At 73.1% G+C, this 55,861-nt stretch carries 56 protein-coding genes and 2 pseudogenes (1 of these 58 cut by a window edge); 35 read left to right on the forward strand and 23 right to left on the reverse strand.

Annotation, left to right across the window (positions count from 1 at the left end; translation table 11 throughout):
• Both ACIBD9_RS28025 and ACIBD9_RS28030 read right to left on the reverse strand, forming a co-directional pair.
• A pseudogene (locus ACIBD9_RS28025) lies at window positions 1–293 on the reverse strand (hypothetical protein); the annotation flags it as partial.
• 663 nt (window positions 294–956) lie between these two features.
• On the reverse strand, window positions 957–1,280 hold the full coding sequence (locus tag ACIBD9_RS28030; protein WP_396722114.1) for a MazG-like family protein: 324 nt from the start codon (window positions 1,278–1,280) through the stop codon (window positions 957–959).
• Between the two features lie 188 nt (window positions 1,281–1,468).
• On the opposite strand from ACIBD9_RS28030, the gene ACIBD9_RS28035 reads away from it, so the two are divergent.
• Window positions 1,469–2,839, forward strand: a complete 1,371-nt coding sequence (locus ACIBD9_RS28035; protein WP_396722116.1) for an alpha/beta hydrolase family protein — start codon at window positions 1,469–1,471, stop codon at window positions 2,837–2,839.
• Window positions 2,840–2,905: 66 nt separating this feature from the next.
• Here ACIBD9_RS28035 and ACIBD9_RS28040 read toward each other — a convergent pair whose 3' ends face one another.
• Together ACIBD9_RS28040 and ACIBD9_RS28045 are read right to left on the reverse strand one after the other, a co-directional pair.
• Window positions 2,906–3,619 (reverse strand): hypothetical protein, encoded by a 714-nt coding sequence (locus ACIBD9_RS28040; protein WP_396722117.1) that lies wholly within the window; start codon window positions 3,617–3,619, stop codon window positions 2,906–2,908.
• 309 nt (window positions 3,620–3,928) lie between these two features.
• On the reverse strand, window positions 3,929–4,435 hold the full coding sequence (locus ACIBD9_RS28045; RefSeq protein ID WP_396722119.1) for a VOC family protein: 507 nt from the start codon (window positions 4,433–4,435) through the stop codon (window positions 3,929–3,931).
• Window positions 4,436–4,493: 58 nt separating this feature from the next.
• On the opposite strand from ACIBD9_RS28045, the gene tsaA reads away from it, so the two are divergent.
• Window positions 4,494–4,922: a tRNA (N6-threonylcarbamoyladenosine(37)-N6)-methyltransferase TrmO gene (gene tsaA / locus ACIBD9_RS28050; protein ID WP_396722120.1), complete on the forward strand. Its 429-nt coding sequence runs from the start codon at window positions 4,494–4,496 to the stop codon at window positions 4,920–4,922.
• Window positions 4,923–4,989: 67 nt separating this feature from the next.
• On the opposite strand, the gene ACIBD9_RS28055 is transcribed toward tsaA, so the two are convergent.
• Both ACIBD9_RS28055 and ACIBD9_RS28060 read right to left on the reverse strand, forming a co-directional pair.
• The gene (locus tag ACIBD9_RS28055; protein ID WP_396722121.1) at window positions 4,990–5,619 is read right to left on the reverse strand and encodes an MBL fold metallo-hydrolase; all 630 of its coding nucleotides are present in this window, start codon (window positions 5,617–5,619) and stop codon (window positions 4,990–4,992) included.
• Complete coding sequence (locus tag ACIBD9_RS28060; RefSeq protein ID WP_387170121.1) at window positions 5,616–6,704, reverse strand: S-(hydroxymethyl)mycothiol dehydrogenase; 1,089 nt, start codon at window positions 6,702–6,704, stop codon at window positions 5,616–5,618. The genes ACIBD9_RS28055 and ACIBD9_RS28060 overlap by 4 nt, the downstream gene beginning before the upstream one ends.
• A 185-nt stretch (window positions 6,705–6,889) precedes the next feature.
• On the opposite strand from ACIBD9_RS28060, the gene ACIBD9_RS28065 reads away from it, so the two are divergent.
• The 3 genes from ACIBD9_RS28065 (at window position 6,890) to ACIBD9_RS28075 (ending at window position 10,054) form a co-directional block, all read left to right on the forward strand.
• Complete coding sequence (locus ACIBD9_RS28065) at window positions 6,890–7,309, forward strand: hypothetical protein (protein ID WP_387170123.1); 420 nt, start codon at window positions 6,890–6,892, stop codon at window positions 7,307–7,309.
• A gap of 37 nt (window positions 7,310–7,346) precedes the next feature.
• Complete coding sequence (locus ACIBD9_RS28070; RefSeq protein WP_396722122.1) at window positions 7,347–8,510, forward strand: low temperature requirement protein A; 1,164 nt, start codon at window positions 7,347–7,349, stop codon at window positions 8,508–8,510.
• Between the two features lie 86 nt (window positions 8,511–8,596).
• Window positions 8,597–10,054: a cryptochrome/photolyase family protein gene (locus tag ACIBD9_RS28075; protein WP_396722124.1), complete on the forward strand. Its 1,458-nt coding sequence runs from the start codon at window positions 8,597–8,599 to the stop codon at window positions 10,052–10,054.
• A 12-nt stretch (window positions 10,055–10,066) separates the two neighbouring features.
• On the opposite strand, the gene ACIBD9_RS28080 is transcribed toward ACIBD9_RS28075, so the two are convergent.
• The 4 genes from ACIBD9_RS28080 to ACIBD9_RS28095 all read right to left on the reverse strand — a co-directional run bounded on the left by ACIBD9_RS28080 (window position 10,067) and on the right by ACIBD9_RS28095 (window position 13,517).
• Window positions 10,067–10,978, reverse strand: coding sequence for an SDR family NAD(P)-dependent oxidoreductase (locus ACIBD9_RS28080; RefSeq protein ID WP_396722126.1), 912 nt, complete (start codon window positions 10,976–10,978; stop codon window positions 10,067–10,069).
• A gap of 22 nt (window positions 10,979–11,000) precedes the next feature.
• On the reverse strand, window positions 11,001–12,509 hold the full coding sequence (locus ACIBD9_RS28085; protein ID WP_396722127.1) for a flavin-containing monooxygenase: 1,509 nt from the start codon (window positions 12,507–12,509) through the stop codon (window positions 11,001–11,003).
• A 73-nt stretch (window positions 12,510–12,582) separates the two neighbouring features.
• Window positions 12,583–13,038, reverse strand: coding sequence for a hypothetical protein (locus ACIBD9_RS28090; RefSeq protein WP_396722128.1), 456 nt, complete (start codon window positions 13,036–13,038; stop codon window positions 12,583–12,585).
• Window positions 13,038–13,517: a hypothetical protein gene (locus tag ACIBD9_RS28095; RefSeq protein ID WP_396722130.1), complete on the reverse strand. Its 480-nt coding sequence runs from the start codon at window positions 13,515–13,517 to the stop codon at window positions 13,038–13,040. Before ACIBD9_RS28095 ends, ACIBD9_RS28090 begins: the two co-directional genes overlap by 1 nt.
• A 44-nt stretch (window positions 13,518–13,561) precedes the next feature.
• On the opposite strand from ACIBD9_RS28095, the gene ACIBD9_RS28100 reads away from it, so the two are divergent.
• The 8 genes from ACIBD9_RS28100 (at window position 13,562) to ACIBD9_RS28135 (ending at window position 23,485) form a co-directional block, all read left to right on the forward strand.
• Complete coding sequence (locus tag ACIBD9_RS28100) at window positions 13,562–14,539, forward strand: helix-turn-helix transcriptional regulator (protein ID WP_396722132.1); 978 nt, start codon at window positions 13,562–13,564, stop codon at window positions 14,537–14,539.
• Window positions 14,540–14,632: 93 nt separating this feature from the next.
• Window positions 14,633–15,265 (forward strand): ATP-binding cassette domain-containing protein, encoded by a 633-nt coding sequence (locus ACIBD9_RS28105; RefSeq protein ID WP_396722134.1) that lies wholly within the window; start codon window positions 14,633–14,635, stop codon window positions 15,263–15,265.
• Window positions 15,262–16,539, forward strand: a complete 1,278-nt coding sequence (locus tag ACIBD9_RS28110) for an extracellular solute-binding protein (protein WP_396722136.1) — start codon at window positions 15,262–15,264, stop codon at window positions 16,537–16,539. The genes ACIBD9_RS28105 and ACIBD9_RS28110 overlap by 4 nt, the downstream gene beginning before the upstream one ends.
• Entirely contained in the window at window positions 16,536–18,302 is a 1,767-nt protein-coding gene (locus ACIBD9_RS28115) for a hypothetical protein (protein WP_396722138.1), read from the forward strand. The genes ACIBD9_RS28110 and ACIBD9_RS28115 overlap by 4 nt, the downstream gene beginning before the upstream one ends.
• Entirely contained in the window at window positions 18,299–20,683 is a 2,385-nt protein-coding gene (locus tag ACIBD9_RS28120; RefSeq protein ID WP_396722140.1) for a hypothetical protein, read from the forward strand. Before ACIBD9_RS28115 ends, ACIBD9_RS28120 begins: the two co-directional genes overlap by 4 nt.
• 40 nt (window positions 20,684–20,723) lie before the next feature.
• Window positions 20,724–21,347, forward strand: a complete 624-nt coding sequence (locus ACIBD9_RS28125; RefSeq protein WP_396722142.1) for an ATP-binding cassette domain-containing protein — start codon at window positions 20,724–20,726, stop codon at window positions 21,345–21,347.
• Window positions 21,344–22,765: a DUF6297 family protein gene (locus ACIBD9_RS28130; protein WP_396722143.1), complete on the forward strand. Its 1,422-nt coding sequence runs from the start codon at window positions 21,344–21,346 to the stop codon at window positions 22,763–22,765. The genes ACIBD9_RS28125 and ACIBD9_RS28130 overlap by 4 nt, the downstream gene beginning before the upstream one ends.
• Window positions 22,766–22,906: 141 nt before the next feature.
• On the forward strand, window positions 22,907–23,485 hold the full coding sequence (locus ACIBD9_RS28135) for a dihydrofolate reductase family protein (protein ID WP_396722145.1): 579 nt from the start codon (window positions 22,907–22,909) through the stop codon (window positions 23,483–23,485).
• Here the strand turns inward: ACIBD9_RS28135 and ACIBD9_RS28140 are convergent.
• Both ACIBD9_RS28140 and ACIBD9_RS28145 read right to left on the reverse strand, forming a co-directional pair.
• The gene (locus ACIBD9_RS28140; protein ID WP_396722146.1) at window positions 23,467–24,177 is read right to left on the reverse strand and encodes a helix-turn-helix domain-containing protein; all 711 of its coding nucleotides are present in this window, start codon (window positions 24,175–24,177) and stop codon (window positions 23,467–23,469) included. The genes ACIBD9_RS28135 and ACIBD9_RS28140 overlap by 19 nt on opposite strands.
• Window positions 24,178–24,218: 41 nt before the next feature.
• Entirely contained in the window at window positions 24,219–25,691 is a 1,473-nt protein-coding gene (locus tag ACIBD9_RS28145) for a PLP-dependent aminotransferase family protein (protein WP_396722148.1), read from the reverse strand.
• A 61-nt stretch (window positions 25,692–25,752) separates the two neighbouring features.
• Between ACIBD9_RS28145 and ACIBD9_RS28150 the strand changes: the two genes are divergently transcribed.
• Entirely contained in the window at window positions 25,753–26,364 is a 612-nt protein-coding gene (locus ACIBD9_RS28150) for a LysE family translocator (RefSeq protein ID WP_396722150.1), read from the forward strand.
• A 7-nt stretch (window positions 26,365–26,371) separates the two neighbouring features.
• Window positions 26,372–27,115, forward strand: coding sequence for a B3/4 domain-containing protein (locus ACIBD9_RS28155; RefSeq protein WP_396722151.1), 744 nt, complete (start codon window positions 26,372–26,374; stop codon window positions 27,113–27,115).
• Here the strand turns inward: ACIBD9_RS28155 and ACIBD9_RS28160 are convergent.
• Window positions 27,088–27,690, reverse strand: coding sequence for an MBL fold metallo-hydrolase (locus ACIBD9_RS28160; protein ID WP_396722153.1), 603 nt, complete (start codon window positions 27,688–27,690; stop codon window positions 27,088–27,090). The two genes, ACIBD9_RS28155 and ACIBD9_RS28160, sit on opposite strands and share 28 nt — an antisense overlap.
• 25 nt (window positions 27,691–27,715) lie before the next feature.
• Window positions 27,716–29,245, reverse strand: a complete 1,530-nt coding sequence (locus ACIBD9_RS28165; RefSeq protein WP_396722155.1) for a multicopper oxidase family protein — start codon at window positions 29,243–29,245, stop codon at window positions 27,716–27,718.
• 172 nt (window positions 29,246–29,417) lie between these two features.
• Here ACIBD9_RS28165 and ACIBD9_RS28170 point away from each other — a divergent pair, with 172 nt between their 5' ends.
• A complete protein-coding gene (locus ACIBD9_RS28170) occupies window positions 29,418–30,224 on the forward strand; it encodes an SDR family oxidoreductase (RefSeq protein WP_396722156.1) in 807 nt (268 codons plus the stop codon).
• 18 nt (window positions 30,225–30,242) lie between these two features.
• Here ACIBD9_RS28170 and ACIBD9_RS28175 read toward each other — a convergent pair whose 3' ends face one another.
• Complete coding sequence (locus ACIBD9_RS28175) at window positions 30,243–30,851, reverse strand: hypothetical protein (RefSeq protein WP_396722158.1); 609 nt, start codon at window positions 30,849–30,851, stop codon at window positions 30,243–30,245.
• A gap of 181 nt (window positions 30,852–31,032) precedes the next feature.
• Between ACIBD9_RS28175 and ACIBD9_RS28180 the strand changes: the two genes are divergently transcribed.
• The 4 genes from ACIBD9_RS28180 to ACIBD9_RS28195 all read left to right on the forward strand — a co-directional run bounded on the left by ACIBD9_RS28180 (window position 31,033) and on the right by ACIBD9_RS28195 (window position 34,603).
• Window positions 31,033–32,130 (forward strand): DUF5919 domain-containing protein, encoded by a 1,098-nt coding sequence (locus ACIBD9_RS28180; protein ID WP_396722160.1) that lies wholly within the window; start codon window positions 31,033–31,035, stop codon window positions 32,128–32,130.
• Between the two features lie 73 nt (window positions 32,131–32,203).
• Window positions 32,204–33,091: a pentapeptide repeat-containing protein gene (locus tag ACIBD9_RS28185; protein ID WP_396722161.1), complete on the forward strand. Its 888-nt coding sequence runs from the start codon at window positions 32,204–32,206 to the stop codon at window positions 33,089–33,091.
• Window positions 33,092–33,106: 15 nt separating this feature from the next.
• Complete coding sequence (locus ACIBD9_RS28190) at window positions 33,107–34,327, forward strand: MFS transporter (protein ID WP_396722163.1); 1,221 nt, start codon at window positions 33,107–33,109, stop codon at window positions 34,325–34,327.
• A gap of 39 nt (window positions 34,328–34,366) precedes the next feature.
• Window positions 34,367–34,603, forward strand: a complete 237-nt coding sequence (locus ACIBD9_RS28195; RefSeq protein WP_396722164.1) for a preprotein translocase YidC — start codon at window positions 34,367–34,369, stop codon at window positions 34,601–34,603.
• 7 nt (window positions 34,604–34,610) lie between these two features.
• Here the strand turns inward: ACIBD9_RS28195 and rnhA are convergent, their stop codons facing one another.
• From rnhA to ACIBD9_RS28210, 3 genes are read right to left on the reverse strand one after another with little or no spacing between them, the layout of a single operon-like run.
• Window positions 34,611–35,084, reverse strand: coding sequence for a ribonuclease HI (gene rnhA / locus ACIBD9_RS28200; RefSeq protein ID WP_357351370.1), 474 nt, complete (start codon window positions 35,082–35,084; stop codon window positions 34,611–34,613).
• Window positions 35,085–35,094: 10 nt separating this feature from the next.
• Window positions 35,095–36,375, reverse strand: coding sequence for a lycopene cyclase family protein (locus ACIBD9_RS28205; RefSeq protein WP_396722166.1), 1,281 nt, complete (start codon window positions 36,373–36,375; stop codon window positions 35,095–35,097).
• Window positions 36,376–36,430: 55 nt separating this feature from the next.
• Window positions 36,431–37,699, reverse strand: coding sequence for an MFS transporter (locus tag ACIBD9_RS28210; RefSeq protein ID WP_396722168.1), 1,269 nt, complete (start codon window positions 37,697–37,699; stop codon window positions 36,431–36,433).
• A gap of 484 nt (window positions 37,700–38,183) precedes the next feature.
• On the opposite strand from ACIBD9_RS28210, the gene ACIBD9_RS28215 reads away from it, so the two are divergent.
• The 3 genes from ACIBD9_RS28215 to ACIBD9_RS28225 all read left to right on the forward strand — a co-directional run bounded on the left by ACIBD9_RS28215 (window position 38,184) and on the right by ACIBD9_RS28225 (window position 40,644).
• On the forward strand, window positions 38,184–38,669 hold the full coding sequence (locus ACIBD9_RS28215) for a hypothetical protein (protein ID WP_124775133.1): 486 nt from the start codon (window positions 38,184–38,186) through the stop codon (window positions 38,667–38,669).
• A 112-nt stretch (window positions 38,670–38,781) separates the two neighbouring features.
• Window positions 38,782–39,366: a class F sortase gene (locus ACIBD9_RS28220; RefSeq protein ID WP_396722170.1), complete on the forward strand. Its 585-nt coding sequence runs from the start codon at window positions 38,782–38,784 to the stop codon at window positions 39,364–39,366.
• Between the two features lie 177 nt (window positions 39,367–39,543).
• Window positions 39,544–40,644 carry a magnesium and cobalt transport protein CorA gene (locus ACIBD9_RS28225; RefSeq protein ID WP_396722172.1) on the forward strand — a complete coding sequence of 367 codons (1,101 nt, stop codon included), beginning with the start codon at window positions 39,544–39,546 and terminating at the stop codon, window positions 40,642–40,644.
• 18 nt (window positions 40,645–40,662) lie between these two features.
• Here ACIBD9_RS28225 and ACIBD9_RS28230 read toward each other — a convergent pair whose 3' ends face one another.
• A complete protein-coding gene (locus tag ACIBD9_RS28230; protein WP_396722174.1) occupies window positions 40,663–41,373 on the reverse strand; it encodes an MBL fold metallo-hydrolase in 711 nt (236 codons plus the stop codon).
• 88 nt (window positions 41,374–41,461) lie between these two features.
• Between ACIBD9_RS28230 and ACIBD9_RS28235 the strand changes: the two are divergent.
• The 4 genes and pseudogenes from ACIBD9_RS28235 to ACIBD9_RS28250 all read left to right on the forward strand — a co-directional run bounded on the left by ACIBD9_RS28235 (window position 41,462) and on the right by ACIBD9_RS28250 (window position 43,354).
• A pseudogene (locus ACIBD9_RS28235) lies at window positions 41,462–42,229 on the forward strand (SGNH/GDSL hydrolase family protein).
• Window positions 42,230–42,252: 23 nt separating this feature from the next.
• Window positions 42,253–42,669 (forward strand): YchJ family metal-binding protein, encoded by a 417-nt coding sequence (locus ACIBD9_RS28240; protein ID WP_396722176.1) that lies wholly within the window; start codon window positions 42,253–42,255, stop codon window positions 42,667–42,669.
• Between the two features lie 152 nt (window positions 42,670–42,821).
• A complete protein-coding gene (locus ACIBD9_RS28245) occupies window positions 42,822–42,971 on the forward strand; it encodes a hypothetical protein (protein WP_396722177.1) in 150 nt (49 codons plus the stop codon).
• The gene (locus ACIBD9_RS28250; protein ID WP_396722179.1) at window positions 42,968–43,354 is read left to right on the forward strand and encodes a VOC family protein; all 387 of its coding nucleotides are present in this window, start codon (window positions 42,968–42,970) and stop codon (window positions 43,352–43,354) included. Before ACIBD9_RS28245 ends, ACIBD9_RS28250 begins: the two co-directional genes overlap by 4 nt.
• A gap of 44 nt (window positions 43,355–43,398) precedes the next feature.
• Here the strand turns inward: ACIBD9_RS28250 and ACIBD9_RS28255 are convergent, their stop codons facing one another.
• Complete coding sequence (locus ACIBD9_RS28255) at window positions 43,399–44,739, reverse strand: MFS transporter (protein ID WP_396722180.1); 1,341 nt, start codon at window positions 44,737–44,739, stop codon at window positions 43,399–43,401.
• A 246-nt stretch (window positions 44,740–44,985) separates the two neighbouring features.
• Window positions 44,986–46,170 carry a hypothetical protein gene (locus ACIBD9_RS28260; protein ID WP_396722182.1) on the reverse strand — a complete coding sequence of 395 codons (1,185 nt, stop codon included), beginning with the start codon at window positions 46,168–46,170 and terminating at the stop codon, window positions 44,986–44,988.
• A gap of 317 nt (window positions 46,171–46,487) precedes the next feature.
• On the opposite strand from ACIBD9_RS28260, the gene ACIBD9_RS28265 reads away from it, so the two are divergent.
• From ACIBD9_RS28265 to ACIBD9_RS28280, 4 genes are all read left to right on the forward strand, one after another.
• Window positions 46,488–47,597: a peptidoglycan-binding protein gene (locus tag ACIBD9_RS28265; protein WP_396722184.1), complete on the forward strand. Its 1,110-nt coding sequence runs from the start codon at window positions 46,488–46,490 to the stop codon at window positions 47,595–47,597.
• Window positions 47,598–47,742: 145 nt separating this feature from the next.
• Entirely contained in the window at window positions 47,743–49,317 is a 1,575-nt protein-coding gene (locus ACIBD9_RS28270; RefSeq protein WP_396722185.1) for an FMN-binding glutamate synthase family protein, read from the forward strand.
• Window positions 49,318–49,399: 82 nt separating this feature from the next.
• A complete protein-coding gene (locus ACIBD9_RS28275) occupies window positions 49,400–49,924 on the forward strand; it encodes a GNAT family N-acetyltransferase (RefSeq protein WP_396722187.1) in 525 nt (174 codons plus the stop codon).
• Window positions 49,921–50,517, forward strand: coding sequence for a GNAT family N-acetyltransferase (locus ACIBD9_RS28280; RefSeq protein WP_396722188.1), 597 nt, complete (start codon window positions 49,921–49,923; stop codon window positions 50,515–50,517). Before ACIBD9_RS28275 ends, ACIBD9_RS28280 begins: the two co-directional genes overlap by 4 nt.
• Here the strand turns inward: ACIBD9_RS28280 and ACIBD9_RS28285 are convergent.
• Window positions 50,409–51,386, reverse strand: a complete 978-nt coding sequence (locus ACIBD9_RS28285) for a helix-turn-helix transcriptional regulator (protein WP_387170183.1) — start codon at window positions 51,384–51,386, stop codon at window positions 50,409–50,411. The two genes, ACIBD9_RS28280 and ACIBD9_RS28285, sit on opposite strands and share 109 nt — an antisense overlap.
• Before the next feature lie 61 nt (window positions 51,387–51,447).
• On the opposite strand from ACIBD9_RS28285, the gene ACIBD9_RS28290 reads away from it, so the two are divergent.
• The 3 genes from ACIBD9_RS28290 (at window position 51,448) to ACIBD9_RS28300 (ending at window position 53,652) form a co-directional block, all read left to right on the forward strand.
• Window positions 51,448–51,918, forward strand: coding sequence for a VOC family protein (locus tag ACIBD9_RS28290; protein WP_396722190.1), 471 nt, complete (start codon window positions 51,448–51,450; stop codon window positions 51,916–51,918).
• Window positions 51,919–51,975: 57 nt separating this feature from the next.
• Window positions 51,976–53,163 (forward strand): DNA polymerase IV, encoded by a 1,188-nt coding sequence (dinB, locus tag ACIBD9_RS28295; protein WP_396722192.1) that lies wholly within the window; start codon window positions 51,976–51,978, stop codon window positions 53,161–53,163.
• 123 nt (window positions 53,164–53,286) lie between these two features.
• Window positions 53,287–53,652: a hypothetical protein gene (locus ACIBD9_RS28300; protein ID WP_396722194.1), complete on the forward strand. Its 366-nt coding sequence runs from the start codon at window positions 53,287–53,289 to the stop codon at window positions 53,650–53,652.
• 67 nt (window positions 53,653–53,719) lie between these two features.
• Here the strand turns inward: ACIBD9_RS28300 and ACIBD9_RS28305 are convergent, their stop codons facing one another.
• Window positions 53,720–55,180 (reverse strand): nitrilase-related carbon-nitrogen hydrolase, encoded by a 1,461-nt coding sequence (locus tag ACIBD9_RS28305; protein ID WP_396722196.1) that lies wholly within the window; start codon window positions 55,178–55,180, stop codon window positions 53,720–53,722.
• A gap of 109 nt (window positions 55,181–55,289) precedes the next feature.
• On the opposite strand from ACIBD9_RS28305, the gene ACIBD9_RS28310 reads away from it, so the two are divergent.
• Window positions 55,290–55,861, forward strand: partial view of a sensor histidine kinase gene (locus tag ACIBD9_RS28310; protein WP_396722198.1) — the 5' portion only. It continues 547 nt past the right edge of the window; 572 of the gene's 1,119 nt are visible here — the first part of the coding sequence; it begins with the start codon at window positions 55,290–55,292; the stop codon falls past the right edge of the window.

Here is a 55,861-nt window from a genome sequence, read left to right on the forward strand (position 1 = left end):
CTGGTCGCGATCGAGATGACCGCGGCCCGCTCCGGGAGGCCGGCCTTCTTCGTGGCGGCGATGATCGCCTTGGCGTTGGCGGTCTGCTCGTCGTTCAGGGTGATACGGGACTGGTCACCCTGGGTGCCGTGCGGGATCAGCTTGCTGGCGTCGGGCTTGTCAGCCTGCACCGCAACGGCGACCGGCTTGGCGTCTACCGGGTTGGCCACGTGGGCGACCGGGCCGGCGAACACACCACCGGCGAACGCGAGACCAGCAACGGACAGCATGCTCTTACGGAAGATCGTGTTCATGAGGGGTAGCTCCTTCGGGGGTAGGACACCCCGACCGCCAAAGGGGGGAACGGCGGTGGGGTGTGAGCACCTCGTCCGGCGCTGCACGTACAAGGGGGAAAGTCTTTGGGGTTGACGCTTACCGAGCGTCGGGGTCGGCGGCCTAGCGAGCGGGGGCTCGTGGCGCCGGGTCCAGGTGTAACGACCGGGGGGCCCGGGTCATTCCGGGGTTGGCCCGTCCATCGGCACCCTCATCGTGGCGGTGCCTGCGGTCGTTCGTGGGGACTGTAACGACCGGGCGGAGGCTGGCATTCCAACCTGCGCGACCAGCCCCAGCGATCGGGCGGCGGGTCGGTGGTGCTGCGATCGTCAGGGTATGTAACGACCCCGGCCCGGCCATGATTCCGGCCCACGGGTGCACCCGGTCACCACCCCAAACACCCAGGATCGGACAAACGGCCCACACATCACCCACTCCACGGCGTCGAACCGACCCTCACTCGGGGGTGATCCGCTCGGGTTCACGGAAGTCGGGGCATCCCGGACGCCCGGACACCCCGACATCAAGAAAACCGAGTCGATCACGAATGAAGCGATCCGCGCAGAACACCCATCGCCGGCGCAGAGTTCACGGACCGGTCGACATGACGGCTGGCGGGAAGGGTGGACGGCCGTGACTGGACGCTAGGGACGTTCCTGGTCCGTCAGGCGGGAGCGCACCTTTGCGGCGCAGGTGTCCAGGGCCGTTCGCGCGTCCAGCCCCAGGCTTTCGATGGCCACCAGCGCGGTGAAGGCGACGTCGGCCAACTCCGCCGCGACGTCCTCGCTGGTGTGGGTGACGCCCTTGCGAGGATTCTGCCCGAGCAGACCGATCCAGGCGGCCGACGCCTCCCCCGCCTCCTCGGTCAGCTTGAGGATGCGGCAGGTCAGCTCGGTCTGCCCACTGCCGTTCGCCGCGTCCAGCCAGCTGCGCGACGCCCGGGCCGCCTCCCAGATCGACTCGTCCACGGCGACCAGTCAACCCGATCGGCCCATTGGCGGAACGACCGGGTGCAACTGGACAGCCGTGCTGACCAGCCGATCAGCGTACCCATTGACACTGGTCGACGGCGGTTCTAGGTTCAGGATGCTACCGGCCGGTAGGCAACCGTCCCGCTGGTCGCCCCCGGGCGACATCCGTCCGATGGGGAGCATCGATGCTGTCCACACCCGTTCGTACCGTCCGCCGGCTGCTCGCGGCAACCGCGACGCTGACCCTCGCGGTCGGCCTGGCCGGTGCCGCGCCGGCCGGCGCCACCGGTCGTGACGCGCAGGGCGGCGAACCGCTGCCCGGCTACACCATCGAGAACCCGCCGTTGGCGCCGTTGGTCGTGGGCGACAAGCCGACGACGGTACGTCAGGGCGTGCACCGCCACGCCGGGTACATCATCGAGGTGCCCGCCCGGTGGAACGGCGACCTGGTGTTGTGGGCGCACGGCTACCGCGGCCAGGGCACGGTGCTCTCACCGGAACCGCCGGCCTTCGGGCTGCGCCAGCGCCTCCTGGAGCAGGGGTACGCCTGGGCGTCGTCCTCGTACGACCGCAACGGCTTCGACATCCGCTCCGGGGTGCTGGGCACGAAGGACCTCGCCGACCACTTCGGGCGGACGGTCCGCCAACCGCAGCACACCTACGTCGCCGGGGTGTCGATGGGTGGGTACGTCATCGGTCGTTCGCTGGAGCAGTACCCCGGCTTCTACGACGGCGCGCTGCCGATGTGCGGGGTGCTCGGCGACCAGACGCTGCTCGACTTCTACCTGGACTACAACCTCGTCGCGCAGGCGCTCGCCGGGGTGCCGGCCTATCCCACGCCGGCTGATTACCTGACCAACGCGGTGCCCCGCATCCAGGTGGCCCTGGGCCTGGCCGGGTTGACCCCCACCGGGCCGGACACCACCACGGACCGGGGCAAGCAGCTGCGAGCCATCACCGTGAACCGTTCCGGCGGGCCGCGCCCGGGAGCCGACGCCGCGTTCGCGGTCTGGAAGGACTTCCTCTTTTCGATCAGCGTGCCCACCGGGAGCGGCAACTCCCCCGCCCAACGACCCGGTCAGCTCTCCACCAACCTGCTCACCCGCTACACCCCGAACAGCCCGGTGAACGTCAACGCCACGGTGCAGCGGGTCGCCCCGGAGAACGTGTGGCAGCGGCTCCTGCCGACGCTGACCGAGGTGCCGCGGATCGCCGGCCGCCCGACCGCGCCGGTGCTCAGCCTGCACGGACTCGGGGACATGTTCGTACCGTTCAGCATGGAGCAGGCGTACGCCACCGACGTGGCGCGTCACGGTCGCAGCAAGCTGGTGGTCCAGCGGGCGATCCGGGCCACGCAGCACTGCGAGTTCACCCCGGCGGAGGCCGGCGCCGCCTGGGACGACCTGGTGTCCTGGGTACGCACGGACAAGCGCCCGGCCGGCGACACAGTGACCGACCCGGCGGTGGTGGCCCGAGCGGACTACGGCTGCCGGTTCAGCGACCGGGCCGCGTACGCGGCCGGTGTCGGCACCCGCCGCCTCTACCCGGCCTGCTGAGGTACGCGAACACGAAGAACCGGCCGGCTCCCGTCGAAGGGAGCCGGCCGGCCTCGTGTGCGGGTGTCACCAGAGCTGCTGGACGATGTCCGCCGCCTGCTCCTCCCACTGCGCGTACGCGTACGGGAAGGCGGAGACCTGCACGGTCTGCGCGGCGGTGGTGAGCGGCAGGTCCTGCCAGCCGCCGACGTTCTTGAGTGCGCTGAAGAACGCCGTGGCGGCGTACTCCGGGTCGGTGATCTGGTCGGGCGTGCCCCAACCGGACGACGGACGCTGCTGGAACAGCCCCTGCGAGTCGTGGTCGTTGTACGCGCCGAGGTGGCCGAGGTTGTACAGCTTCGACTCCTGCAGCGAGGTGGCGACGCCGATCACCGCGCCCCGGTCACCGACGCCGGTCTTCTTGGCGGCGTCGACGATGGCCCGGGCGTTGGCCAGCTGCGCGTCGTCGAGCGGTACGCGCGACTGTGCGCCCTCGATGCCGTGCGGGATCAGCTGGGCACGGCTCGGCTTGCCGGCCGGCGGCTTGCCGGTGGCGGAGCCGGTGGTCAGGCCCGACTCGACGGGCTGGTCATCCTGGTGTGCCGAGGTGGCGGCCTTGCCGGTGGCGAGGTCGATGGCGGCGACGGCGCCCTGGTGCGGTCCGGTGGTGACCGGGGCGGCGGCTGCGGTCGGCGCGAGCGCCAGACCGCCGAGGGCAGCCACACCCGCCACGCTCAGCGCGGTCTTGCGGTACGAGTCCTTGGCGATGGCGGGGAGCCATCGAGTGAAGTCGACCTTCACGATGGTTGCCCTTTCGATCGTGCGAAGCGCTCCGGGGTGAACACTCCTCGGGAGATGACCGCGGAAAGGGTTTGGGCTCCGGCGGTACGGGGGACACAACCGGGTTGACGTGTCGGGCATTCCGGAAACGCCCGAAGGTCGGCCCGGTGCGGCCCCGGTCACCGCACAGAATCGGACATGGCGGCTCTGCCCACATCAGGCCGGACGGCCGTGACGGACGGTGCTTCCAGGGCCGGAGGGCAATGTCCGGACAGAGTGCCGGTGGGGACGGGACCGCTGGGAACGACGGAAGTTCCAGGGTGGTCCGCCTCAGCTGTCGCCGTCTTGTCCGGACTCCGCATCTCCCGTCCCGACACCCTTGTCCGGCGTGAGGAGTTCCTGAAAGACGGTGATGTGTAGGCCGGCGGGGGCGTCGAGCCGAGAGTTGAGCGACTGCCACGGCGTACGCGTCGGCGGCGCGACCTCGCTCGCCCCGGCGGCCACCAGACGGGCGGTCGTCGCCTCCGTGTCGTCCACCTCGAAGGCCACCCGGATGCGCGGCGCGACCTGCCGACCCACCTCGACCTCGTCGATCAGGCGCTTCTGCGCGGGGTTGGCGATCTCCAGGGTGGCGCGGCCGGCGTCCAGGATCACCACCCGGGCATCGCCCTCACCGCTGAACGCCGCCTCCTCCGGTAGGCCCAGCGCGTCGCGGAAGAAGGCGACGGCGGCCTCGTAATCGGCGGCCTCCACCACCAGGCGCAACTGACGGACGACGGGGACGGGCGAGCCCGGCGAGTGGGCGGTGGCGGGCGAGGCGGGCGGGTCGGCGGCCATGAGCGGGATCCTAGCGCCGCGGCCGGGTTAGGTTGGGACCGTCCAGGAGGGAGCGAGGATGGTCGAGGCAGTGAGCGATGAGGCGTACCCGCTGCACCCGGTCGGCCGGGTGGCCTCGCCGCTGACCGACGCGGCGAGCGCGCCACGGCAGGGCGACGAGGGCGCGCCGACGGCGTGGCTGGTCTTCGACCCGCAGGTCGAGCGGGCCCTGCGTGACCTGCGGGTCGGCGCGGAGCTGCTGGTGCTGACCTGGTTGGACCGCGCCCGGCGCGACGTGCTGGCGGTGCACCCACGCGGCGACGAGAACCGGCCGGAGACCGGGGTGTTCAGCACCCGCTCCCCGCACCGGCCCAACCCGATCGGGTTGCACCGGGTGCGGGTCCTGGCGGTGGACGGGCTACGCGTCGAGGTGGCCGATCTGGAGGCCCTCGACGGCACCCCGATCGTGGACGTCAAACCGGTGCTGGGCGCGGCCGACGAACGCTGAGCCCGTCGACCACGCGCCAACACGCCAGCAGGCCGGTCCGCCAGCCCAACCAAGACGTACGCAGGGGTCAGTGGCCGCGGTCCAGCCACTCCTGCAGGTGCGGCGCCTCCGCGCCGATCGTGGTGTCGTCGCCGTGACCGGTGTGCACGACCGTCTCCGCCGGAAGGGTCAGCAGGCGGGTGCGGATCGACCGGACGATGGTGTCGAAGTCGCTGTACGAGCGGCCGGTCGCGCCCGGACCACCGGCGAAGAGCGTGTCACCGGTGAACACCGTGCCCAGGTCCGGCGCGTGGAAGCTGCACGCGCCGGGGCTGTGCCCGGGGGTGTGCAGCACCCGCAGCGTGGTGCCGCCCACCTCGATGCTCTGTCCGTCGTGCAACTCGCCGTTGGGCGGCAGGTGCGGGTGGACCATGTCCCAGAGGACCCGGTCGGAGGCGTGCAGCAGCACCGGCGCGCCGGTGGCCTCGGCCAGCTCGGGCGCCACCCGGACGTGATCGTCGTGGGCGTGGGTGGCCAGGATCGCCCGGACCTGCCGGTCGCCCACCAGGGCGAGGATCGCCGCCACGTCGTGCGGTGCGTCCAGGACGACGCACTCGCGGTCGTCACCGATCACCCAGACGTTGTTGTCCACGTCGAACGTCTGCCCGTCCAGGGAGAACGTGCCCGAGGTGACCGTGTGGTCGACGCGGGCGGTCACGGGAACACCACCACCGAGCGGAGCACGTCGCCGTGGTGCATCCGGTCGAAGGCGTTCTCCACCTGGTCGAGCGCGATCTCCTCGGTGACGAACGCGTCGAGGTCGAGTCGGCCCTGCAGGTACAGCTCGGTGAGCATCGGGAAGTCCCGGCTGGGCAGGCAGTCGCCGTACCAACTGGACTTGAGGGCTCCGCCGCGCCCGAACACGTCCAGCAGCGGAAGCTCGACCTGCATCTGCGGGGTCGGTACGCCGACCAGCACCACCGTGCCGGCCAGGTCGCGAGCGTAGAACGCCTGCTTCCACGTCTCCGGTCGGCCCACCGCGTCGATCACCACGTCGGCGCCGAAGCCACCGGTGGCGGCGCGGATCGCCTCGACCGGGTCGGTCTCGGAGGCGTTCACGGTGTGCGTGGCGCCGAACTTGCGGGCCCAGTCGAGCTTGCGGCTGTCGGTGTCCACCGCGACGATCGTGGTGGCGCCGGCGAGGGCCGCACCGGCGACCGCGGCGTCCCCGACGCCGCCGCAGCCGATCACCGCGACCGAGTCGCCCCGGGTGACGTTGCCGGTGTTCATTGCCGCACCCAGCCCGGCCATCACCCCGCACCCGAGCAGACCCACGGCGGCGGGACGGGCCGCCGGGTCAACCTTGGTGCACTGCCCGGCGTGCACCAGGGTCTTCTCGGCGAACGCCCCGATGCCCAGCGCCGGGGCGAGCTCGGTGCCGTCGGTGAGGGTCATCCGCTGGGTGGCGTTGTGGGTGTTGAAGCAGTACCAGGGCCGACCGCGGCGACAGGCGCGACACACGCCGCAGACCGCCCGCCAGTTGAGCACCACGAAATCGCCCGGGGCGACGTCGGTGACGCCCTCGCCGACCTGCTCCACGATGCCCGCCGCCTCGTGCCCGAGCAGGAACGGGTAGTCGTCGTTGATGCCGCCCTCGCGGTAGTGCAGGTCGGTGTGGCAGACCCCGCACGACTGAATCCGGACGATCGCCTCACCGGGCCCGGGATCGGGCACCACGATGGTGGTGACCTCGACCGGCGCGCCCTTGCTGCGGGAGATGACTCCCCGGACTTCCTGGCTCACTTCGCCTCCTGCTGGTGGTCTGCGGCAGGGCCGGGTGCCGGGGTGGGCGGGTGTGCCACGGGCTCGGCGCTGGGCCCCCGGCGAACCTACCGCGACCACCACGGCCAGCCCAGCCGGCCCGGCGGGTTATCGCGGGCGGTCCGGGGTACGCGGGCCCCATTCGACCACGGCCAACGGGAGTGACCATGAAATTCGCGCACCTGCCACTACGGCTCAGCATCGGCGCGTACTTCCTCAACTCGGGTTTGGGCAAGCGCAACCTGGAGGGCGCCGCCGCCGAGGGCATGCACGGGATGGCGGTCGCCGCCATGCCCCAGCTCGGTCAGCTGGAGCCGGCGCGCTTCGCCAAGCTGCTGTCGTACTCGGAGATCGCCCTGGGGGCCGCGTTGATCACGCCGTTCGTTCCGGCGCCCCTGGTCGGGCTGGGCCTGACCGCGTTCGGCGCGGGTCTGGTGCAGCTGTACCTGAAGACGCCGGGGATGCGCGAGCCTGGCAGCATCCGCCCGACCCAGCAGGGCGCGGGGCTGGCCAAGGACGTCTGGCTGGTCGGCGCGGGGCTGACCCTGGTGCTGGAGGGGCTGACCCACGGCCGTCGGCTCGGCTGAGGCGACCTGAGGAACTGCATTGACTCAACCTCGGTCGGTGCGGCCGTTCTACCGGCCGATGCGGCCACGTCGTCGCGACGAGCCGCACCGTGCGGCCACCCCGCTGGAGTTGTTCTTCGACCTCTGCTTCGTGGTGGCCGTGGCGCAGGCCGCGACCAGCCTGCACCACCTCCTGACCGAGGGCCACCTCGCCCACGCGGTCACCGGCTACGTGATGGTGTTCTTCGCGATCTGGTGGTCGTGGATGAACTTCACCTGGTTCGCCTCGGCCTACGACACCGACGACGACGTCTACCGGATCACCACCCTGGTGCAGATCCTCGGGGCGTTGATCCTGGCGGCCGGGGTGCCACGCGCCTTCGCCGACAACGACTTCACCGTCATCACCTACGGGTACGTGGTGATGCGGCTGGCCGCCGTCGTGCACTGGAGCCGAGCGGCGGTCGGCGATCCCGCGCACCGTGCGGCGGCGCGCCGCTACGTGATCGGCGTGACGGTCGTGCAGCTCGGGTGGCTGCTGCGCCTGTTGCTGCCCGTCGAGTGGGGGCTCGCGTCGTTCGTGCTGCTGGGGCTGGCCGACCTGCTGGTGCCGGCGGTGGCCGAACGTCCCGGCATGACCCCCTGGCACCCGACGCACATCACCGAGCGGTACGGGCTGTTCACCCTGATCGTGCTCGGTGAGGCGGTGGCGGCCGTCTCGTTGGCGATCCAGGACGGGCTCGACGCCGGGGAACACGACCTCTGGCTGCTCGCGGTGGCGGGCGCGGTGATCGTGTTCGCGCTCTGGTGGCTCTACTTCGATCGGCGCAACGAGGCACCGGACCGGCTGCCGTACTCCCTGGTCTGGGGTTATGGCCACTACCTGGTCTTCGCGGCGATCGCCGGGGTCGGCGCGGGTCTGAGCGTGTCGGTGGACCACGAGCGGCACCTCGCGCACATTTCGGGAAGGGTCGCCGGGTACGCGGTGGCCGTCCCGGTCGCCGTCTTCCTGCTCACGGTCTGGGTGCTGCACGTACGCCGGCAGCAGCACGGCGCGGTGGTCGTGGCCTTCCCGGCCGTCGCGCTGCTGGCACTGCTCGCGCCGCTCGGCCCGGCCCCGGTGTACGCGGTGGCGGCGTTGCTGGTCGCCCTCGTGGTGTTGACCATACTGTTTCGCGGCCGGGACGTGGGCCCGAGCGCGGCGGTGGCCGACTCGGCCTGATTCCCCTCGTGCCGCCCGGGATCCCCTGCGGAACTTTCCGGCCCGGCTACCGAGCGCGAAGGCCCTCGATTGGGCAAAATCGTGTCATGCATCGCCGCCGATGGTTGCTGGCCGACCAACTCGGGCCACACTTCCTCGACGACCCCGACCAGCCGGTGCTGCTGGTGGAGACCCGAGAACTCTTCCGCCGACGGCCGATGCACCGGCAGAAGGCACACCTGATCCTCTCCGCGTTGCGGCACCGTGCGGCCGAGTTGGGCGACCGGGCGCTGCTGCTGCGCACCGACACGTTCCGGGAGGCGTTGACGCAGGTCGCCGAGCCGGTGGAGGTGTGCCACCCGCACTCCCGGGCAGCGTTGCGCTTCGCCCGGTCGGTGCCGGGGCTGACCGTGCTGCCACCCCGGGGTTTCATCACCAGTCAGGCCGACTTCGCCGGCTGGGCGGACCAGACCCGGCGTGGCACGCTGCGGATGACCGACTTCTACCGGCACGCCCGCCGCCGCCACAGCGTCCTGACCGCTCCGGCCGGGAGCGCCCGGCGGCGACCCCGCGCCGAGAACCGGGGCGCGCTGGCGCCGCCACCGCCGCCACCACCACCGATCGTCGAGGACGACATCGACGCGCAGGTTCGCCGCGAGCTGGACCGGTGGGCTGTGGACGGGGTGCGGTTCGTCGGCCGGGACGGCCCCCGGCAGCACCCCGCCACCCACGCCGAGGCGCAGGCCCGGCTGGCGCACTTCCTGGCCCACCGGCTGCCCGGGTACGGCCGCTACGCCGACGTGATGAGCGTCGACGACCCGCTGTTCGCGCACTCGGTGCTGTCGTCCTCGTTCAACCTCGGGTTGCTCGACCCGGAGCCGGCGGTGCGCGCCGCCGAAGAGGCGTGTCGCACCGGCGCGGCTCCCCGGACGGCCGTCGAGCCGTTCATCCGGGGTCTGCTCGGCTGGCGGGAGTTCCTCTGGCAGCTGTACTGGTATTTCGAGCCACCGTTTCGGGGTGCCAACTGGCTGGCCGCGACCGAGCCGCTCCCGGAGTGGTTCGCCGGGTTGGACGCCGACGCGGTGGAGGCTCGCTGCCTGGCCGATGTCCTCGGCGCCGTCCGGGACCGGGCCTGGACACACCACACGCCCCGGCTGCTGGTGCTGGGCAACTACGCGTTGCAACGCGGGTGGCGCCCGACCGAACTGGCGGACTGGTTCCAGCGTTGCTTCGTCGACGGCACCGACTGGGTGATGAACGCGACGGTGATCGGTATGAGTCAGTACGCCGACCTCGCCCGGGTGGACACCCGACCGTACGCGGTGGACGGCACCGAAATCGACGAAATCAGCGACTACTGCTCGGGCTGCCGCTACCTGCCCGAGCGGGCACTCGGTGACCTGGCCTGCCCGTACACGGGGGGTTTCGAGAGTTTCCTGCACCGCAACCGGGGCCGGCTGGTGGCCGATGCACGCCTCGCCGCCGAACTGGCCCGCCGCGACGAGACGGAACATCGCGAGGCGGTGCTGGCGCAGGAGGAGAAGCGGGGCAGCTCGGCACCGTGACCGGGTCGCCGGTCACGCCACCTCGCGGGCCGGGTCGACGACGGTGTCGGCGGGGCGTTGTGCGGGCACGCCGGGGGCCGACGGCGCCGAACGCGCCACTCCCCGGTTCAGGCCGGTGACCAGGACCCGGTTGTACGAGGCCGGCAGGACCCGGGCCAACAGGTCGGGCAGCCTCGCCGACCAGCCGATCAGCACCCGGCCCCGACGCCGCTCCACGCCGCGCAGGATCACCTCGGCGGCCCGCTCCGGTGCGATGGTCAGCAGCTTCTCGAACTGCGCCCGGCCGGCCGCGTACTCGTCGTGGGAGACGCCACTGCCGATCCGGGCGTTCTCGGTGATCCGGGTGCGGATGCCGCCGGGGTGCACCGAGGTCACCCCGATGCCGTCGTCGACCAGTTCGTGGCGCAGCGCCTCGGTGAAGCCGCGCACGGCGAACTTGCTCGCCGCGTACGCGGTCTGCCCGGCCGGCGCGATCAGCCCGAACAGGCTGGAGATGTTGACCAGGTGCGCGCCCGGCTCGGCCCGGAGGGTGGGCAGCAGCGCGTGGGTCAGCTGCGCGACGGCCCGGAAGTTGACGTCGATCACCCAGCTGAACTCGTCGAACGTCACCTGGTCGAACCGACCACCGAGGCCCACGCCGGCGTTGTTGATCAGCAGGCGGACCCGGGGGTGCCGCTGGCCGATCTCCGCGGCCACCTGCGCGGTCGCGGTCCGGTCGGCGAGGTCCACCAGGTACGTGGCGAGCTGACGATCCGGGTGCTCGGCGCGGATCGCGGCGGTGACCGCGTCCAGCCGCTCGGCGTCGCGGTCCAGTAGGACCAGATCGCTGCCTCGGCGGGCCAGCGCATTGGCCAGCGCGGCACCGATGCCACTGGCCGCCCCGGTGACCACGGCGGTCGCGCCGGCGAAGTCGAACCTCTGCACGATCCTGCTCCTCTGCTGCCGGTTACCGACGCCCGGACGCGACCGGACGTCGGGTGCGCTCGGGCGCGGTCACCTCGCCGGCGCGCGAGAACCGCACACCCTCGTCGATGAGCCGGCCGTGCCGCATCAGCAGCACGTCGCGGGCGTAGTTCTGGTGCAGTCGCCACGGCGCGTGCGCGCCCTGCTTGGGCAGCGTGTCGACGGCGCGCAGCACGTAACCGGAGCGCAGGTCGATCAGTGGCACCCGCCCGGCGTCGGGCGGTGCGAGCGGGGTGACGACCTGCTGGCCGGTGCGGTCCAGGTGCCGCAGCAGTCGGCAGACGTAGCCGGCGACCAGGTCGGCCTTGAGCGTCCACGACGCGTTGGTGTAGCCGAGGGTCAGCGCGAAGTTCGGCACACCGGAGAGCATCATGCCCTTGTAGGCGACGGTGCTGGGCAGGTCGACGTCGACGCCGTCCACCCGCAGCGTCAGGCCACCGAGGGCGAGCAGGTTGAGCCCGGTCGCGGTGACCACGATGTCGGCGGGCACCTCCGCGCCGGAGGCCAACCGGACACCGGTCGCGGTGAAGGTGTCGATGGTGTCGGTGACCACCGACGCGGTGCCGTCCCGCACGGCCGAGAACAGGTCGCCGTCTGGTGCCACGCAGAGCCGCTGGTCCCAGGGGTCGTAGCGGGGCGAGAAGTGCCTGTCGACGTCGTATCCCACCGGGAGCCGGCCCCGCGCGGCCCGGCGCAGCACCCGCTTCACCAGGCCGGGCGCACGCCGGCTGAGCTGGAAGTTGACTGTGGACAGCAGCACGTTCTTCCAGCGCACCACCGGGTACGCGACCTTCGCCGGCAGCCGGCCCCGCAACGCGTCGGCCAGCCGGTCGCGGGCGGGCAGCGGCAGAATGTACGTCGGTGAGCGCTGGAGCATGGTCACGTGCGCGGCCCGCTGCGCCATCGCCGGCACGAGCGTGACCGCGGTGGCGCCGCTGCCGATCACCACCACCCGCTTGCCGGTGTGGTCCAGGTCGTCGGGCCAGTGCTGCGGGTGCACCAGCCGCCCGGCGTACGCGTCCACACCGGGCAGGGGTGGGGTGTAACCCTCGTCGTAGCGGTAGTAGCCGGCGCAGGCGAACAGGAACGAGCAGGTCAGCACCACGGTTTCGGCGGTGTCGGTGCGCTGGGTGTGCACCGTCCAGCGGGCGGTGTCGCTGTCCCACTCGGCGCGCAGCACCCGGTGGCGGAAGCGGATGTGCCGTGGCACGTCGTACTCGCGGGCGGTCTCCCGCACGTACTCCCGGATGGTCGTGCCGTCGGCGATGGCCTTCGGCGCGGTCCACGGCCTGAAGGAGTAGCCGAGGGTGAACATGTCCGAGTCGGAGCGGATGCCCGGGTAGCGGAACAGGTCCCAGGTGCCGCCGATGGCGTCGCGCGCCTCCAGCACCGCGTACGTCTTGTCGGGGCACTCACGACGAAGGTGGCAGGCGGCGCCGATGCCGGACAGGCCGGCGCCGATGATCAGCACGTCGACGTGGTCGGAGGCCATCGCGTTCCTCCATCCGGGGCGGTGATCGGACCCTAACACCGCACCCGGATGGCCGAAACTTGCCGCGAGAGCCCTAGGACGCCCGGGTGGACGTCATGATCCAGTTGGTCTCCCAGGTCTGCTCGCCGTCGACCGAGAACGCCTGCTCCCAGCGAGCGGTGGTCGCGCTGATGTCGGACCAGATGAACCGGCACCGGACCGGGCGCCCCTCGTGCTGGTCGTCGGCGTAGAAGCGGCCGACACCGTCGACGAAGCGGCCCACCATCGGTGGCTGGCCGAGCACTCCGTCGACGCTGCTCATCCAGTAGATCGACCACTCCTCGCGCACCGGATCGAAGATCCTGACGGTGGCACCCGCGGAACCTCTGGTCGGGAAGGTGATCTCGTCGAAGTTACCGCCACCACCGAAGAAGCTGTGCGCGACCGACACCCCCGGAAATTCGTCCCACTCGTCGGAGCCCACCAACCGCTTGCGCAGTCGCCGGTTCGCCACGTTCCACGTGCCCACATAGAAGTCGAAGTCGCCCATCAGCGGCCCACCGGCCCTTCCGCTCGCGTGTCGTCCAGATATCCAGTCAGGTTGGGGGCGTCCGGCGCAAGGACGTGCCGAACCCAGGCGGCCCTCTCGTGCTCCAACACCGCCAGCTCCCAGACGCAGCCGACGGCGGGTCGACGTACCTCGACGAAGTTGGTCGGATCGTCGTCCGGGCAGTCCAGCGCCGGCTGCCCGGCGGCGGCGACACGGACCTCCACCGCGTTGTCCCACACCCAGGTGTACGCCAGCAGGTAGGCACCGGTGTCCGCGCCCCGGTGCAGCACCACCCACCCGGCGGCCGGGGTGCCGTCGTCGACGAGGTCGACCAGCAGCAGGGGCACCTGCTCGTACGCGGCCTTCTCCACCTCGGGTTCGATGGGTCGCTCCGGCTGGTCGATGTGGTAGCGCTTGAGGTGCCGGCCGTTTACCAGCACCGGTCCGGGCGTTCGTAGTTCCTTGTCGCGAAATGCCATGCCGGGACGGTAGGACGGGTCCCCTGACAACTAGTGTCAGTGAAGTGCGGGCTTCTCGACTTCTCTCCGTCCTGCTGCTGCTCCAGTCGCACGGGCGGATGACCGCCGCGCAGCTCGCCGAGCGGTTGGCCGTCTCCCCCCGCACCATCTACCGGGACGTCGAGTCGCTGCACGCCGCCGGCATCCCGCTCTACGGCGAGGCCGGGCACGCCGGCGGCTACCAGCTCGTCGACGGCTGGCGGACCCGACTGACCGGGCTTACCGCCGAGGAGGCCGACCGGCTGTTCCTCGCCGGGCTGCCCGGCCCCGCCGACGAGCTGGGCTATGGCGACGTGGTGGCGGCGCTGCAACTCAAGCTGCACGCCGCGCTCCCCGCGCCGCTGCGCGACCGGGCGACCCAACTGCAACAACGCTTCCACCTGGACACTCCCGGGTGGTACGCCGACGGCGACGCCTCCCCCGAGCTGGCCCGCACGGCCGAGGCGGTCTGGCGGCAGCACCGCGTCGAGGTGCGCTACCGCGGCTGGAACGGCGAGGTGACCCGGGTCCTGGAGCCGTACGGCCTCGTGCTCAAGGGCGGTCGTTGGTATGTGGTGGCCGACCAGCCCGGCCGGGGCGCGCCGGCGACCTACCGGGTCAACCAGATTCTCGCGCTGACCCCACTCGCGCAGCAGTTCGACCGACCCGCCGACTTCGACCTGCCGGCCTGGTGGCGGGCGCACGTGGTGCAGTTCCGGGCCCGGCTGCACCGCGACGACGCCCACGTCCGGCTCTCCCCCGCCGGGCGGCAACGGCTGCGCGAGGTCGGCAGCGATCCGGTGGTGACCGCGATGGACAGCAGCGCCGGACCACCGGACGCCCGGGGTTGGGTGACCGCGGTGCTGCCGATCGAGTCGCTCACCCATGCCCACGGTGAGCTGCTGCGCCTCGGCGCCGACGTCGAGGTGCTGGCCCCGGCAGCGCTGCGCGAGCGGCTGGCCGCCACGGCGGCCGGGCTCGCCGCGCTCTACTCCCCCGCCTGAACAGCCCGGATCCTTCTCCACAGTGGAAGGGTCGGGGGCGTCGATTGTCGGCACGGTGTGCCACCCTGGGACGGTCATCGATGGTCACCGGAGGTGAGGGTCACGTTACGGCTACGCGCACTGGTCGCCGTCCCCGGCACCGGGCCGGTGACCCTCGACGTTCCCGCCGGCACGCTCGCCGCCCTGGTGGCGCCGCCCCGGTTCGGCACGGCGGTGGCCCGGGTGCTGGCCGGGCTCGCTCCGCCGGTGACCGGTCGCGTCCTCGTCGGCGACCGGGACGTCACCGGCCTGCCCCCGCCCCGCCGGCAGATCGGCTACGTGCCCGCCGGTGGCGCGCTGCTGCCGCAGCTCACCGTGCGCCGCAACATCGAGTACGGCCAGCGCAAACGCGAACGGGTGCACGAGGTGGCCAACGACTGGACGGCCACCGTGGTCGACCGGCTCGAGTTGGCGCTCTCCCTCGCCCTGCTGCCGCACCAGATCTCCGCCGCCCAGCGGTTCCGGGTGGCGCTCGCCCGAGCGGCGGCCTGCCTGCCCGAGGTGCTGGTGGTCGACCTGCCGGCCGGTTCGGCGGGCGACAGCCGCCTCGGTGACCTGATGCCCCGACTCTCGCCACCGGACGCCCCCGGGGTGGCGGTGCTGGTCTGCACCGCCGACCCGGCCACCCTGGCCGAGATACCGGTGCGGCACGAGCTGGTCACCGAGCCGAGCGAGGCGACCCGATGAGGCCGACCGCCCGAGTGAGTCGCCGTACGCTGCTGCGCGCCGCCGCCGCGGGCGCCACCGCCGTGGCCGCCGGCTGCTCCGGCGGGACCCGGTCGGTGCAGGTCGCGGTGGTCTGGAGCACCAGCGAGCTGGACCGGTTCCGCGAGGTCGTCGCCGGTTACCCCGCCCCGGTGCAGGTGGTCAGCGCCGGCAACGACATCGACGCGTTCCTGCGGGCCCGACACCTCGCCGGCACCAGCCCGGACGTGGCGATCCTGCCGCGCCCCGGTTTGGTCACCGAGTACGCCCAGCGCGGGTGGCTGAGCCCGGTGGGCGCGTCCACCGAGTACGCGGTACCCGCCGGGCTGGGCGAGCTGCTGACGGCCGAGGGCCAGCGCTACGGCGTCTGGGTCAAGGCGGCGCACAAGTCGCTGGTCTGGCACCTGCCCTCGATGCTGCCCGAGCAGCCGGCCAACTGGGACGCGCTGGTCCGGCGCACCCAGGAGCTCGGCGCGCTCGCCCGCCGCGACGGCGGGCCGGCGCCCCTGGCCATCGGCGCGGCGGACGGTTGGGTGCTCACCGACTGGTTCGAGAACGTCCTGGCCGACGTGGCACCCGAGAGTTACAACGCCCTGGCCCGAGCGGACGCCGACTGGCAGGGCAGACCGGTGCGCGACGCGCTGGACCGGCTCGCCGGCCTCTGGAGCATCACCGGGGCGTTCGTCGGCGGTGGCCGTCGCGCCCTGCTCACCCAGTACGAGGAGTCGGTGATCCAGGTGGTGCACACGAAGCGGGCGGTGATGCTCGTCGGGGCCGACTTCACCGCCGACGTCGCCGACCCCTTCCAGCGCGGCTCGGAGGCACCGGTCACGTTCCGGTTCCCGGGCGCCCAGCCGGGCGGCGGCCCCCTGATCGTCGGTGGGGACGCGGCCGTGGCGTTCGCCGACGCCCGGGGTGGGGTCGAGCTGGTCGAGTGGCTCACCGGGGCCGACTCGTTCCAGCCATGGCTGCGCGCGGGCGGTTACCTCTCGCCCAACACCAACGTCGCGATCGGCGGCTACCGGGACCGCGTCGGCCAGAGGCTCGCCGAGGAGATGCGGACGCCCGGCACCCTGCGCTTCGACCTCTCCGACCAGTTGCCCGGCGCGTTCACCGGCTCGGACGGGGTCGGCATCTGGCGGATCATGCAGGGGTTCTTCGCCGACGTCACCGACGGGGTCCGGGCCAGCGAGGCGATCCGCCGGGCCACCGGCCTGCTCGCCACGGCGGCCCGCAGCGCGGGAGGCGGCCGATGAGCCAGGTGCGGGTCCTCGGCGAGCTGGCCGTCCTCGACGACGTCGGCCCGGCCCGGCGGGGTCGGGCCTATCCGGCGGCCGGCGCGACGTCGGCCCTGCTGCTGCCGGCCGCGGTGCTGCTCGGCGGGCTGGTGCTGTGGCCGGTGCTGCGGACCATGCACGCCAGCGTCACCACCGACGGTCGCTGGGTCGGCGCGGCGCACTTCCGGACCGCGCTCGCCGCCCCGGGCACCGGCGCGGTGGTCGGCCGGACGGTCCTCTGGGCCCTCCTGGTGCCGGCGGTGGTGACGGCACTGGGCTATCTGCTCGCCGCCGCGTCCCGCCGCTCCCAGGAGGGCGGCCTGGTCCGGTTGATCCTCCTGGTGCCGGTGGCGTTGCCGCTGGTCGTCACGGGGGTCACCTTCCGGCTGATGTACGACCCGGATCCGAGCCGAGGGCTGGCCACCCTGGTCGCAACGAGACTGTCCGGCCGCGCGGTCGAGGACGCGCCGCAGTTGCTCGGGCCGGGGATGGTCACCGTCGCGTTGATGTCGGCGTTCGTCTGGGCCTGGGTCGGGTTGGCGGTGCTGGTCTTCCGCTCCGCGCTGGACGCGGTGCCGCCGAGTCTCGCCGACGCGGTCCGCGCCTACGGCGGTGGGCGCCGGCACGTGCTGTGGGACGCGCAGTGGCGGCCCCTGCTGCTGCGGACGACCGCTGTGGTCTTCGCGCTGGTGGCGGTCGGCACCAGCCGCACGTTCGACCTCATCCTGGTGATGACCCCCGGTTCGGTCCGTGACGAGGCCTCGGTGCTCGCGCTGCGGATCTGGCAGACCTCCGGGGGCACCACCACCGGCGACGGCGCGGCGCTCGGCGTGGTGTGGCTGGTGGCGGTGATCGGCGGGATCATGGTGGCCGCGCTCTTCGTCCGACAGGCCTGGCCCCCGCCGCGCGTGGAGGCGACACCGGAGCCCGCTCCGGTCGCCCCACCCCGGCGGGTGTTCCGGCTGCTCGCGGCGGGTGCCGCGATCGCCTGGCTGGTGCCGCTGGCGGTGCTGGTCGCCACGTCGGCGCACGGCCGGGTGGACGCCGCCGCGCGCGGCTGGTGGTCGGCGCCGCCGAACGGCGAGTCCTACCGCAACCTGGTCACCGGCACCGAGCTGTGGCGCACGCTGGGCTTCACCCTGCTGCTGGCCACCGCGGTCACCGCCACGGTGCTGGTGGTCGCGCTGCTGGCCGCGTACCCGTTGGCCTGGCTGACCGGGCCGGCCGCGCAGGCCACCGGGCTGCTGCTGCTGGCGGCCAGCGTCGTGCCGATCCAGGTCATCGCCGGGCCGGTCAACGAGGTGCTGGGCCTGGTGCTCTCCTCCGGCACGGCCCAGGGCCTGGCCCTGGTGCACATCGCGCTGGGCGTGCCGTTCGCGGTGCTGGTGCTGCGCAACGCGTTCGCCGACCTGCCGGTCGAGCAGGTCCGCGACGCCCGGCTGGGCGGTCGCCGGTGGTGGCACACCCTGCGCCGGTTGGCCCGGCACAACCTGTCGGCGGTGGTGGCGGTCTCCGTGCTGGAGTTCGTCCAGGTCTGGAACGACCTGGTGGTGGGTCGGCTGTTCGGTGGGCCGGGGTCGTCGCCGCTCGGGCCGTTCCTGGCCGAGCAGACCCGCAGTTTCGTGAGCAACAGTGGCGCGTTGGCCGCCAGCTCGGTGCTCGCGTCGGTGCTGCCGGTGGTGCTGGTGGTCCTCTCACGGCGGCATTTGGTCGCCGGGCTCGTCTCCGGGGGCGTGCGGTGACCGGGCCGGGTGGCGGGCGCGGTGGCTCGCGGTGGCCGGCGCTGATCGCGATCGGCGGCGTGGTCGGCAGCATCCTCGCCAACGTGGCCAGCAACCTGGCCGGCAATCTCCTCTCCGAACTGGCGGCCAGCGTGCTCGGGCCGGTGACCATCGTCCTGGCCACCGGCGGCGTCGTCGGTTACGTGGTGTACGAGGTACGCCGCCGCCGGGCCGGCCGCGAGGTCGGCCCCGAGCCGACGGAGGTGCTCACCACCCCGGCCGCCGGGGCGCCCAACCTGCCCTACACGGCCGAGTTCACCGGTCGCGGCGAGCACGTCGACGCGCTTGTCGGTCTGCTCGCGCGCGAGCACGCCGTGGCGGTCCTGGGCCGGCGCGCGGTGGGCACCTCCGCGTGCGCGGTGCAGGCCGCGAACCAGTGCCGGGAGGACTTCCCGGACGGGCAGTACTACCTGGACCTGCGCCACCGGGGCCGACCCCGCTCGGCCCGGCAGGTGCTCACCGCGCTGGCCCGGATCCTGGGCACCGCCCCGCCGACCTCCGGCCGGCCGGACGCGCTCGCCGTCGCCGCCGACGCGCTGCGCGGTCAGCTCGACGGTCGCAAGATCCTGCTGGTGCTGGACAACGTCGACCGTCCCGACCAGGTCCGGCCACTGTTGCCGCCCACCGCGCGCACCTGCCGGCTGCTCCTCGCCGGTGGTCCGGCGCTCGTCGGTCTTGAGGGTGTGGTCGCGCACTGGATCGCCGAACCGGGCACGTCCGAGGCGGTGGAGCTGTTCGCCACGGCGGGCGGGGCCGCGCCCGCCGCCCGGGTCCGGCGCGCCGACCCGCGCACCGACCCGGCGGTACGCGACATCGTCGACCTGTGCGGGCGGCAGCCGCGCACCGTCCGCGCGCTCGGTTACCGCACCGCCCAGCACGGCTGGCGGCACTCCGACGTGCTGGACGCGCTGCGCCGCGCGGTGCAGACGCCACCGCACCAGCGGCTCGCCGTCTCACCGGCGGCCCGTCTGGTCACCGAACGGGACATCGCGTACTGGGCGTTGCCCCGCCAGGCCCGCCGGTTGTACCGGCTGATGTCGCTGGTCCCCGCCCCGGTGGACCGGCCCACCATCGCCGCGCTGGCCGGGCGGCACCCCGAGCTGGTGACCGCGCTGCTCGACCGGTTGGCCGCCGCGGCGTTCGTGGTCGGCGCGCCCGGCGACCGGTACGAGATCCGCCCCCTGCTGGCCGGCAGCGCCCGACTGCACCTGCGGGACGCGGATCCGGCCCGGGCCCGGGTCGCCGCGCAGGCCCGGCTGACCCGGCACCTGGCCCGCCGGGCCGAACGGCACGCGGCCAACCTGGCGGTGCTCGGCTCTCCACCGGACCGGGAGTGGTCGCTGCCGCTGGACGACGACCCGTACGGCTGGTTCGACCTGCACCAGGAGCTGCTGCTGGCGGTGGTGCGGGTGCCGGCCGGCGCGAAGGAGACACTGCCCCGCCGGGTCCGCCGGTGGTGGTTCCGGCTGGCCGTGGCGCTGTGCGGGTGGCTGGCGTACGCCGAGCGGCTCGACGAGTGGGAGCAGGTCTGCCGCACCGTGCTGGCCACCCCGACCGCCGACGACCGCCCGGAGATCGCCGGGTGGGCGCACAACGAGCTGGGGGTGCTGCGCCGCCGCCGGCACGACCCCCAGGGGGCGGCGGCCGCGCTCACCCTCGCGGTCAACGAGCGGGGGCGGCGGGGCAACGCCCAGGCGCGGATGAACCTCGGCCTGGCCCTGCTCGACCTGGGGCAGCTCGACGACGCGGTGGAGCACCTGGAGATGTCCCGCCGACACCGCTCCGGCGCCGACCGGGCCGGGCACGCCCTCACCGAGCTGGGCCTGGGCGCGGCCCAGCTGGCCCGGGGAGAACCGGACACCGCGCACCACCACCTGGTGCGGGCGGCCAACACGTTCCGGTCGGTGGGCGACGCGCGCGGGTACGCGGCGGCGCTGACCAACCTGGTGCTGGTGCACGCGGCGCTCGGCGAGCACCTGGACGCCGCCCAGGCGTGGCGGGCAGCCCTGCGCGAGTACGAGTCGGTCAACGACCCGACCAGCCGGGCGACGGCACTGCTCAACGCCGGCGCGACGCTGCTGAGCAGCACCCCCGGGCAGGCGCGGACGGCGTACGAGCTGCTGGCGGAGAGCCGCCGGCTGCGCGAGGAGGCGCGGCCGACGGCTGGGCTGGCGCGTACCCTGCTCTACCTGGGTGACGCCTGCGCGGCGCTGGGCGACCGGGCCGACGCGCGGCGGCACTGGGCGGACGCTGCGGCGGTGGCCGAGGAGGTCGCCGACGCCCAGGGGTTGGCCGCCGCCGACGCCCGGCTGGAAGACGACGCCGACAGCCGGGTGACCTAGGTCGCTCGGGTTGGTCGCTGGCACCGCTCTGGGAGACTCTGTGATCGTGGACGCGCTCTCGGTACGGGGACTCAGCCGCAACTTCGGCAACCTGGTCGTGCTCGACGATGTGAGCTTCACGCTCCCGGCGGGCCGGATCGCGGTGGTGCTGGGGCCCAACGGCAGCGGCAAGACCACCCTGCTGCGGTGTGTCGTCGGCGCCGACCGGCCGGACGCGGGTGAGGTGCTGGTGCAGGGCCGCCGGGCCGACGAGACCGATCCTCAGGTGCGGGCGCTGGTGGCGGCCGCCCTGGACGACATCGACTTCTTTCCCGACCTGTCCGTGGTCGAGCACCTGGAGTTGGTCGCGTACGCCCACGGGGGTGACGCCGAGTCGGTCGAGGAGGTCCTCGCCGAGCTGGGTCTGGAACCGGCCCGCGACCAACTGCCGGTGACGCTGTCCAGCGGGCAGCGCCGCCGACTGGCGCTGGCGTCCTGTTTCGTCCGGCCACGCCGGGTGCTGATCCTGGACGAGCCCGAGCAGCGGCTGGACGTCCGCGGGCGACAGTGGCTCGCCGACCGACTGCTGCGGGAACGGGCGGCAGGCACGGCCGTGCTGCTGGCCTCGCACGACCCGGAGCTGATCGACGCGGTGGTCGACGAGCGCATCGAGATCGGCAAGTGACCGCCACGCCGGCCACGATCGCCGACGCGCCGGCCGGGGTGCCCACCGCCCGACAGGTGCGGACGCACCTGCGCCGGGCCCGCAGCCGGCACCACGACCATTCCCTCGGTGACGTGCTCGGCGACGCGTACGTCATGGTCCTGTTCGTGGGCATGTACGGCTGGTTCGCGATCAGCGCCAGCCGCGACCTGCTGGACTCCCCCACGGTGGGGCAGGCCGAGCCGGGCGTGCGGTGGTGGCTGGCGGTCGCCGCGCTGCTGACCGGCGCGGGGCTGGCTTGGCGTGGCCTGCGCGCGCTCGGCCCGCTGCTGGTCACCCCGGCGACGCAGAGCTGGGCGACCAGCGCGCCCATCGACCGCCGGGCCTGGCTGGCGCCGCGCTTCGTCCTGCTGCTGGTGGGCGCGGCGGCCGGCACCGCGGCGCTCGGGGTGGCCGTGGCGGCGCTCGGTGGGGTCACCGAACCGTCCGTCCTGGGTTGGGCGGCGGCGGCCGGCGCGGGGTGGGGCGCGGCCGCGCTGGCGCTCAGCGTCGTCGCCCAGAGCAGCCGCTCCGGCCGACGCTGGCCGACCCTGGTCGGGGCGGTGCCGATGGTGGTGGCGGCGGGGATCACCGCCGTGGTGGTGCTCGTCGGTCGCCTCGGTGACGGGCTGCCCCGGCCGGCGACGACGCCGACCGTCGCGTTGTTCGCCGCCGCGGTGCCCCTCGTGGGCGTGGGCACGATCCTCGCGGTACGCGCGTTGCCCCGGGTCGACCGGGCCACCCTGACCACCGGCGCGCAGTTCGCCAACGCCGCCGCCACGGCCACCATCCTGCTGGACCCGAGCCTGCTCGCCAGCCTGGTGGAGAGCCGCCGCTGGCGCCGGATCGGGCGGGTTCGCAGCCGCCGGTTCCGGCCCGGCCCCGGCTGGTGGGCGCTGCTCCAGGCCGACGTACGCCGGTTACGCCGCCACCCGAGCGCCGTGCTGATCTGGGCGGCGCTGATCGGGGTGCAGTACGCTGCCGCGCTGGCCCTGCCCGGGTTGGCCGGGGCCGCGCAGGTGGTGTTCGCGTACCTCGCCGCCGACCGGTTGACCGGCGGTCTGCGGGCGGTCAGCCGCTCACCCGGTCTGCGCCGGGCGCTCGGTGGCAGCGACAACCTGCTGCGCGGGATCCACGTGGTGGTGCCAGCGGTCGGCGCGGGCGTGTGGTGGTTGCTGACCCTGCCGACCGTCGAGCCGGGGCCAGCCTGGTTGGCGCCGACGCTGGCGCTCGGGGTTGTGGCCGCCGCGTTCCGCTCCGGCACCCGCCCGCCGATCGACTACGGCGGCGCGACGGTCAACACGCCGTTCGGGATGATCCCGGTCGACCTGCTGCGTCAGGGCTCCCGTGGGCCGGCGCTGCTCGCCGTGCTGGTCCTCGTCCAGCTGTTCCTGGGCTGAGCCCGGTGGGCCCGGGGCCCGATCGCGGCACCGCCAGGCCTGGCAGCGTGTGGAACCACTGTCGTTTCCGTCCAAGACAGCGCGGCGACCGCGATCTAGCCTGGACCCGGCAGCCCCGCCCGAGCAGGAGGAGACACCACCATGCGCGACCTGGTCTACACCGGTTTCATGTCGCTCGACGGCGTCGTGGACTCGCCCGGCGGCGGGCCGGGTGAGGAGCACCGCAGCAGCGGTTGGGTGTTCAAGGACCTGGAGTTCGTCCCGGAGGCCTGGTCGCTGAAGGGCGAGGAGCTCGTCGACACGACGGCGCTGATGTTCGGCCGTCGCAGCTACGAGGCGTTCGCGCAGGTCTGGCCCGGCTCGGAGGACCACGCCAGCTACAAGGAGTTGCCCAAGTACGTGGTGTCGAGCACGCTGTCCGACGACGCGCTCGTCGACGGGTGGGGGCCGACGACGATCCTGCGCTCGACCGGGGACGTCGCCGCGCTCAAGCAGGGCGAGGGCGGAGCGATCTTCATCCACGGGAGCGCGGAGCTGGCCCGGCGGCTGTCCGACGAGGGACTGATCGACCAGTACAACCTGCTCGTCTTCCCCGTGCTGCTCGGTGCCGGGAAGAGCCTGTTCGGCCGGGCCGACCGGGACAAGCACATGCTGACGCTGCGGGAGTCGGAGAGTTACTCGAACGGGATACTCAAGCTGGTCTACGACGTCAAGCGCTGATCCAGGTCGAGGGCGATGGCGCCGCCGGTGCCCTCGCGCAGCTGCCGGACGGTGCGTCCGACGTAGGTGCGCAGCGCCCGGGCCAGGTGCGGCTCGTCGAAGTAGTCGAGCTTGGCGACCACCTCAGCGGCCGGGCCGCCGGTAGCCAGCAACTCTGCCGCCGTACGGGCCCGCTCGATCTGCCGGACCGCGCCGCGCGTCAAGCCAGTCGCGGCGCGGAACCGGCGTTCGACGGTACGCCCCGAGACGGCCGGACGGTGGCCCCGCAGCAGCTCGGCGACGAGCAGGTCATGGACCACGGTCCCGGCCCGGACGAGGCTGTCGACCAGGGCCTCGGCGTCGTCGGGGCCGGGCATCTCCCAGCGCGCGCCGTCCAGCCGGAACGTCCGGCGCGTGGTGTCGGGAAGCTCGATGCCGCCGTCGACGAGCGTCGGCGTGGGCAGGGCGCGCAACGAGGTGCCCACGGCGAACTCGATGCCGGTGAACGTCGCGCCCTCCGGCACCGGCGCCGTGCCGGTCCGGGTCTCGGGGCCGGTGATGCTCGCGTGCGTCCGGCCAGCCTGCTCCCAGAACACCAGGCCCCAGCGCACCCCGGCCACGGACGTCATCGCGGTGACCTGCTCGCTGGTGCAGGTCCAGACGGTGTCGACCCATGGCGAGTCGGAGCCGCGCGTCTCGAACCGCAGTGCCACGGGCGAAGGATACGCCGGCGAGCACGGTGGAGCGGGTGCTCCTAGCCGGAGCCGAGCGCGGCGGCGACGGCGGTGACGCCGTCCTCGATCTCGGTGGGCGTACGGGCCGCGTAGCCGAGCACCAGGCCCGGCCGGTAGGGGCGCTGGCAGTGCCAGGACAGCGGTTGCACCTTCACCCCGCGCGCTAGCGTCGCGGCGGCGAGGTCGGTGTCGACCACGGCGTCGTCCAGCGTGATCATCAGGTGCAGACCGGCGGCGGCGCCGTGCACCGTCGCCGACGGCAACGCGCGGGCCAGCGCGGCGATCATGGCATCCCGCCGGCGGATGTGTCGCCGACGCAGCAGCCGTAGATGCCGCTCGAAGGCGCCGGAGGTCATCAACTCCGCCAGCACCAGTTGCGGTAGCACGGCGTTGCCCAGGTCGGCGTTGCGCTTGGCGGCCACCACCGCCTCGCGCAGCCGCGCCGGTACGAGCAGCCAGCCGACCCGCAGGGCGGGGGCGAGCAGTTTGGAGACGCTGCCGGCGTAGCAGACCTGCTCGGGCAGCAGACCACGCAGCGCCGGCACCGGAGGGCGGTCGTAGCGGTGCTCGGCGTCGTAGTCGTCCTCGATGATCAGACCGCCGGCCCGCGCCCAGGCGACGAGTTGGCGGCGGCGGTCACCGTCGAGCACCACGCCGGTCGGGAACTGGTGCGCGGGGGTGAGCATCACGGCCGGTGCGCCACTGGCCGCCAACTCGTCGACCCGTAGCCCGGCGTCGTCGACCGTGATCGGCGGGGTGTCCATCCGCCAGTTGTTGAGGTGCTGCCGCACGCCGAGCGAGCCCGGGTCCTCGACCGCGATCCGGTCGACGCCGGCGGCGGTGAGTGCCTGGGCGAGCAGCCCCAGCGCCTGGGAGACGCCGGCCACGATGATGACCTCGACGGGGTCGACGCTGATCCCCCGGTTGCGGGCCAACCAGGCGGCGACGGCCTGGCGCAACGCGGGCGTGCCACGGGGGTCGCCGTAGCCGAGGTCGGCCGCGGCGAGGCGGCGCAGCACGGTCCGTTCGGCGCGCAGCCAGTCCGCGCGGGGAAAGGCGGCCAGATCGGGTACGCCGGGCGTCAGGTCGATGGTCGCGTGCGCCGCGCGTACCGCGTCGAAGATGTCGGTGCCCGGTGCCGGCGGGAAGGTCGCGGCCGGTGCCGGCGCGGCGGCCGGGGCGGGTGTACGCGCGGCCGGCGCGGCGACGACCACCGTGCCGGCCCGGCCCCGACCGGCGACGTGCCCCTCCTCGGTCAGGCGCTGGTATGCCTCGGTGACCACGCCCCGGGAGACGCCGAGGTCGGCGGCGAGCACCCGGGTTGGGGGCAGCCGGTCACCGACCGGCACCCGGCCCTCGGCGATGGCTTGGCGCAGCCGGTCGGTCAGCCAGTCGGCCCGTCCGCCCGGCGCCGCGTCGGTGATGGTCAGGTGCAGGAAGTCGGACCCGGCCGATATGGACCCCTCGGACGCCGCTGGTTTGGCTCTGCCCATCGGACCATTGTGGCAGCAGAGTGAGCAGGAGCCAGACCTGCAACCCTGCCGGAGGACGATCGTGACCATCCCGTTCCTGATCACCACGCTGATCGTGGTGGTCACCCCCGGCACCGGGGTGCTCTTCACGCTCTCCGCCGGCCTGTCGCGGGGCGCGCGGGCCGGGGTGCTGGCCGCGTTCGCCTGCACGCTGGGCACGCTGCCGCACCTGCTCGCCGCGCTGACCGGGCTGGCCGCGCTGATGCAGACCAGCGCCGCGGCGTTCGAGACCGTCCGCTACCTCGGCGTCGGCTACCTGCTCTACCTGGCCTGGTCCATGGCGCGGGACCGCGACGCCTTCGCGGTGACGACCGACGCCCCACCCCGCTCGGCGATCCGGGTGATCGTCTCCGGGGTGCTGGTCAACCTGCTCAACCCGAAGCCGACGATGTTCTTCGTCGCGTTCCTGCCGCAGTTCGTGGACACCACGGCACCGGGCTCGACCCGGGCGATGCTCGGCTGCGGCGCGGTGTTCATGCTGCTCACCTTCGTGGTGTTCAGCGGCTACGGCGTCTTCGCGGCCCGGGTACGTGACCGGGTGCTGACCCGACCCCGGGTAAGCGACTGGCTGCGCCGATCCGCCGCCGGCACGTTCGTCGCGCTCGGCGTGACCCTCGCCCTCACCGAACGATAGGACCACAGTGCAGTTCGAACACTCTCCGCAGCTTCGCGACGCGTACCCCGACCTGGCCGCCGGTGTGGTGCAGGCCGCCGGGATCACCGCCACCGCCGACGTCACCGGACGCACGGCCGACTATCTCACCGAGGCCCGACGGCGACTGACCGCCGGTGGGGCCGAGAGCGGGTTCCCGGAGATCCAGGCGTGGCGGCGGGCGTACGCGGCCATGGGGTTACGGCCCACCAAGTACCGGTGCGCCGCCGAGGCGCTGCTGCGCCGGCTGCGCCTGGACGGCGAACTGCCCCGGGTGCACCCGCTGGTCGATCTCTGCAACGCCATCTCGGCCGCGTACGCCATCCCGGTCGCGGTGCTCGACCTGGACCGGGTCGACGGCGACCTGGTGGTCCGGCCGGCACGCGGCGACGAGGCGTACCTGAGTTTCGCGGGCGACACCGAGCATCCCGAGCCGGGCGAGGTGACCTTCGTCGACTCCGCCGGGCGGGCGCACGCCCGGCGGTGGACGAACCGGCAGAGCGGTTGGTCGGCTGTGCGGGCGGGCACCTCGTCGGTGCTGATCGTCGCCGAGGCGCTGCACCCGGGTGGCGAGCCGACCGTGAGACGGCTGGTCGCCGACCTCGTGACGGAGCTGACCGACGGGTGGTCCACCCCGACGGCCGCCGCGGTGCTCACCACCGCCGCGCCCCGTTTCCGCACCCCGACGGTCGGCGACGACAGGGGTCAGGCGGTGTCGCCGGGCATCAGGTGACGGTAGCCGGGGATCGTCTCGGCGAACCAGCCGGCGACGCTGGCCAGGCCGCGGTCGTTGAGCTGCGCGTCGTGGATCGGGTACGCCGCCGCCGCGCCCACCGCCCCGGCGAACCGGATCGCCTCGTCGAGGCGCAGCCAGGACCCCTGGGCCGGGACGAGCAAGGTGCGCACCGGCTCGTCCGGCACGTGCAGCGCGTCGCCCGGGTGGTAGAGCTCGTCACCGATCAGGTAGCCGAGGTTCGGGCAGTCGGGCTGCCCGTCGTGGATCGCGGCGTGCCGGCCGCCGTTCGCGCTGACCGGTATGCCGGCCGCCGTGAAGCGCTGTCCCGCGCGGACCCGGGTCACCGGCAGCGGGACGAGATCCGGCAGTCGGGCGCCCTCCGGGGCGTAAACCGGGACCCCGAGACCGGCGAGCCGCAACACGTCCACGTGGTCGGTGTGCTCGTGGGTGACCAGGACGGCGTCCGCGCCGACCAGGGCCTGCGGCTCGCTCCACGTCCCCGGGTCGACGACCAGCACCCCGTCGTCGTGTTCGACGCGGACACAGGCGTGCGTGAATCGGGTGATCCGCATCGGCCGACCGTACGCCGTCGACAGTTCAGTCATGGTCCCCGTGGCCGCTGTGCGTGGGCGGGCGACCTGGCGCCTGGCCCGGATCGACCACGACGAACTGCCCCATCATCCCGCTGTCCTCGTGCCAGAGCAGGTGGCAGTGGTACATGTAGGGCAGGTTCGGGTCGCTGTGGTCGGCGAACCGAAGCACGATCCGCATCGGCCGGTGCGGCGGCAGGAAGACGGTGTCCTTCCAGCCGGCCAGCTCGGGCGGCGGCGCCGCGCCGGCCACCGAGACAAGCTGGAACTGCACGTCGTGGACGTGGAAGTTGTGCGGGGTCCCGTCGGAGTTGACCACCTCCCAGACCTCGGTGGCACCCCGGGTGACGGCGAAGTCGATGCGGTCCATCTGCACCGACCGGCCGTTGATGCCCCGCCCCTTGAACTCCATCCGACGGGTGGTGACCGCGGAGCCCGGGTCCAGCCGGTCCGTCGGCACCAGGTCGTCGGGGGCCGGCGGGGCCGGGGTCAGGGTGTCGGCGGCGCGTAGTTGCAACACGTCGAACCGGTCCGCGCCGCCCGCCGAGCGCCGGGACAACCCGCCGATGCCCAGGTCGGGTGGTGTGCTGCGCAGGATGACCCGTTCCGCCGGCCGGACGTCCACCACGACCTCCGCCCGTTCCCCGGGCGAGAGTCGTACCCGGGTCAGCCGGGCGGTCCGGTCCAGCAGTCCCCCGTCCGTGCCGATCAGCGCGAAGGGCCGGTCGTCGGAGAACCCGAAGTCGTACGTACGCGCGGTGGACGCGTTGAGCAGGCGCAGCCGGACCCGCTCGGTACGTACGTCCAGGTAGGGACCGATGGTGCCGTTGACCAGCAGGGTGTCGCCAAGTACGCCGATGCCGGCGAACGCGTTGCGGGTCTTGTCGAACTTGCCGCTGCCCGAGAAGCTGCGGTCCTGCACGATCACCGGCACATCGTCGACCCCGTACGTGCGGGGAAGTGGCAGCGCCGCCTCCCGGTCGTCGTCGAGGATGAACATGCCGGCCAGACCCCGGTAGACCTGTTCCTCCGTCGCGCCGTGCGGGTGCGGGTGGTACCAGAGCGTGGCCGCCGGTTGGCTCACCCGCCAGGTTGGTGACCAGGTGGCACCGGGGCGCACCAGTTGGTGCGGGCCGCCGTCCATCCGGGCCGGCAGGTGCATGCCGTGCCAGTGCACGTTGGTGTCCTCGCTCAGCCTGTTGACCACGTTGACCTGCACCTGTTCGCCGCGCTTGGCACGCAGTGTCGGGCCGAGGAATCCACCGTCGAAGCCGGCGGTGGCCGTCGCCCGCCCGTCGCCGTGGAAGTCACGTGAGCCTTCCTGGGCCACAAGGTCGAAGACCCGCCGCCCTCGGTCGTCCAGTCGGGACGGAGCCAGCGGCGGCACGGCAAGCGGGCGAGTGAAGTTCACCGCGCCCACGGTGTCGGTGGGGCGGGTCAGCGCCCAGGCGCCCCCGGCGAGGCCAACGCCGAGCACCAGCATTCCGACAAGCACACCGATGAGCACCCGGACCAGGGGTCGTCGTCGTGTAGACACAGGATCCACCTCCAGAAGCGTCGCTACATGTAGCTTCTCTTCATATTGAGGCGACGACCAGCCGTCCGCCCGGCTTTCCGGGACCGTTCCGGGATGCCCCCGAGAGCGACCTCCGGGCCGGCGGCCGAAGCCGGTGGCGATTGGGCCGGCCCTGCCGGGGTAGTGCGGCAGGATGCCACAGCGATACGAGAACTACCCACGGATCGCCGTCGTCACCGGCGCGGACTCCGGCATCGGCAAGGCCTGCGCGGTGGCGCTGGCCACGGCCGGCTTCGAGATCGGCATCACCTGGTACGGCGACCCCGACGGCGCCGAGCGGACGGCCACCGAGGTCCGCGCGACGGGGCGGCGCTGCGAGGTCGCCGAGGTGGACCTGACCCGACTTCCGGACGCGGCGGCGGTGGTGGACGAGTTGGCCGACCGGCTGGGCGGCATCGGGGTGCTGGTCAACAATGCCGGCACCGGGGCCTCGACGCCGTTCGTCGACACCGGGTGGGAGCAGTGGCGCGAGGTGCTCGCCGTCGACCTGGACGCGCCCTTCCTGTGCGCCCAGCGGGCCGCGCGACGGATGCGGGCCACCGGCGCCGGCGGACGGATCATCAACATCACCAGCGTGCACGAGCACGCGCCCCGGGTGGGCTCCGCCGCGTACTGCGCCGCGAAGGGCGGGCTCGGGCTGCTGACCCGGGTGATGGCCCAGGAGTTGGCGGCCGACGGGATCACGGTCAACGCCGTCGCCCCGGGCGAGATCGCCACGCCGATGACCGGTCAGGAGGATGTCGACCCGTACACCCAGGACCGGCCCGGCGTGCCGCTGGGGCGGCCCGGCGACGCCCGGGAGGTGGCCGCCGTGGTCGCGTTGCTCGCCTCCCCCGCCGCCAGCTACGTCACCGGCGCGTCCTGGCCGGTCGACGGGGGCATGTTGCTGATGGGGCCCCAGGCCGCGGCGTTGACGAACGACGACTGGCGATCGGTCTGACCAGCACGGCGGGCGTCATCAGCGCATCGGCGCGGTCGACGCCCGGACGATGTACACGAACTGCACGCCGAACGTCACCACCGCGACCAGCACCCCGACCAGGACCGCCCACTCGCCCCTGACCCCGACGATCGTGGCCACCAGCGCGATGCCGAGCCCGCTCAGTACCGCATTGACCGCGCCCACGAGTGCGGCCGTGGTCAGCAGGAACTCCCACCGCCCCGGTCGCGTGCCGACCAGGTTCCAGGCCGTGCTCATGGCGTCCTCGGCCACCACCGCGTCGGCGAAGAAGTCGTGCTCGCCGGCGAGCTGGTGTTGGTAGTAGGCACGGATGCGCTGGATCCGTCGCAGGTCCAACGAGTTCTCCACGGTGGTCTCCACCAGCCGCAGGAACGTCAGCACCCCGATGATGACCAGCGTCGGCAGCACCGCGGCCAGGTACGGCCGGACCAGCTTGTCGTTGCTGGCGACGAAGCCGAGGCCGATCAGCGCCGCCGACAGGACGGACAGGAAGATGGTGGCGCGGCCGGTGGCCTCGGCGATGGTGCCGGCGCGGGACGTCTGCAACGCGTAGTGCTCGGTGGTCAGGACGGTGAGAAGCGCCTGCTCGCGTTCGCTCTCGTCCACCCCGCCACCCTCCGTGGTCGCACGACTCCGTTACCGTCACCCTATGAGCGGTGCACCGGGTCCGAGCGGCGAACCGGCCGCTCGGAGAACGGGACAGCGCCCAGCAAAGCGGGCACGTATTCTCCGAACTCCGGTGATCAGCAAGCGGCGGTGGGGCCGACCGACGGCGGAAGGGGACCGGATGCCCGGGTGGGCTGGTCGGGGCGGGCGGCAACGACGCGCCTTCGTCGTCGGTGGGGCACTGTTCGCGGTCGCCGTCGTCATGCTGCTGACCGCCTGGCGCAGCACCGGCTTCCTCAGCGACCTGCTGCTCAACCTCGGGGCCAGCGTCGTGCTCGCGGCCATCTCGTACGTCATCTTCGACCCGATGTTCGAGGAGGCCCGCAAGGCGCGGGTGCAGGAGCACCTCAGCTTCGACCAGCAGGCGTTCGTGACGCGGCTGCACCGCTCCGGTCGGCGGGTGCGCATCCTCGACACCTGGACGATCCTGCTGGAGCAACGGCACCGCGAGGAGACCCTGAGCGCGGTGCGGGCGGCGCTCGCCAACGGCGCTCAGGTGCAGTTGCTCCTGCTCGATCCCGACTGCACCGCCGCCCAGCAACGCTCCGAGGAGCTGGAGCGGCAACGGGTGGACGTGCCCCGGCAGATCCGCACCAACCTGCGCCACCTGGCCGCGTTCGCCGACGCGCTCGACTCGCGGCTGCGGCACCGCCTGCAGGTCCGGCTCTACGACGCCTCCCCGTCGATCCAGCTCTACCAGTGGGACGGGCGGGCGCTGATCTCGTTCTTCCCGATCGGGAAGTTGTCGTTCAACGTGCCGCAGCTCGAGGTGGACATGGACAGCCCGTGGGGCGGGTTCGTGCACGCCCGGTTCGAGGAGCTGTGGGAGCACGAGCAGGCCACCCTCGACCTGGACCGGTACTGGTCGGTCACGGTCACGCTGCGCCACGACGAGTCGGACGTGGTCGAGGTACGCGTGCCGTACGTGACGGTGGACGGGCAGCACTACGTCGACTGCCGCGATTTCCGGGTGACCGGGGCGGTGACGGTGCGAGCCGTGCTGCCGCCCCGCGCGCACGGGGCACCCCCTGCGGTGTTCGCGCTGGCCGAGCCCGCCGACGGGGACCGCACCCCGGTCGCCACTGTGAAACGGCACTTCGACCAGAAGTACGGGCACGGCGACGGAGAGCGGGAGCTCTACCGGTTGGTTCCGCCGCCGGGTGATGCCCGTACCCCGGCGCCCCGCTCGGCGGCCGCCGGCGACACGCACGCACGGTGACCCCCGACCGGACCTGTCGTCTCGGCACCGGAAACAATGGTGGTCCACCCTGATCGACGGGAGGACCGTAGGCGTGTCGCACCGCACCGCACCGCCGTCCGGGGCGGCGCAGCTGCGCGCCGACTGCGGACGCTGCTTCGGCCTGTGCTGCGTGGTGCCCGCCTTCGCCGCGTCGACGGACTTCGCCATCGACAAGCCGGCCGGCTCGCCCTGCCCCAACCTGCGCCCCGACCACCGCTGCGGCATCCACACCGAGCTGCGGCAGCGCGGTTTCCCCGGCTGCACGGTGTTCGACTGCTTCGGTGCCGGGCAGCAGGTCGCCCAAGTGACCTTCGGCGGGCGGGACTGGCGGGACGCGCCGGAGACGTTGCCGGCGATGGCGGAGGCGTTCGCGGTGCTACGACCGCTGCACGAACTGCTCTGGTACCTCACCGAGGCGGTGGCGCTGCGCCCGCCGGCCGACCTGCGCACCGAACTGGAACGGGCCCGCGCCGAGACGCTGACCCTCACCGACGGTGACCCGGCGCAGCTTCGCGCGGTGGACGTCGCCGGCCAGCGGGGCCGGGTCAACCCGCTGCTGTCCCGGGCCAGCGACGCGGCCCGCGCCCCCGGCGGCGCCGACCGGCGGGGCGCGCACCTGCTCGGGGTGGACCTGCGCCGGGTCGACCTCCGCCGGGCCAACCTGCGCGGGGCGCTGCTCATCGGCGCCGATCTGCGCGGAGCGGACCTCGGCCTGGCCGACGTGACCGGCGCGGACCTGCGCGGGGCCGACCTGCGGGGCGCGGACCTGCGGGACACGCTCTTCCTGCACCAGTCCCAGCTGGACGCCGCCCGGGGTGACACGCGCACCGTGCTGCCGCGGACGCTGACCCGGCCGGCGCACTGGACGGCGCTGCCGCTCACCCCGGTCCGCCAGCCGGCCCGGTCCTCGGCGCCCGCCCGTCGGGGTCGGCGCCGGTAGCGAGATTCATAACCTGTGAACGTACCCCGGCGGGCGATGCTGCTCATCCTGCTGATGACCGTGGCGCAGCTACCGGTCGCACTGCGGCAACTGCTCGTCGTGCTGCTCGGTCACCAGAACACCGGCAGCTTCGCCACCGCCGGACTGGCCAGCGCCGGCTGCGGGATCGGGCTGGCGGTCACCGCGCCGCTGGTCGGCCGACTCCTGGGTCGGCTCGGTGCGCGGCCGGTGCTGCTCGCCACCGGCCTCGCCCACCTGCTCGCCCTGCTCGGCCTGGCCGTCACCACCGAACCGGTGGCCTTCGTGGCGCTGGCCACCGTGGCCGGGCTCAGCACGCCACCGGCCGTCGGCAGCGGACGCGCCCAACTGGCCCGGCTCGTCGCACCCGCCGCGCTGGCCCGCGCGTACGCGGTCAACGCCGTCGGGCAGGAGGTGCTCTACGTGGGCGGCCCGCTCGCGGTGACGCTGAGCCTGCTGATCAGTGGGCCCACGGCCGCACTGCTCGCCTTCGCCGTGATCGGCAGCGCCGGGCTGCTCGGCATGGTCGCCGTGCTGCCGCCGCGCGAGACCGACCGGCAGCCTCGCGCGAAGGGGTCCGCACTGCCCGGCCGGGCCACCCGCCGCACCGTCGTCGGCACCCACATCGGATACATGATGGGCATCGGTGCCATGTGGGTGCTGGTGCCCGCGTTCGCCACCACGGTCGGGCACCCGGACCAGGCCGGGCTGCTGGTGACCATCTGGTCGGTGGGCAGCCTGGCCGGTGGCGTACTGCTGGCGAGCCGAGGGCGGCCCGGCAGCCCGGCGGCGGCGTACCTGACGATGCTCGGCACGTTGGCCGCCACCTCGGTGGCGCTGCTGCTGCCGCGCAGCGTGCCGCAGATGGCCGTCGCGCTTGCGGTCTTCGGTCTCGCGCTGGCACCGTTCCTCGCCGTCACCGACGAGATCCTCGCCCGCTCCACCCCGGCGGACCGGCTCCCCGAGACGTACGGGTGGTTGCAGACGGCCGGGCAGCTGGGCATCGCGGCCGGCTCCGCGACCAGTGGCGTGGTCAACGACCACCTCGGTAACACCTGGGCGTTCCTGGTGGTCGTCGGCGCGCTGGCGCTGGCGCTGGTCGTCGCGCTCAGCCGTCGCCGGACGCTGCGGTTGCCGTCCGCCGCACCGCAGGTCGAGACGGTCGAATCGGCGGTCGCCGCTGGCGGGTCAGGTTTCGGCCGGGACGACGCCGGGTAGCCAGCGCCGACGCGGACCGGCATTGACGGGGGGCACGGCGTGGGCTACCGAAATCGCCAAGGTGAGCAGCCGGGCGACCCGCAGCACAGCGAGGACGAGGCCGGTCAGGCGCCACTGGTGCAGGTCGAGACGGACACCGAGGTCCCCGCGCCAGCGGACACCGACGCCTCGCCGGACATCGTGACCGAGCCGGACAACTCGGGCGTCGCCGGTGGCTCGTCCGGCAGCAGCGGCGGTGGCTCCAGCATGCCGGGGCACCCGGACGCGACCCGCTGACCCAGGCTCAGCGGCTGCTCAGCGCGGCCCGCGCCTCGGTCATGCCCTTGTTGGCGAGCCCGTCGGCCCGCTCGTTCTCCGGGTGCCCGTTGTGCCCCTTGACCCACAGCCAGGTGACCTCGTGCCGTTCGCAGGCCGCCTCCAGCCGCTGCCACAGGTCGGCGTTCTTCACCGGCTGCTTCGCGGCGGTCCGCCAACCGTTGCGCTTCCACGACGCCAGCCAGCTGGTGATGCCGTTGCGCACGTACGTGCTGTCGGTGTGCAGCTCCACGGTGACCGGCCGGTTCAGGCTCTCCAACGCCTGGATGGCCGCCATCAGCTCCATCCGGTTGTTGGTGGTGGGCGTGGCCTCACCGCCGCACAGCTCCCGCTCGTGATCGCCGTAGCGCAGCAACGCGCCCCAACCGCCCGGCCCGGGGTTGCCACTGCACGCCCCGTCGGTCCAGATCTGCACGCCCCTGCCGGCCGCCGCGTCCACCATGCCCGGCAACCTACCGGGCGCGGACGTCGTCCTCCCCGCTCGGGGGGCCGCCGCGCCGAGCCGTCGGCGCCGAACCCACCACCGCTGGTGGGATGGCCGGCGCGGGCCGGGTGGGGCGCAGCCGGTCACGGACGCGGTGTACGGCGTCGCCAGCGGTCGCGGCGATCATCGGTACCAGCCGGGTCGAATTCATGATCGCGACCTCCTCGGCCGGGGTGGTAGCCCCGTCGAGGAAGCGCAGCACCCGCTCGGCGGGGTTGCGATCGAAGAGCCGGTCGAAGAAGTCGGGACCGCCCACCCCGCCCCGGTCCAGCGCCCGCAACGCCACCGAGTCCATCCAGCGGTGCCGACGCGGGTACGCCGGCGCGGGCACCGGCGGTCGTCCCGCGGCGAGAGCGCGGGCCACCTGGTCGGCCTGGCGGTACATGGCGGAGAAGGTGAAGCCGGTGGAGGGGCGGGTCGCGCCCCCGGCCGTGCCGAGCCGGACCACGCGGGGTGTGGGCCGGGCGGGAAACGGCGCGTCGGTCATCGGGATCACCCCGTTCTCCACCTCGCGCACCCGCAGCCCGGCCGGGTCCAGCCCGAGCAGGTCCCGGTAGCCGGCCAGCGCCGCGTCGTAGCCGGCGTCGGTGAGCAGGTCCGGCGAGAACTCGGTGTACTCGACCAGGGCGTAGCGGTCGCTGACCGGCAGCACGTACCCGAAGGAGACACCCCGGGGCGGCTGCGGGGTACGGAAGTCCATCAGCACCGCTCGCGCCGGGTCGAACACCGGCCGGTCGGCCTCCAGCCACCACCCCCGGAAGTGCTGCAACCAGGTGGTTCGCCCCGCTCGCGCCGGCGGGCGGGGGCGGGAGTCGAGCACCCAGCCGGCCCGTACGGTGCGCCCGTCGCCGGTACGCACCCGCACCCGGGCGCCGTCGTCGCGCACCGTCTCGGCGGGCGCGACGATCCGGGTGGCATGGAGGCGACGCTCGGCGTCGGCAGCCCGGTCGTAGACCGGGCCGGAGCGGAGCATGGCGTACCGCAGCGGGGTGAGGTCCAGGACGCGGCGTCGCGCCGCCGTCGTCACCTCGACCTGCTGCCAGCTCGCGCTGAGCAGCGGGTCCAGGTCGGTGTCGGCGTGGCCCCAGAAGGCCCAGGTGCGGTCCTGACCGCGTCGGCGCACCGGGTCGACGATGGCGATCCGCAGGCCGCGGACACCGTGCCGGTCCAGCGCGGCGAGCAGCAACGACGCGGCGCCGCCACCACCGAGCAGCGCGAGGTCGACGTCGAGCGGCGCGGAGTCGGTCACCCGCACCACGCTGCCACACGGCCACCCGACACCACCGGATGGGCCGCAACGGCGCTCAGGCCACCGGGGCGGGCTCCTCGACCGGTGGCGGGTCGGCGAACGCCTGCGCCACCGCCGCCCGGTTGAAGACCCGCCAGGTCACGGCGGAGACGCCGATCGCCACCACCAACCCGACCCAGTACGGGGCGGTGATGCCGAACCGGGCGGCGAGCAGCCCGCCCAGCAGTGCGCCCACGCAGTTGCCACCCGCCGCGACAAAGAGGGTCGTGCTGGCCACCCGCCCTTGCAAGTTCGGTGGGGTGAGTCGTTGGCGCAGGGAGTTCGCCACGATGTTCCACAGCCCGCCGTGGACGCCGAAGGCGAACAGCGCGAACCCGACCACGATGGTGCTGCGGGACGCGGCCAACGCCAGGTGCAGCCCCGCCTCGACGAGCAGGCCGATCCGGATCGTCCAGGTGGCGCTGATCCGGGCGATGATCCGGTCGCCGAGGAGGGCGCCGAGCACCCCACCGGTGGCCATGCAGGTGAAGAGCAGGCCGTAGCCGACAGAACCGAGGCCCAGCCGCTCGCCGGCGAGCAGCACCAGCACCGCGAGCGCGGCGGTGAGGGTCACGTTGAGCAGACCGATCAGCACGGCCATCGTGCGCAGCAACCGCTGGTCGGCCAGCCAGCGCAGCCCGTCGACGATCTCGCCGACCATCGAGCGGGTACGGCGTGTGTGCGGGTCGCCGACGGCGGCCCGGAAGTTCCCGCCGATCAGCGCCACCAGTACGGCGCTGAGGGCGTACGTGACGGCGTTGACCAGGAACGGGCTGCCCGCCGAGAGCGCGAACAGGAAGCCGCCGAGCGGGCCGGCGAGCATGCTGTGCATGAGCGTGGCGCCGCCGCTGAGCCAGCCGTTGGCACGCTCCAGGCGGTGCCGTGGCACCACGATCGGAACCATGGCCTGGCTCGCCGCGCGGAACACGATCTCACCGGTGTTGACCAGGAACAACACCGCGAACAGCAGCACCACCCCGCCACGGCCGCTGAGGATCGCCGTGGCCAGAACGGCGAGCGCCACCACCCGGACCAGGTCGATGACGATCATCAGGCGGCGCCGGTCCATCCGGTCGACAAGCACCCCGCCGGGCAGGGCGAAGAGCAGCCACGGCAGCCACGCCACGGCGGACGCCCCGGCGACCACGAGCGGGTCATCGGTACGCGACGCGACGAAGAGCGGCGCTGCGACGGTGGCCAGGCCGCTACCCAGGGCCGAGAGGGTGCTCGCCGCCCAGAGTCGGGCGAACGCCGTTCCCAGGCCAGCTCCGACGTTCGGTGTCACGGCGAGCGAACCTACCAGCGTCTCCCCCGGCCGCCGGGGGATTTATCCCGCCGGCAGAAGAGCCGCCCGCAGTCAGGTTGTCCGACGCGCCCCGGTCCAAGTCCGCACAACTCTACGGATATAGGGGCCTCCAGAGGCACCTATATCCCTGTTCTTGTGCGGATCTTGGACCAGGCCCGAAGGCGGATCGCGCCGGCCAGGCGGTGCATTTCCGCCGTCCCCGGCAATACCTCGCCATCGACACAGCGACGACAGCCCGACCGGATGGACATCGATCGGAGCACCGGTGCCGGTCGGGCCGTCCGGTCCTTTCCGCAGCTCTCCCCGCCTTCGGGTGGACACGTGACGGCAACGAGGATTTCTCATTTTCACCTGATCGAGGACCCAACCCACCTAGTGTTGGGCACACCGGTGCTAGTCACGGAGTTGGCCACCCGAACGACGTCCCACGCAGTCAGCGGACGAAAAGTGAGGGAAGACGCGTATGAAGGTCTCAACAGCACTCTGCTCGGCGGCGCTCGGCGTGGGCCTCGGCACGCTCCTGCTGCCAGGCGCCGCACTGGCCGACACCACGGTGTCACCGGCCACCACCCCGGTCGGTGGGACCGTCGTGCTCACAGCGACGACCTGCAACCCGAAGTCGGGTGACGCCATCTTCCGGGTCACCGGCCCCAACCGCGACCAGAACGTCCGGTCCACCACGGCCGCCGCCGGCGGCGGGCTGAGCGCCGAGCTCTTCACCGCCGGGTTCACCCTGGGTACGTACACGGTGGCGGCGACCTGCGGCGACGGCAGTTCGGCCGGCACCGCCACATTCGCCGTCACCCCGATCGGCGGCGCGCCGGCCGGCTCCGGCGGCGACAACCGTGACACCGGCGCTCTCGCCGCCGGCGGCACGCTGCTCGGCACCGCCCTCGCCGGCGCGGTGATCCTGATCCGCCGGCGCCGTCCGGTGTCCACTGTCGCCTGATCGGCGACCGTTCCATCCCTGAGACGGGTGCCCGCGCCGGTGACACCGGTGCGGGCACCCGACGATCCCGTACGGAGGTGCACACGTGTGGTGGCGGCGGACCCTACCGGCCATGGTCGCCCTGCTCGGCGTGACCGGGCTCGGGCTGATCACCGTCGGCCTCACCGCCGACCCGGCGCGGCCACCACGACCGTCGGCCGACGCGCCGCCACGCACCCACCCCGCACCGGACCTGGCGCCGCTGCCATCCGCCGCGCCGGTCCGGGTGCAGATCCCCGCCATCGACGTCCGCGCCGACATCGTCCCCGTCGGCGCGGACGCCGCCGGGGTCCTGGAGGTGCCGCCACTGGACCGGCCCACCCTCGCCGGCTGGTACCGGCACGGGGTCAGCCCCGGCGACACCGGCAACGCGGTCCTGGTGGGACACGTCGACTCACCGTCCGGCCCGGCGGTCTTCTTCGACCTCGGTCGGCTCCGCGCCGGGCAACAGGTCCAGGTCACCCGCGCCGACGCACGGGTCGCCACGTTCACAGTGGACGACGTCCGCGCGTACCCGAAGGAGCACTTCCCCACCACCCTGGTCTACGGCCCGGCGGACGCCGCCGGGCTACGCCTGATCACCTGCGGCGGCCGGTTCGACGCCGCCACCGGCAACTACGTCGACAACGTCGTCGTCTTCGCCACCCGCACCGCCTGAGCCGGACCGCGCGTCTGACCGAACCGCCCGTCTGAGCCGGACCGCCCGTCTGAGCCGGACCGCCCGCCTGAGCCGCCCGCACCGCCGCCCCGCTGTCGGGAGCCCGACCCTGCTCGGCAGAATGCGGTGGCACCATGCCTGATCGGGATGGTGCGCCGGGCGACGGGGAGGCACGCGGTGGATCAGCGACCGGTACGGGACCGGGCCGGTCGAGGCGTACGCGCCCTGGCCCGTCGACTGCTCGGACGGGTCGAGGACGACTCCCCCAACCCCCGCCGGTCCAACCCGGACGCCGTTGTCGACTGCGCCGTCTACGTGAACGGTCGCCGGGAGCCCGGCCAACGGCACTACGCCGACGCGTACGCCCGGGCACGGCACGGCCGCGACGCCTTCGTGTGGCTGGGACTGCACGATCCAGGCCCGGCCGTGCTCGCCGCGGTCGGCCAGACCTTCGGCCTCGACGAACTGACCGTCGAACAGGCGCTCGCCGACGGGCACCGGCCCACCGTGCAGCGCCACGGGTCGGTCACGCTGCTGGTCCTGCGCACCGCCGGGTACGTGGAGCACGACGAGCTGACCGACACCTCCGAGGTGATCGACACCGGGGACGTCATGGTGCTGCTCGGTGACCGCTTCGCCATCACGGTGCGGCACGGCGCCGCCGGGGCGCTGCGCAGCGTCCGGGCCGACATCGAACGCCGCCCCGCACTGCTGGCCGCCGGACCGTGGGCGGTGGCGTACGCGGTCTGCGCCCGCATGGTCGACACCTACCTGGAGGTGGCCGGGCACGTGGAACGCGACCTGGAGCGGGTCGAGGAGGCGGTGTTCGCCCGCGACCGTACGACCGACATCCAGCACATCTACCAGCTCAAACGGGAGGTGGTGGAGTTCAAACGGGCGGTCCTGCCGTTGCAGGGGCCGATGCGTACGCTGCTCGAGCCCGACGGTCCGCCCCGCGCCCTGCACCGCTGGTTCGTCGACGTCGACGGCCGACTGAGCCGGGCGGTGGATCGGGTGGCCGCGTACGACGACCTGCTCACCTCGATCGTCCAGTCACGCCTGGCGCAACTCGCCGTTGAGCAGAACAACGACATGCGCAAGATCGCCGCCTGGGCGGCCATCGCGGCCACCCAGACCGGCATCGCCGGCATCTACGGCATGAACTTCGACCACATGCCCGAGCTGGCCTGGCGCTACGGCTACGCCGGGGCCGTCACCCTGATGGCGGCGGCGGCCCTGTTCCTGTACCGCCTGTTCCGCCGCTCCGGTTGGCTGTGAGGCCCGCCGACGGGCTGCTCAGCGGTACGCGGAGAGGAAGGCCCGGATGCGGTCGCGGGGTTTGTCGGTCAGCTCCGGGCCGTGGGTGAACGCCGCGAGGTCGTAATCCAACTCGCCGAGCACGTGCGCGGTCTCCCGGGTCATCTGGAAGTCGCTGCACAGCCACTTCATCGGCCATCGGACGCCGAGCACGTTGAACAAGGCGTCCCCGGTGATCAGCAGGCGGGTCGGCTCGTGCAGCAGCGACACGTGCCCGGGCGAGTGCCCGGGGGTGTGCACCACCCGCAGGCCACCACCGACGTCGAGCAGGTCTCCGTCGGCCAGCGGCTGGGCCACCTCGACCGCCGGGAACCGGCCGCTGTTGAGCCGGGCGAAGAGCCGGCCGCCGGTCACGGTCGGATCGCTGACCGGCGCGCGCCCCGCCTCCGCGTACGGCACGTCGGCGGCGTGCGCCGCGACCGGGGCGCCGGTGCGGCGGGCCAGCTCCGCCGCGCCGCCGGCGTGATCGGGGTGCGCGTGGGTGAGCAGGATCCGGGTGACGTCAGCCGGCACCTTGCCGATCGCCGCGAGCCCGCGCACGATCCGGGCCGGGGCCTTGGCCAGCCCGCAGTCGACAAGCGTGACGCTGCCGTCGTCGTCGACGAAGGCGTACGAGTTGACGGCAGCGCGGCCCACCGTGGGGATACGCCAGACGTTCGGGGCCAGTGGCACCGCAGGGGCTCGCGTCATGTCGCGAGTCTAGGAAGGATCGTCAACTGTCGTTGTCGACCGACCGGCGGGCCGCCTGAGTTGACGGAGGGCTAACCTCGCGCGGGTGATGTGGCAGCGGTACGTGGCGATCGGCGACAGCACCACCGAAGGGCTCGACGATCCGGACGGCGTCGGCGGCTACCGGGGCTGGGCCGACCGGTTCGCCCTGGCGGTGGCCCGCGCCCAGGGCGGCCTGGAGTACGCGAACCTGGCCATCCGTGGCCGGACCACCGCGCTGATCCGCGCCGAGCAGCTCCAGCCCGCCCTCGATCTGGCCCCCGACCTGGCCACCGTGGTCGCCGGCATGAACGACGTGCTGCGCCCCTCCTTCGACGCGGATTAGGTCGCCGGGGATGTCGCGGCGATGCAGCAGGCACTGGTCGAGCAGGGGGCCACCGTGCTGACGTTCACGATGCCGGATCCGGCGCCCGTGATGCCGCTGGCCCGGCCGCTGCGGGGGCGCATGCTGGCGCTCAACGAGGCGCTGCGGGCCGCCACCGCGCGGACCGGCGCCACCCTCCTCGACCTGGGCGCCCACCCGGTCTCCTCCGATCCCCGGCTGTGGAGCGACGACCGGCTGCACGCCAACAGCGCCGGGCATGAGCGGATCGCCGCCGCACTGGCGTACACGGCGGGTCTGCCCGGGTTCGACGACTCCTGGACGCTGCCGTTGCCGCCGGCACCACGGCGGCGCCGGGGTGAGGTGTTCGGCGCCGAGCTGGCCTGGACCCGCCGGCACCTGCTGCCCTGGCTGGCCCGGCACCTGCGCGGCCGGTCGTCGGGGGACGACCGGGTGGCCAAGCGGCCGGTGCCGCTGCCGGTGCCGTTGGACTAGATCGGGTGCGGCAGGATAGCCACGTGGGTAAGGGTGCGGGACGTCGGCGGCCGAACGCGACCACGGGACGGGTATGCCCGTGCGGCTCCGGCCGGGCGTACGCGGACTGCTGCGCCCCCGCGCACGGAGGCGACGCCCCGGCGACGGCCGAAGCGTTGATGCGCTCCCGGTTCAGCGCCTTCGCCCTCGGCGACTCCGGTTACCTGCTGCGCAGCTGGCACTCCTCGACCCGGCCCACCTCCCTGGAACTCGACCCGGGGCAGCGGTGGACCCGGCTGGAGATCGTGGAGACCGAGCGGGGCGGCCTGCTCGACACCGCCGGCACGGTGACGTTCCACGCGCACTACCGGGACGCGGGCCGGCCCGGCACGTTGACCGAGCACAGCCGGTTCGTCCGCGAGGAAGGCCGGTGGGTCTACCTCGACGGTGACCAACCCTGACGGCTGTTCGGGCTAGGGTGAGATCGGCGTGGTCCCGCGCCGCACCTCCCTCCCGGCGCTCACGCCACCGGCAACGCGGAGGCAAAGGGGGGCTGGAGCCCTCGGGACGCGGTGCCACATGCCCACCCCGGCGGGGTCGGCGGAAGCATGTGATGCCCACCCAGAGATCGTTCAAGGCACGGGTCAGCATCCTGCACGAGAAGCTGACCGGAGCCGAGCAGGCCGCGGACCTGAAGGCGTACTGGCGGGAACGGCTCGCCGCACTGAAGGTGTTGCTCGAAACGGACGGAGACCACCGATGACCATGACGTTCATCAACCTGCCGGTGCGTGACCTGACCACCGCCACCGAGTTCTACCGGGCGATCGGCTTCACCAGCGACCAGACCGAGCCGGAGGGCGACAGCATGGTGCTCACCGTCTCCGACACCACCCGGCTGGTGCTGCACCTCCGCTCGGGCTTCGAGGCGTACACCGGGATCGCCACGACGGATACGGCGACCAGCCGGGAGGTCATCGTCGGGCTGTCGGCGTCGAGCCGGGGGCAGGTCGACGAACTGGTCGACCAGGCGGCGGTCGCCGGTGGGGAGGCGCTCGGGCCGGGAACGGTCAACGGGTCGATGTACATGCGCGGCTTCCGGGACCTCGACGGCCACCAGTGGTCGTTCATCCACATGGCCGGCTGACGTGTGCCCGGCGGCGACCGGAAGAGGCCGCCGCCGGGCCCCGGTCACTCCGGGCCACCTGCCACAGCCGCGGCGACGCCGGTGTGCACGGCCGTCTGGCGCCGACGGCGGGCCAGCAGCACCAGGGCCACCACGAGGTACGCCCCGCCGGTCAGCGCGAACGCCACCGCGTTGCCAGCCGCCGTGGCGAGCAGGCCATAGCCGGCGTACGTCACGATGATCAGCACGTCGGTGGCCATCCCGGCCAGGGAGGTGACGGTGGCGCGGCTGCTGCCGGTGATCCGGGCCTGGAGCCGCGCGTCGGCCAGCACGGTGGCCAGCTGCGCGGCGCCGAAGGCCACCGCGAGCAGCACGAACCCCGCCGGGTGCCGAAGCACTGCACCTCCGGCCAGCGCGACGCCAACCAGCCCCAGCAGCGCGGCGTAGCCGCGGCTGCCCAGCCGCTCCCCCGCCGGGGCGAGCAGCCCACCGACGGTCACCCCGGCCCAGAGCAGCAGGAGCAGCAGGGGTACGGCCTGCGCCCCGACGCCGGTGTCCAGGGCGAGCAGCGGGGTGTACTCGTCCAGGGCGCCCCAGTCGGCGGCGACCACGGCCACCAGCAGCACGGCGGCCCGTACCGGCGGGCGGGTGCGAACCTGCGACACCCCGGCCCGCAGCGTGTCCCACCAGCCCAGGTCACCATCGTCGTCCGGGCCTGCGGGTAGGACGGTGTCCGGCTCGTCCGGCCGGGGTGGCGCGGCACCCACCGACCGAGCAGCCAGCGCCGACTCGGCGACCGGAACGCGTACGGTCCTCGGCGCGCGGTGTTCCGGGAACCGGGTGGCGACGATCGTGGCGAGCAGGCAGGCCAGCACGCTGGCCGCGCCGACCGCCGGGTAACCGCCGGCGGCGAGCACCGGGCCGGCGAGCACTCCGGAGACCACCACGCCCAGCACACCCGCCGTGCGCGCCCGCCCCAGCACCCGGGCGTACCGGTCGACCGCGCCGAGCCGGTCCAACTCGGTCCAGACCAACGCCTCCAGGGCACCGGAGACCAGTGCGCCACCGGCGCCCCAGAGCAGGAAACCGACCGCGAACGCCGGGTACGACGGCAGCAGCACCCAGAGCGCGAAACCGGCGGCGGCCACCAGCGGGGCGAGGCACAGCAGCAGCCGACGGGACAGCACGTCGGCCCAGGCGCCGGAGGGCACCTCGAACAGGATGCCGGCGGCCGACCAGATGACGAAGAGCGACGCGATCTGCCCCACCGACAGCCCGGTGTCGGCGAAGAACACCACGTACAGCGGGTAGAGCAGGACAAGGTCGCTGAGGAACGCGTACCCGTAGAGGGTCGCCGTCAGCCGACGGACCGCCGGGTCGGGCACGCGCGAGGCGATGGAGGTCATGGGGCCTTCCCGTGGGAGTGGAGACGGACACCGGAGGTGCGGTGCCCGTGGCGGCCCACGGGATCGGCCTAAGCCGCTGGATCAATGTCGCCAGGTCATGCCCGCGATGCTAGACAACCGGCGCGGCCGCGGCCAGCGCTTTCGGCGTGCCGAGCAGCGCGTGCCGTGTTGGGTGAGCGGGGTGGGCGGACAACGCGAGGCGGGGCGGGATCAGATCGATCCCGCCCCGCCGCCGTACCGCTGGTGTCAGCGCCGGTCGACCGGCGGGATGACCGTGGTGGTCTCGCTGTCGTCGCTGGTGCGCTGCCCGGGCACCGCGCGGTCGATGCCGCCCGTGACCACCTGGGTCGTGTCGGGGTCGGCACCGGCGCCCACCACCTGCGTGACGTCCGAATCGGCCGAGCCGCTGACCACCTGGGTCGTGTCCTCGGTCGCCGAGGGCCGGGCCGGCGTCGGCGTGACGTCGTCGACGGCGCTGCGACTGACCACGTGGGTGGGGTCGGAGCTGACCGGGAAGCGGACGGCCTCGGTGGGGTCGGAGCTGACCGGGAAGCGGACGGCCTGGGTGGCGTCCGTGTCGGCCGGTCGGGTCACCACCTGGGTGGCGTCGGCGTCGGCCGGTCGGGTCACCACCTGGGTGGCGTCGGCGTCGGCCGGTCGGGTCACCACCTGGGTGGCCTCCGGGTCGCCGGTGGGAGCCGACGCCCGCGCCAACTCGGCCTCGGCGTCGCGGCGGCCGGCCCGGTACGCCTGGGCGTGCTCGGCGATCAGCTGCGACTCCTGCTCGGCGCGGGTCAGCCACGACTCCCAACGACTCTGCATCGGACGGATCAGGCCGCCGCCGACACCGACGACGAGGATGCCGCCGATCGTGGCGAGTACGGCGATCAGCACCGGGGTGGTGACCGCGGTGGCCACGCCGATCTGGTTCAGCGCGGCGATGACGCCGAGGCCGAGGATGAACACCGACGCGATGGTCGCCAGCACCCGGCCGTACGACAGGCCGCCGAGCGCGCCGCTGATGATGTCCTTGACCGCGTTGGCGATGGCGGCGGCGACCACGACGATGACGATCGCGACGAAGGCCCGGGGCAGCCACGAGATCACCGCGCCGAGCAGGTCGGAGATCGGGTTCGGCCCCCAGATGCCGAAGGCGAGCTGAAGGGTGAACAGCAGCACCGCGTAGTAGACGAGCTTCGCGACGATGTCGCTGGCGTCGTACCGGGAGCGGCTCAACGCGCGGCGGATGCCGCCGCGTTCGACGGCGCGGTCGAAGCCCACCCGTTCGAGGACCTTCTCCACGATCTTCAGTACGGCCTTGGCGATCAGCCATCCGGCCACCAGGATCGCCAGGAAGGCGACGGCCTTGGGCAGGAAGAGCATCACCGAGCGGAGAGCGTCGCCCACCGCGTCGCTGACGTTGTCACTCATCTGGTCATTCCTTACGAAGGGGCAGCCGGAACGGTCAGCCCCGGACCTACCCCCGACCCGTCGCGCGGAAACGCCGACCAGGCAGGGGCACCCCCACGACCGAGTGCTGGTGAGCGAGGAGCACGCGGCGGCCAGGTCAGCGGAGCGTTGATCTTCTGGCCGATCGGTTCTCCGGCTGCCTGCCGGGGTTGGGCGCCCTCTAGCGCGCGGACGAGTCTTGGCAATATTCTCCGGAGTGCGTGCGGCCACTGGAGCTACTTTTCATCCCCCCGCCGTCGGCCGCAGGAGGAGATGCAATGCACGTCGACCATTCCGAAGTGGATCGCCGGACGCTGCTGCGGGCCGGTCTCGGCGCCGCCACGGTCGCCGTCGTCGGGAGCGAACTCGCCTTCCCGGGCGCGGCGCAGGCCGCGCCGGGCACCGACCTGGACTGGATCATCAGCTGTGACGAGTGGGCCGCCCGCCCGCCGAAGGACCCGCTGTCGGTGAGCGCCATCGCCACCAACAAGATCATCGTGCACCACATGGCGTTCCCGAACGTCACCGACTACTCCCGCGAGCAGGCGGTCAAGCTGGCCCACGACTGCCAGGACCTGCACATGGACGGCAACGGCTGGTCGGACACCGGCCAGCACTTCACGGTGAGTCGCGGCGGCTACGTGCTGGAGGGCCGCCGGGGCAGCCTGGAGCGCCTCGAAGCCGGTGACCGGCAGATGATCTCGGCGCACTGCCCTGGTGAGAACGGCCGGGCCATCGGCATCGAGAACGAGGGCACCTACGTCACCGAGACGCCGCCCGAGGCGCTGACCGACTCGCTGGTCAAGCTCTGCGTCGCGATCTGCCGGCAGTACGGGCTGCACGCGCACGACATCTTCGGCCACTGGGACTTCCGCACCACCGAGTGCCCGGGCGCGGCCTTCTACCGGCAGTTCCCCGAGTTGCGGCGGCGGGTGCACGCCGCCCTGGGCACCAAGCTCGGTGACGTGCCGGCCCGTCGCTGGCCGGACCTGTGGCGTTTCGTCAACTCCCCCTCGGTCCGGGTGGTGCAGCACCTGCTCGCCTACCGGGGCTACCCGGTGACCGTCAGCGGCACGTTCGACGCCGCGACCGTCGCGGCCGTGCAGGACTGGCAGGCCCGCAACGGCATCGCGGTGGACGTGGACGCCACACTCACCACGCCGACCTGGGAGACGCTGGCGCCGGAGTTGGACCAGCACGCCGTCGGCGCGCCGGTCACGGCCGTGCAGGAAATCCTGGCCACCAAGGGGTACGCGGTCACCGTCACCGGGGCGTACGACCACGCCACCCGGAGGGCGGTGCAGGACCTTCAGGCGCTGCACGGGCTGCCCCGCAACGGCAAGCTCAGCACGAGCACCTGGTGCACGGTCGTCGGCGGTTCGGTCCGCGAGTCGTTCCGGCACCGCTGAGCCCGTGGCGGCGGTGCGGGCCGCACCCGCACCGCCGCCAGCCCGGTCACCAGGCGTGGTCAAGATCTCGCAGCCCGAGTCCTGACCAGCCAGTCCGTGCCACCGGGTCGGTTTGGCCGACGGCGCGGGCGGAAAGAGTGCCGGCATGACCTGGGCCCGTCGAGCCGTACCCGCTGTCGCCGCCGCCGTCGCGGCCCTCGCCGCGCGGGACCTGATCCAGCGCGACCACGCGCTGCTGCGCAACTTCCCGGTCCTCGGCCGGGCCCGCTACCTGTTGGAGACGATCGGGCCGGAGCTTCGGCAGTACATCGTGGCCGGCAACAACGAGGAGCGGCCGTTCACCCGCGACCAGCGCCGCTGGGTGTACGCGTCGGCCAAGCAGGAGAACAACTACTTCGGTTTCGGCACGGACAACGACATCGAGTACACCCCCGGGTATCCGATCATCAAGCACCGCACGTTCGGTCGGGCCGTGCCGCCGTCGTCACCGACCGCCGGGCACGACGTGCGGTTGCCCAGCGCGAAGGTGCTCGGCGCGGCACGGGGGCGGGCCCGGGCGTTCCGACCGGAGTCGGTCGTCAACATCTCCGGGATGAGCTTCGGCTCGCTCTCCGGCAACGCCATCACCGCGCTCAACAAGGGCGCCGCGCTCGCCGGCTGCCTGCAGAACACCGGCGAGGGCGGTCTGTCGCCGTACCACCGCAACGGCGGTGAGCTGGTCTTCCAACTCGGCACGGCGTACTTCGGCTGCCGCGACGAGCACGGCCGGTTCAGTCTCGACCGGCTGAAGGACCTGGTTGCCGGCGCGCCGGTACGGGCGCTGGAGATCAAGCTGAGCCAGGGTGCCAAGCCGAGCCTCGGTGGGCTGCTGCCCGGGGCGAAGGTGTCCGCCGAGATCGCCGCCACCCGGGGCATCCCGGCCGGTCAGGACTGCGTCAGCCCGTCCCGGCACGCCGAGTTCTCCGACTGCGACAGTCTGCTCGACTGGGTGGAGTTGCTCGCCGCCGAGACGGGTCTGCCGGTCGGCATCAAGTCGGCGGTCGGAGACCTGGGCTTCTGGCAGGAACTGGCCACCCTGATGCGGGACACCGGCCGGGGCGTGGACTTCGTGACGATCGACGGCGGCGAGGGCGGCACCGGCGCCGCACCACTGATCTTCACCGACTCCGTGTCGCTCCCGTTCCAGCAGGGCTTCTCCCGGGTGTACAAGATCTTCGCCGAGCACGACCTGCATGAGCAGGTGGTCTTCGTCGGCGGCGGCAAGCTCGGCCTGCCCGACAACGCGATTGTGGCGTTCGCGCTCGGCTGCGACCTGGTCAACGTCGGTCGGGAGGCGATGCTGGCGATCGGCTGCATCCAGGCGCAGAAGTGCCACACCGACACCTGCCCCACCGGCGTCGCCACCCAGAACGCGTGGCTCGCCCGGGGCCTGGACCCGACGTTGAAGTCGGTCCGGGCGGCCAACTACCTGCGAACGCTGCGCCGGGACCTGACCAAGGTCGCCGAGGCCTGCGGCGTCGAGCACCCCGGCCTGATCGGCACCGACGCCGTGGAGATCCTGGACGGCCGCACCGGCTCCACCCCACTGCACGAGGTGTACGGCTACCGACCGGAGTGGGGGCTGCCCTCACCCGCCGACCAGGCGGAGATCATCCGGCTGATGGCCCCGGAGGCACCCCGGGGCGGCAGCGCCCCGCCGTCAGCCACCGCCGTCGGCTGAGATCACGCCCGACCTGGCCGTCGTCGGCATGCGACGGAATAACGCGTGGAGGCGCTGCCGAAGGCACCCGTATGGTGGCGCGGTGCTGATCAGACGCGAGACATCCGCCGACGTCGACGCCATTCGGGCGGTGCACTCCGCCGCCTTCGCCAAGGCCGACGGCGGCGATGGCGTACCGGTCGAGGCGACGCTTGTCGACGCGCTGCGCGCCGACGAGGGCTGGCTGCCCGCGTACTCCCTGGTGGCGGCCGATTCGGACGGCCAGGTGGTCGGGCACGTGGTGGCCACCCGCGGCCTGGTGGGCGGTGCGCCGGTGGCGTTGGGTCTGGGGCCGCTGGGCGTGCTGCCCGGCTGGCAGCGGCGCGGAGTTGGCAGCGCGTTGATGCACGCCGTGCTCGGTGCAGCCGACGCGCGGGACGAGCCGCTGGTGGTGTTGCTCGGGCACCCCGACTACTACCCGCGCTTCGGGTTCCGGCCCGCCGTCGATCTGGGCGTGACTCCGCCTCAGCCGTGGGGGCCGCAGTACTTCATGGCTCGGCCGCTGCACGCGTGGCGCGAGTCGATCCGGGGCGAGTTCCGCTACGCCAGCCCGTTCGACGACCTGTGATCCCACCGCGCATTCGCCGGCGGCGCGCCACCGATCTCGACGGATGTGTCGCGGCGCTCGCCGAAGTCCACCGGGTCGACCGGTACCCGCTGAACTGGCCGGCCGACCCGCACCGCTGGCTGCGCGAGCCGCACCCGGCGCGAGCCTGGGTTGCCGTCGACGCTGACGCTGCCGTCGTGGGGCACATCGCCGTGCATCGGGTGCCCGACGCGGTGGACGGGCCGCCCGGCCGGCCGACGGCCGAGGTGGCACGTCTCTTCGTGGTGCCGAAGGCCCGTGGGTTGGCGTTGGGCAGCGCCTTGCTGGACCGGGCCCGCCAGTGGGCGGACAAACGCGCAACGGACCTGGTGCTGGAGTTGGCCGCCGGTGGCGCCGCGGCCGCCGCGCTGTACGAGCGTGCAGGCTGGCGGTGTGTCGGCACCAGCACGGCACCGTGGACCGCTCCCGACGGCAGCCCGGTGTCCCTGCGCCACTACACGCTGCGTCACCGCGCGCCGGGCTCCGACGTCGCACCGGCCAGCACCGCGAGACGACGGGCGAGCCGGCCCGCGGCCTCGCGCAGCTCGGGAGGCTCCAGCACCTCCAGCTCGTGATCCAGTCGGGCGAGGTGCGCGGCGAGCCAGTCCAGGTTGTCGCCGCCGATGACCAGCACGGACCACCCGTCGCGGTCGTCCTCGACCCGCCCCACCTGGGGCGGGACCACCTCGCGCACCCGGTCGGCCGGGGCGTGCACCCGCACCCGGGCGACGTACCGGTACGGTGCCCCGGTCACGGCCCGCTGCACGAAGGCGACCGGATCCGGGTGCTCGCGTGCCGGGAAACGCCAAGTCGTCGCCACCGCTGCCCGCATCCGGTCCAGCCGGAACGTCCGCCAGTCGTCGCGGTCGACGTCCCAGGCCATCAGATACCAGCGGCGGCCGGTCGTGACCATCCGGATCGGCTCGACCGTCCGTTCCCGCTCCCCGGCGTCCCGGCCGGGATAGTGGAACCGAACGCGCACCCCGTCCCGACAGGCCCGGGCCAGTGTCACCAGCAACTCCGCGTCGATCTCGGCGACCGGGCCGATGAGGGTGTCGGTGGCGCCGTGCACCGCCCGTACCTCGGCGCGTAGCCGCGACGGCATCACCTGGTCGAGCTTCGCGAGCGCCCGCAGCGCGGCCTCGCCCGCCCCGGCGACCGTGCCCCCGGACGCGAGCCGCAGCGACACCGCCGTGGCGATCGCCTCCTCGTCGTCGAGGAGCAACGGCGGCAGCCGGGTGCCCGCGCCGAGTTGGTAGCCGCCGCCGACGCCCGACACCGCGTGCACCGGATAGCCGAGCGCGCGCAGGCGCTGCACGTCGCGGCGCACGCACCGGCCGGTGACCCCCAACTCGGCGGCGAGCTCGGCGGCCGTCCAGGACAGTCGTCGTTGCAGCAGCGCCAGCAGGCGCAGCACCCGCTCGGTCGTCGCCTCGACGGTCACCAGTCGATCGTTGCACGGATAGCGGAACAACCCTGTCCGCTATCCGCGAGAGGCTGGGATCATGACCGACCAGACCAGGAAACAGGGATCCGCCGTTATCCGCGACGTCCAGATCACGTTCGACTGCGCCGACCCGGCCGGGTTGGCCACGTTCTGGGCCGAGGCGCTCGGCTACCAGGTGCAGGCCCCACCCGGCAACTTCGAGTCCTGGGACCAGGCGCTGGAGGCGATGGGCGTACCGCCCGAGAAGCGCAACGACGCGTCGGCGGTGGTCGACCCCGAGGGCGCGCGGCCACGGCTGTTCTTCCAGCGGGTGCCCGAGCACAAGCAGGTGAAGAATCGCGTCCACCTCGACGTCCGCGCGGCCCCCGGGCTGGAGGGTGACGAGCGGATGGCGGCCCTGGAGGCGGAGGCCGAACGGCTCGCCTCGCATGGCGCCGAGCGGCTCAGTCGACACGAGCCCACTCCCCCGTTGGGCGCCGGTCACCTCGTCATGGCCGACCCCGAGGGCAACGAGTTCTGCCTCGACTGATCGGGCGTTCGCCCAGCTCACTGCCGTGCCGGCCGGGCGTCATGCGAACATGTGTACGTGTCGCCCGGCGCCAGCATCCTGCACGCCGACCTGGACGCGTTCTACGCGTCGGTCGAGCAGCGCGACGACCCGCGCCTGCGTGGGCGGCCGGTGATCGTCGGTGGCGGCGTGGTGCTGGCGGCCAGCTACGAGGCGAAGGCGCGGGGCGTCCGCAGCGCGATGGGCGGCCAGCAGGCGCGTCGGCTCTGTCCGGACGCGATCGTCGTGCCGCCCCGCATGTCGGCGTACACGGCGGCGAGCCGCGCGGTCTTCGAGATCTTCCGGCAGACCACACCGCTGGTCGAGGGGCTCTCCATCGACGAGGCGTTCCTCGACGTGGGTGGCCTGCGGCGGCTGGTCGGGCCACCGGCCGAGATCGCCGAACAGCTGCGCCGGGAGGTCCGCGACCGGGTCCACCTGCCGATCACCGTGGGGGTGGCCCGCACCAAGTTCCTGGCCAAGGTGGCCAGCGGGGTGGCGAAACCGGACGGCCTGCTGGTGGTCGCACCGGACGCCGAGCTGGCGTTCCTGCACCCGCTGCCGGTGGAACGGCTCTGGGGCGTCGGCCCGGTGACGGCCGCCAAACTGCGGGAACGCCGGATCCGCACCGTCGGGGAGGTGGCCCGCCTCGGCGAGGCGGCGCTGGTGTCGCTGCTCGGCGCGGGCCCCGGCCGGCACCTGCACGCGCTGGCGCACAATCGCGACCCCCGGGCGGTGCAGGTGGGGCGGCGGCGCGGTTCGATGGGCGCGCAACACGCGCTGAGTCGTACCCCGCACGCCTCGACGGAGTTGGACGCCATCCTCGCCGGCCTGGTCGACCGGGTCAGCCGGCGGATGCGGACGGCCGGGCGGTCCGGCCGCACGGTGGTGCTGCGGTTGCGCTTCGGCGACTACACCCGGGCGACCCGCTCGCACACGGTGGGTAAAGCCACGGCGGACACGGCGTCGTTGCTCGCCGCCGCGCGTACGCTGCTGCGCGCCGCGCTGCCCGAGATCGATCGCCGCGGTGTCACCCTGATCGGTGTGTCGGTGGGCAACCTCGATGACAACCCGGTGCAGCCGGAGCTGCCGTTCCAGCCGGACGCCGGGTCCGAACTGGACGCTGCTGTCGATGCGGTACGCGACCGGTTCGGATCGGCGGCGCTCACCCGGGCAGTGTTGCTCGGCCGGGAGCCGGGCGTGGAGATGCCGCTCCTGCCGGATTGACCGATACGCGTGCGGCGTCCGCTGTCGAGTTGCGACCAGAGACACATCACAGCAGGTCGGCGGTTTAGTCGGCGGCTGACGGGTGACCCTTGGGGGGTACAGCCTGACGAGGGGGGCCCAACGATGTCCGACGACACCAGCAACCGACCGAGCCGCACCGCCGAACGCCCGCACGACGTGACCGACCCGCTGCTCTGGCAGTTGGCGGTCGACGTGCTCAGCGCACACGAGCCGGACGACGAGGGCCGGTGCCGCAACCTCCAGTGCGCCGGGCAGTCCTGGCCGTGCACGGCCCGCACCGGCGCCGAGCACTCCCTGCGACTGGCCCGCAGCGCCCCCACCTCGGTGGAGCTGACCATCGACGAGACCGACAGCGACGACGTCGACACGGACGGACGCCGCGACGCCGCGGTACCGGCCCCCCGCTGGGGCTGGAACGCCGGCCCGGCGGCGTCGCACCGAGGGTCCAAGGCCGCCTCCGCGGCGTGACGGGCCACCAACACCTGAGCTGATCCGCGCCACAGGCGAACGCTCGGCCGGTTATCCGGCCGAGCGTTCAGCTGTCGTGGCGGAGCCAGGCCACGATGCGGCGCAGTAGCTCCTGGTGCCCCGGCGACTCGTACGACCGGGCGTCGTGGCCGACACTGGAACCGCTGGTAGCCGGCCACCACCGCGCCCCACCCACGGCCAGGACCAACAGGGCCACGGACAACAGCGCAAACCAGTCTCCGGTACGCGAATAGACAGTGCCCCACCCCGACGTCGGAGTGGCGAGCAGCAGCTCCGCGTCACCGGCGGTGGCCTCGCCCACCATCCTGCCGCCGGCGTCGGTGACCGTCAGCCGGCCGAACGCCGCGGCCCGGACCACGACGAGCCCGTTCTCCACGCCCCGGACCAGGGCCATCCGACCGTGCAGCCAGCCATCGGAGGTGAAGTCCAGGCCGGGAACGAGCAGCACCGAGGCGCCCTGCGCCCGATACCGCCGAACCAGGCCGGGATAGTCGAGGTCCTTGCAGATCGCCACGCCGAATCGCCCGTCCACGAGCACCTCGCCGTCGCCCGGCGTCAGCCAGTCCTCCAGGCCCGGGATGAGGTGCTGTTTCTCGTACGTCGCCACGGTCCCACCCGGTTCGAGCACCAGCGCGACATTGCTCGCCCCGTCGGCCCGTTGCCGCACCACGCCGACAATGACCTGAGCCTCGGTCCGCCGGAGCGCGGCCACGAGCACGGGCATCGTCGTGTCCGACACGGCGAACACCTTCTCCGGCAGGACGACGATCCGTGCCCCACGGGCGACCAGGCCCTCGACCCGCGCGGCGTAGCGGGCGAGCAGGTCACGGCCGGTCGGCTCGTCGATCGGGAGCCCGTCCTCGGGCTGCCGCAGGGCCACCAGGCCGACGGTCAGCGGCTCGGCCGGGTCGGAGGAACGGCTCAGTGACCAGGCCGACCACCCGCCGGCGCCGAGCAGGAGGACGAGCAGGCAGGTGAGGGCGGGGCGTGGACTTCGGCGCAGGGCGGCGAGGGCGATGGGGACGGCGAGCAGCAGGTAGGTGACGCCCCAGACGCCGGTGAGCGAGGTCAGCTGGACCACCGGGCGGACGTCGGCCTGGGTGTAGGCGAGGCTCCACCAGGCGCCGTGCGGCAGCAGGCGGGACGCCGCGTACTCCCCCAGCACCCAGAGCGACGGCACGGCGAGGACGGCGAGGACGGTTCGTCCGCGTAGCAGCAGTACCCGGGCGAGCAGGATCGTGCCGGTCGCCAGACCGACGCCGAGCAGGACCACGCCGACGACCACGGGGACCGGTAGTCGCAGGGTGCCGAGGTAGTAACCGAGCACGCCGACCTGACCGATCGACCAGGCGAGGGCTGTCGCGCAGAGCGCTGTCCGCGGGCGTACCCGCGTCGAGGCGAGGACCAGCGGGAGCGGGGCGAGCCAGGTCAGCGCGGGGACCGGGTGCAGCCCGGTGCCACCGAGCCAGAGCAGGCCACTCAGGAGCGTGGCGAGGATCGTCATCATGTGTCGAGCGTGCGGCGCGGGCGGCCGGGACGGATCGCCGTGCGGGCCGGGACCGATCTGGTCCCGTGGAGGGAGGCGTCAGCGTGCCGGGTCGGACGATACTGCCGAGGTGAAGCGGTACGTCAATCTCGCCGTCACCGTGGCCGCCGTCGCCGCGACCGTGCTGCCCGCCCTGGCCGATGGGCCACGCGCGTGGTGGGTGCTGCCGCTCGCGGTCGCGTCGTCGGTGCCGGTGTTGTGGCGGGACCGGGCGTTGCTCCGGGTCGCCCTGGTCGTGGGTGTCGCCACGACTGTCTCCGCTTCGCTCGGCGCGCCCCCACTGCTGCCGGTCGGGCCGCTGGTCTGCCTCTACACGTTCGCGGCGCGGGCCTCCCTGCCGATTCGCCTGCTCGGCGTCGCGCTCACCGCCGCCGGCCTGCTGGTCTCGCTGCTCTATCCCCGTCCGGACGTGGAGGTGCTGCGTTACCTGTCGGTCGCCTACCTCTTCGCGTACGCGCTGGGCACCGGCACCCGGGCCCGCCGGACCCAGGCCGCGGCCCTCGCCGAACGCGATCGTCGCATCGCCGGTGAACGTGCGGCGGCGGTGCTGCGCGAACGCACCCGGATCGCCCGCGACCTGCACGACATCCTCACCCACGCGGTCGGCGTCATGATCGTCCAGGCGGAGGCTGGTCCGCTGCT

The organism is Micromonospora sp. NPDC050784, from assembly GCF_044456765.1.
Classification (GTDB): domain Bacteria; phylum Actinomycetota; class Actinomycetes; order Mycobacteriales; family Micromonosporaceae; genus Micromonospora; species Micromonospora foliorum.

Bases quoted from the DNA above. Each gene is read 5' to 3' on its own strand.
- ACIBD9_RS28160 (WP_396722153.1), bottom strand. From the start codon at position 27,690: ATGCGGATCACCCGATTCACGCACGCCTGTGTCCGCGTCGAACACGAC.
- ACIBD9_RS28230 (WP_396722174.1), bottom strand. From the start codon at position 41,373: ATGACGCGAGCCCCTGCGGTGCCACTGGCCCCGAACGTCTGGCGTATC.
- ACIBD9_RS28290 (WP_396722190.1), top strand. From the start codon at position 51,448: ATGACCGACCAGACCAGGAAACAGGGATCCGCCGTTATCCGCGACGTC.
- ACIBD9_RS28245 (WP_396722177.1), top strand. From the start codon at position 42,822: ATGCCCACCCAGAGATCGTTCAAGGCACGGGTCAGCATCCTGCACGAG.
- tsaA (WP_396722120.1), top strand. From the start codon at position 4,494: ATGGTCGAGGCAGTGAGCGATGAGGCGTACCCGCTGCACCCGGTCGGC.
- ACIBD9_RS28115 (WP_396722138.1), top strand. From the start codon at position 16,536: ATGAGCCAGGTGCGGGTCCTCGGCGAGCTGGCCGTCCTCGACGACGTC.
- ACIBD9_RS28110 (WP_396722136.1), top strand. From the start codon at position 15,262: ATGAGGCCGACCGCCCGAGTGAGTCGCCGTACGCTGCTGCGCGCCGCC.
- ACIBD9_RS28085 (WP_396722127.1), bottom strand. From the start codon at position 12,509: ATGGCCTCCGACCACGTCGACGTGCTGATCATCGGCGCCGGCCTGTCC.
- ACIBD9_RS28180 (WP_396722160.1), top strand. From the start codon at position 31,033: ATGCCCGGGTGGGCTGGTCGGGGCGGGCGGCAACGACGCGCCTTCGTC.
- ACIBD9_RS28095 (WP_396722130.1), bottom strand. From the start codon at position 13,517: ATGGCATTTCGCGACAAGGAACTACGAACGCCCGGACCGGTGCTGGTA.
- ACIBD9_RS28250 (WP_396722179.1), top strand. From the start codon at position 42,968: ATGACCATGACGTTCATCAACCTGCCGGTGCGTGACCTGACCACCGCC.
- ACIBD9_RS28065 (WP_387170123.1), top strand. From the start codon at position 6,890: ATGAAATTCGCGCACCTGCCACTACGGCTCAGCATCGGCGCGTACTTC.
- ACIBD9_RS28255 (WP_396722180.1), bottom strand. From the start codon at position 44,739: ATGACCTCCATCGCCTCGCGCGTGCCCGACCCGGCGGTCCGTCGGCTG.
- ACIBD9_RS28305 (WP_396722196.1), bottom strand. From the start codon at position 55,180: ATGATGACGATCCTCGCCACGCTCCTGAGTGGCCTGCTCTGGCTCGGT.
- ACIBD9_RS28215 (WP_124775133.1), top strand. From the start codon at position 38,184: ATGAAGGTCTCAACAGCACTCTGCTCGGCGGCGCTCGGCGTGGGCCTC.
- ACIBD9_RS28270 (WP_396722185.1), top strand. From the start codon at position 47,743: ATGACCTGGGCCCGTCGAGCCGTACCCGCTGTCGCCGCCGCCGTCGCG.
- ACIBD9_RS28170 (WP_396722156.1), top strand. From the start codon at position 29,418: ATGCCACAGCGATACGAGAACTACCCACGGATCGCCGTCGTCACCGGC.
- ACIBD9_RS28300 (WP_396722194.1), top strand. From the start codon at position 53,287: ATGTCCGACGACACCAGCAACCGACCGAGCCGCACCGCCGAACGCCCG.
- ACIBD9_RS28145 (WP_396722148.1), bottom strand. From the start codon at position 25,691: ATGGGCAGAGCCAAACCAGCGGCGTCCGAGGGGTCCATATCGGCCGGG.
- ACIBD9_RS28075 (WP_396722124.1), top strand. From the start codon at position 8,597: ATGCATCGCCGCCGATGGTTGCTGGCCGACCAACTCGGGCCACACTTC.
- ACIBD9_RS28045 (WP_396722119.1), bottom strand. From the start codon at position 4,435: ATGGCCGCCGACCCGCCCGCCTCGCCCGCCACCGCCCACTCGCCGGGC.
- rnhA (WP_357351370.1), bottom strand. From the start codon at position 35,084: ATGGTGGACGCGGCGGCCGGCAGGGGCGTGCAGATCTGGACCGACGGG.
- ACIBD9_RS28220 (WP_396722170.1), top strand. From the start codon at position 38,782: ATGGTCGCCCTGCTCGGCGTGACCGGGCTCGGGCTGATCACCGTCGGC.
- ACIBD9_RS28135 (WP_396722145.1), top strand. From the start codon at position 22,907: ATGCGCGACCTGGTCTACACCGGTTTCATGTCGCTCGACGGCGTCGTG.
- ACIBD9_RS28260 (WP_396722182.1), bottom strand. From the start codon at position 46,170: ATGAGTGACAACGTCAGCGACGCGGTGGGCGACGCTCTCCGCTCGGTG.
- ACIBD9_RS28090 (WP_396722128.1), bottom strand. From the start codon at position 13,038: ATGGGCGACTTCGACTTCTATGTGGGCACGTGGAACGTGGCGAACCGG.
- ACIBD9_RS28035 (WP_396722116.1), top strand. From the start codon at position 1,469: ATGCTGTCCACACCCGTTCGTACCGTCCGCCGGCTGCTCGCGGCAACC.